Raw genomic sequence first — 45,807 nt, forward strand, 5'->3', positions numbered from 1 at the left:
CAGGCCGTCGACGACCGTCACGAGCTTGCCCTCGGCGGACTCGGCGGCGGCGAGCACGATCTCCAGGGGGATCTTGGTCGGGTCCGCGAAGTGGATGACCGTGTACGGCAGCACCATGGCGCCCGAGCACGACAGTTGGAGGGTGCGGTCGTCCCGTACGTCGATGAACCCGGAGACGGGCGTGCCTCCGGCGCCGCCAGTGCCACCGGCGCGGGTGCCGGCCCGGTGCTCGGCGGCGAGCGCGTCCAGCTCGTCCTGGGTGCCGAACTTCCGCAGGAGCACGTCGAATCCGGTGCCGGCCGGTGAACCGCCCCTCCCGGCATGGGACTTGACCTCCTTGTCCGAGGCCTTCGCCTCCTTGCCGGTCTCCTTCACGTCCTTGTCGCCGGGGTTCCTCGCACCGGTCGGGACCGGGCCGCCGCCGGTGACGGCCAGCACCCGCGTGACCGTCGGGGGCAGGGTCCCGAGCAACTCGGCGTCGGCGGCCACGACTCCGGCCATCCGGGCGTGGATTGCCGCGTCCACCACTGCCTGGAGCTGCGGACGGGGGACTTCACGCAGGTCGATCCATGCGAACCTCATGCCACTCCTGCCACGATCGTCGAGTAATTAGCCATGCGCATGTCATGTGGGAGCTCGGTGTTCCCGCCGTGCACCACTGCCGAGAGCCGGGACACGAGTGCGGCGGGCGAGGGGGAGGAGAAGATCCGGCGCCCGATGGCCAGGCCCCGGCAGCCGGCGGCCATCACGGCGGTGCCGTACTCGACGAGGTCGGAACCGTCCGGGGGACCGCCGGCCGCGAGGACGGGGATGGGACTGTTCGCCACCACCTCGGCCATGCGCTCGATCGGCAGGGCGACGGAGGTCTTCACCAGGTCCGCGCCCAGGTCGGCGGCGACGTTGGCCAGATGGGAGAGAAGGGCCGGATCGCGTGGGTCCTCGATCCGGGGGCCGCGTGGATACACCATCGCGATCAGGGGCATCCCCCACGCGTCGCAGGAACGGGCCACTGCCCCGAGGTCCGCCAGTTGCTGTGCCTCGGTGTCGGAGCCGATGTTCACATGGACGCTGACCGCGTCCGCGCCGAGCGTCAGCGCCTCCTCGACGTCGGAGACCAGCACCTTGGCGTGGACGTCGGCGGAGCAGGCGGTGCTGGCGCTCAGGTGCACCACCAGCGCGCAGCTCCTCAGGATGTCCGGCGCGAAGGAGCGGGCCCGCCCCTTGTGGACGATGATCCCGTCGGCGCCGCCGGCGACGAGCGCCCGCAGCAGGTCGTCCCACTTGTCGGCGGGGACGATCGGACCGTCCGAGACGCTGTGGTCGAGGGGGACGAGCAGATGCCGGTCGTCACCCGCGAGCGAAAGTCTCCTCAAGCGTAATTGCTTGCCGGTTTTCAGCATGGGTAATGAGCCCTCCCAGCCCGGAGGTCGCATTTCAGAAAGCCGGTAACCGCGACATTCTGTTGCGATTCTCCGTGTCCGAAAATCGATGGTTGTAAAACTTTCAAGTTAAGCGATCACGAGCATTCACGTGTGGCTGACGGTTGGCAAGGTGTGGCCATGGACAAATTTTTATACGGTTTGCGGTATGAATATTGACAGGGGATTGACAGGTTGCGCGGGGTTGACGTGGCCTGGGCGTACTGTTCGTGCACTCTATGCGCGTTGGGGCGTTCTGCCCCTCCTGTCACCGCACTTGAAGCTCTATTCAATGAGCTTCTTGTGAGCTTCTTGTCGAAATTGAATTTCGATGATTAGGGTGACTCCTCTCCCCACTCAGGACCTGGAAGTGACCCCCCATGCCTGAATTACCGCTCAAAACCGCCGACCTGTCGACGACGACAGCCACGGCGACGGCGACGGCGGCCACGGCGAAATCCGAGGCCCCGCGGGTCGCCGCGGCGAGCCTGGTCGGCACGACGATCGAGTACTACGACTTCGCCGTGTACGGCACCGCCTCCGCGCTCGTCCTCGGCCCCGCGTTCTTCCCCTCCGGCAACGCGACCCTCTCCTCCATGGCCGCGTTCCTCACCTTCGCCGCGGCCTTCGTCTCCCGCCCCCTCGGCGTCATCCTGTTCGGCACGATCGGCGACCGGCTGGGCCGAAGACAGGCCCTGGTCGTCTCGCTGCTGCTGATGGGCGTGGCCACGGTCGGCGTCGGCCTGCTGCCCACCTACGAGACCGCCGGACTCCTCGCCCCCGTACTGCTGGTGACACTCCGTCTGCTCCAGGGCGTCAGCATGGGCGGCGAGTGGGGCGGGGCGGTGCTGCTCGCCGCCGAACACGCGCCGCCCGGCCGCCGCGCGTTGTACGCGTCCATCCCCAACGTCGGCCCCTCGCTGGGCTTCCTGCTGTCCACCGCGGTCATCCTGCCCACCATGAACATCGTGGGCATGGAGGGCTTCACCGACTGGGCCTGGCGCATCCCGTTCCTGCTCAGCACCGTCCTCGTCGCGGTCGGCCTGTGGGTGCGTACGACGGTCTCCGAGTCCCCGGTCTTCAAGTCCGCGGTACGGGCCGATCCGCAGGCACCGGAGCCGAGTTCGCTGTCGGCGTCCCGGTTCCCGCTGGGGACGATTCTCAGGCAGTACCCCGGCCGGCTGCTGCTCGGCACCGGCGCGGCGATCGGCGGCTCGGCCGTCTACTACCTGACGATCGTCTACAGCCTCTCGTACGGTCCGCGGGAACTCGGCATCCCCCGGAACACGATGTTGACCGCCGCGAGCATCGGCGCGGCGGCCGGAATCGCCATCACCCTCCCGGTCGCCAGGCTGTCCGACCGGATCGGCCGCCGTCCGCTGATGCTGGCCGGAGCCGTCGGCAGTGTGGTGTGGGCGGTGCCGATGTACGCCTCGCTCAGCTCACGCGACGGGCTGGTGATCACCGGCGCCTACACGGTCGGCCTGATGTTCCTCGCGCTGATGTTCTCCCCGGTGGCAGCCTTCCTCCCCGAACTGTTCCCGGCCCGGTTGCGCTACACCGGCGCCTCCGCCGCCTTCATCCTCGCCAACACCCTCGGCGGCGGTTTCGCCCCGTCCATCGCCACCTGGCTGAACAGCCACTGGGAATCCCCGCTGGTCCTCGGCTTCTACACCGGCGGCCTCTGCCTCGTGAGCCTCCTGTGCCTGCTGGCGCTGCCGGAGACCCGGGACCACGAGTTCGACGTCTGACCTGGCCCCCGCCGCCGGCCGTCCGCCGCCGGCCATCGGCCATTCGACACCTCAGCCTTCCGTCTTATGTCTTCCGCGTTCCGCCTTCCGTCCGGCGGAAAGTGCGTAGTCAATAGGCATTACCGAGAGGCGGGAAAATGTACTAGCAGGAACAAAGTGCCCTTTCGGTGAATTCGGGCTGCGGGCGCAACGGTTCCGCGGGTGCTCTAGTCTGAGCCGACGTGAGGCGTGGAATGCTCACTGTTTTGCTCACAGGCAAGGAGTTCCCGAATGGCTACTCACCGTTATAAATCCCGGTCGGCGCGATATGGCTTGGTAATGGCATCGCTGGGGCTGCTGACCGCCGGGGCCGCGATATCCGCCCCGGCGGCATCGGCCGCCGTCTCGACCGCCGCCCTTCGGGGCGCTGATTCCGGGCGATGTCTGGATGTCCCCGGCGGAAAGACCGAAAGCGGCACCGAACTCACCCTGTGGGACTGCAACGGGGGAAGCAACCAGCAGTGGTCGTACGACACCGCGACCAAGACGCTGGGCGTCTACGGGAGCAAGTGCCTGGACAGCGCGAGCGCCGGCGCGGTCAACGGTGTGGCCGTGCTCATACGGGACTGCACGGGCGGCGCCACCCAGCAGTGGGACGTCGTGTCCGGAGGGACCGTCAGGAACGTCGGCCTCGGCCTGTGCCTGGACGCCGCCGAGCTGGGCGTGGCGAACGGAACCCCGATCCAGCTCTGGTCCTGCAACGGCGGCGGAAACCAGCAGTGGAGCGGAATCACTCCCGGCGCTCCCGCCGACACCACCGGAATGACGTCGCTGGAGAAGCAGGCCCTCGACAACGTCAACGCGCAAAGGACCGCCAACGGTTGCGCGGCGCTGGTGGTCGACACGAGCCTGCAGAAGGCCGCTCACGACTACGCGGCCGAGATGGTGCGGACCCACAACTTCTCGCACACCTCGGCGAGCGGAAAGAGCCCCACCGACCGTGCCAGGGACGCCGGATACACCCGGGGCGGTGTCGGCGAGAACATCGCGATGGGTTTCCAGGGCGATCCGAACGGCGTGGTCAACAACGCGACCTACGGGTGGATGAGCAGTTCCGGTCACCGCGCGAACATTCTCAACTGCGGCTACACCAGGACCGGCATGGGATACGACGCGGGAAACATCGACCCGAACTACGCCAGTGGTTCCTGGGTGCAGGTATTCGGCTGATGCCGATGCCGATGCCGATGTTGCTGTCGGTGTAGCTGTCGATTCGAGGTGAACGGGCCGCCCACGCCTTTCCGGAGACGGCCCGTTCACCTCGATGGGGCCGCGCCTGCGGTGACGCGTCCGCCAGGTTCGCCGGGACTCGCCCCAACCACTGAGATCTGACATCTGTCGTCCGTCCTCTCGTCTGTCCTGTCGTCCGTCCTGCTGTCCGTGTCGCGCCGGGCACTTCCGTGTGGCCCTGCAGCCCAATCTGCTGCCTTCGAGGGCACCACCGCATCGGCCGAACGGCCGTACCCCGCAGACCCGAACCGCCTCTGAACTGGCCGAACGGTGGAGGCGGGGACTTCGTCGCGAGAGGTTCACTGGTCTCTCGGCGCGAACACGCCGGATGTTTTCCCAACCCGACACGATTCCCGCTCGTCTCTGGGCGTGAGCCGTCGGGAGGTACGTGCGACGGCTGCTCTCCGATGTCGAAGTGTCAGGAGTCCAGATGGAGTTACGCGGGAGACCAACACGTGCGGTCGTTGCGGCGGGGGTGGCCTCCACGGCCCTGCTGCTGGCCGGTGTCCCGGGTGCCGAAGCCCAGGACGCGAGCGGCGTCGGTACGGTCAGGACGGCCGAGGCGTCCAAGGCGTCCGGTGCGACCAAGGCGATCAAGACGGTGACCCTCGTCACCGGCGACCAGGTCATGGTCGACGGTGCCGGAAAAGTCACCGGCGTGGTCCGCGCCGAGGGCCGTGAGAAGGTGCCGTTCACCGTCCGGGTCGTCGCCGGACACACCCGGGTCGTGCCCGGTGACGCCGAACTGCTGCTGGCACAGGGCAAGTTGGACGCCCGGCTGTTCGACGTGACCCAACTGGTCGCGGACGGTTACGACGACGCCCGCCGTACCGACGTACCGCTGATCGCCACGTTCCAGGGGAAGAAGGCGCCCTCGATGGCCCCCTTCACCGGGGCCGGGGCGAAGATCGGCCGGGCGTTGCCGGTCGTGAACGGGAAGGTGGTGCGCCCCGCGAAGAAGCGGGCCGCCGAGTTCTGGGACGCGGTCACCGGCACCGCCGAAAAGGCGGACGGGGCAACGGAGTTCACCCCCTCCACCGCCATCGAGAAGCTGTGGCTCGACGGCAGGGTCAAGGCCAGTCTCGACAAGAGCGTGCCGCAGATCGGTGCGCCCACCGCCTGGGCCGCCGGTTACGACGGCACCGGCACCAAGGTCGCCGTACTGGACACCGGCATCGACACGAGCCACCCCGATGTCGCCTCTCAGGTGATCGCCGAGCAGGACTTCACCGGTTCCCCCTCGGGCGCCGGCGACGAGTTCGGCCACGGCACCCACGTCGCGTCCATCACGGCTGGTACGGGCGCCAGGAGCGGGGGCAAGTACAAGGGCGTCGCCCCCGGTGCGAAGATCCTCAACGGCAAGGTCCTCGACGACAACGGCGGCGGCGACTACTCCGGGATCATCGCGGGCATGGAGTGGGCGGTGGCGCAGGGCGCCGACGTCGTCAACCTCAGCCTCGGCGGTGAGGACACGCCCGGCATCGACCCGCTGGAGGAGACCGTCAACCGGCTCTCCGCCCAGAGCGACACCCTCTTCGTCCTCTCGGCCGGCAACGAGGGGGAGGGCGGCGAGAGCACCGTCGGCTCGCCGGGCAGCGCGGACGCCGCGCTCACCGTCGGCGCGGTCGACAAGTCCGACCAGCTCGGCGACTTCTCCAGCCGGGGCCCACGCGTCGGTGACGGCGGGGTCAAGCCCGACCTGACCGCGCCCGGTGTCGCCATCACGGCCGCCGCGGCCGCGGGCAGCGTCCTGGAGGAGTGGTATCCCTCCGACGTACCCGGCTATCTCACCCTCGACGGCACCTCCATGGCCGCCCCGCATGTCGCGGGCGCCGCCGCGATCCTCGCCCAGCAGCATCCCGACTGGACCGGCGAGCGCATCAAGGCCGTCCTCACGGGCTCGGCCGAGCCGGGCGCGTACAGCTCCTTCCAGCAGGGCACCGGCCGCACCGACCTGGTGCGGGCGCTGAACCAGAGCGTCGTCACCGAGCAGAAGCCGCTCGACTTCGGCATCCAGCAGTGGCCGCACGGCGACGACACCCCGGCGACCAAGCAGGTGACGTACCGCAACCTCGGTACGGAGCCGGTCACCCTCGATCTGTCCGTCGACGCGCTCTCGGTGGACGGCAAGCCCGCCGCCGAGGGCATGTTCGCCGTGTCGCCGCAGCGGGTCACCGTCCCGGCGGGCGGCGAGGCGAGTGCCTCCGTCACCGCCGACACCCGCGCCGGCACCGCCGACGGCTCCTTCGGCGGCTCGGTCACCGCCGCATCGGCCGACGGCAAGGTGCGCGTGCGTACCGCCTTCGGTGTGGAGCGCGAGGTGGAGTCGTACAGCCTCACTCTCAAGCACCTCGACGAGAACGGCGCGCCGGTCGGCGACGCCTCCACCTCCGTCACGGACCTCAACAGCGACTTCTACGCCGAGTACGCCGACGAGCAGGACGGCGAGCTCACGGTGCGGCTGCCCAAGGGCGACTACTCCCTCAGCGGAGTGATCCACCCGTCCTACGAGTCCGCCACCCACGCCATCCTGGTGCAGCCGAAGCTGACCCTGGACCGGGACACCTCCGTCACCATCGACGCCCGCAGGACGCGGCCGGTCAAGATCACCGTGCCCGACGCGGCGGCGGAGAACACCGAGGCCACGGCCCACTACAGCTACGCCCGCGGCGAGGGCCGGCGCCCGGGCATCATGGAGTTCATCCTGCCGACCTTCAAGGGCACGACCTTCGGGCAGCTCGGCCCCGAGCCGTCCGCAGGCCAGGCGTCCGCCGTGTTCGCAGGCGACTGGACCCGCGAGGACGCCGAGGGCCGGCCGGTCACCTACCACCTGGGCTGGAACCGCCCCGGCGGTCTGGACGGCTTCGCCGCCGAGGTGCGGAAGAACCAGCTCGCCAAGGTCGACCTGCAGGTCGGCGTGCCCGTCGAGGGCAGGCGCGTCCAGGTCGAGGTGACGCCGCACACCCCCGACGGGGACCTGATCTTCGGCGACCACGACCTGCGGGGCGGCCTGCCGCTGCGCACCACGGACTACGTCCTCGACAACGACGTCAAGTGGTCCTTCCGCGCGTGGCAGGTATTCGGCGAGGGACACGACTCGCGCTTCGAGGCCTTCCAGATGAGGATGCCGAGGACCTGGCAGGCCGGTCACAGCTACACCGAGCGGTTCAACGTCGGCGTCTTCGGCCCGACCCTGCCCGCCGCGGGTGACCAGGGACCGGAGCGGGGACTCCCCGGCGTCGTGCGGTACGGGAACGTCATCAGGGCCTTCACACCGCAGTTCGGCGACGGCGCCGGACACTGGGGCCTCAGCGACTACACCTCGGTGACCAGCTCGCTCCAGGCCGACGGCAAGGAGATCGCCGACGACTACGGCATCTCGCCGATCGACCTCACCGAGTACACCGTTCCCGCCCAGGACAGCGCGTACAGACTGACCGTGGACGCGTCCCGCGACCCCGCGGTGTACCCGGTCAGCACCCGCGTCCGTACGGAGTGGACCTTCCGCTCCGCCACCACCCCCGAGGACTCGAACACCGCCCTCCCGCTGTCGGTGGTCCGCTTCTCGCCCGACCTGAGCCTGTCCAGCACGGCGAAGGCCGGCAAGCGGTTCTCGGTGCCGTTCACCGTCGAGGGCGCGGCGGCCGGGCAGCGTCCCGCCAAGCTCGCCTTCGAGGTCTCGTACGACGACGGCGCCACCTGGCAGCACGCCAAGGCCGTCGGCGGTACGCACCTGGCGCTGACCCACCCGGCCACGGCGGGCTCCGTCTCGCTGCGGGCGAAACTGACCGACCGGGCCGGCAACACGCTGGTCCAGACGATCGAACGCGCCTACCTCACCACCAAGTAACCCACCGGAACATCCGGTCGAGTCCTGCCGGGGGCGGCGCCACCGCCCCCGGCAGGACTTTTCGCTCCCCCCGAACGGACTCCTCATGAATGCCGCCGTCGGCCACCGTCCTCCAGCCTCACACCTCCATCTGAGCGTCATCAACGCCATGGCCGGCAACATCTAGGCTGGCGTGGTGACTGATGAGCGGGAGTGGGCGCGGCCGTCAGGGGTGTGGGCCACGGCGGTGGGCGTGGCCAGGGTGCGGGCGCTGGAGACCGAGCGGGAGAACGCGTTGTTCCGCGACCCGCTGGCACAGGCCTTCGCCACCGCCGGCGGTCTGTGGCCCTCCTCGGCGCCGCTGCCCGACGACGAGGCCGCGCGCCGCCGTCGACTGGCCGTGTCGTTCTCCGTCGTCATCAGGACGAAGTTCCTCGACGACCTGTTGGAGCAGGCCTCCGCGTCAGGGATCCGGCAGGTCGTGCTGCTCGGCGCCGGCATGGACAGCCGCGCCTTCCGGATGGACTGGCCCGAGGGCACCCGGCTGTTCGAGGTCGACACCGCCGCGCCACTGGATTTCAAGGCTTCGGTGCTGCGCCAGGAGCGGGCCTTCGCGCGCTGCGAGCGGATCACTGTCGCGGTGGATCTGCGGGAGGACTGGCCGGGCGCGCTGGCCGCCGCTGGGCACGACCCGGACGTGCCGACCGTGTGGATCGCAGAAGGGCTGCTGATCTATCTGCCCGAGGACGCGGTCGAACTGCTGCTGGCCCGCATCAGCACGCGGTCGGCGACAGGCAGTCGGATGGGACTGACGCTGGGCTCGCGCGGCGTGATCGAACGCTTCGGCGCGGACGCCGCGCCGGGATCGGCGGCATCCATGTGGGTCTCCGAGATGCCCGACGACCCGGTGGACTGGCTGGCCGGGCACGGCTGGGAGGCCGACAGCCACACCCTGCGTGAGCGCGCCGCCGCCTACGGACGCCCGATCAGTACCCCGCCGCAGCGCGAGGAGCGGCCAGGCGGACTCATCTCGGCGGTCCGCCGGTAGAGCGCCTGTGCCTCCAGGCTTTCCGGACGACCGAGACGACCGAGACGACCGAGACGACTGAAGCGACCGAAGCGATCCAATCCAAGGTGGCTGGAGCGGTGGGGAGACCCATGCTCCCCAATGCCCAAGAGGGTGCTGGCCGAGCAAGGAGCTCGGCGCGTCAGTCTCCGACCGCGCTGGACAGGGCCTCGGTGATCATGCGAGTGGCGAAGTCGGGGTCTTCGGTGATGCGGTTGATGTGTTCCGCGAGCAGGAGGGCCGTGGCTTCCAGGGGAGTCATCTCGCCCTCGGTCCAGTCGCCGTACTGCTTGCGCCACAGGCTGGGGCTCAGGCCCATGCCCGCCGAGATGGCCAGGCCGGCCATGGTGGGGATGGCCTCGGGGGGAATGCTCCTGGGCATCATGCGCATCGAGGCCACCAGGGTGGGCACCACGTACTCGATCACGTCCTTGTCCTGGTCCTCGTGGGCCTTCCGCAGCCAGGTCATGAACATGTAGATGAGGGTGCACGCGCCGTCCAGGAGACCGGCGGCCTCCTCCGGGCCCAGTGACTCGGTGTACTGGTCGATCAGCGCCTGTTGCTCGGGGTCGGTCCCGGTGCTGCCGTCGTGGATGCCCTTGAGGCGAGAGTCGATCATCAAGAGCGCTGCGCCCACGTCACCGGCGGGAGCGTGCTGCGGGTCGCAGGGCGATGACACAGGGGTCCTCCTCAGGCGGCCGCGACGGTCAACGCGGCCTGTCCGTAAGACAGTAGGGGCCCGAGGGTGACGGGGCCGGGGGTTCCCGGCATCGCCAGGAACCCCCGGATCCCCCCTCAGCTCTCCCGTGCCCTCACTTGCCCCCTCGTCGGGAACCCCGGCCTTGCCAGGCCCGGAAAACAGCCGGGCCAGGGGCGAGGCCTGGAGCGCTCGGTCCGGTGTCGGCGCTGGAGGGTCGAACTGGCGTATGGCAACGGAAGGTTGACCGACGACACCCTCGGCGGGCCAGAGGCGCGGCCGACGTGGCGTCCGCGCCTCCACCTCCACCCCTACCTCTATCCCTACGCCTTGATGGCGGCGGCCTCCGCGGCCTCCGGAGTCTCGACCGGGCTGCCGCCCGCGGCCCCCTGCGCGTTCTCCCGTCGGCGCGGGACGAAGGAGGCGAGGGCGAAGGCCAGCAGGGCGGCTCCTGCGCCGATGGCCATGACGACCTTGAAGCCGTTCTCCGAGGGCAGGGCCATGCCGCCGAAGTCGGTGGTCATCTGGGCAAGGATCACGCCAGCGAGGGCGCTGGCGAAGGAGGTGCCCAGGGACCGCATCAGGGTGTTGAGGCTGTTGGCGGCACCCGTCTGGGTGGGGTCGACGGCGCCCATGATCAGGGCGGGCAGCGCGCCGTAGGTGAAGCCGATGCCCGCGCCGATGACGCAGGACACCAGGACCAGGTGCCAGACCTCGGACATCAGGAGGAGGTTCAGGCCGTAGCCGCCGGCCACGATCAGCGCACCGATCATGAGGGTGACCTTCGGGCCCTTGGCCTTGGTGACCTTCGCGGACACGGCCGACATGACCATCATCACCAGGCCCTGCGGGGCCAGCACCAGGCCGACGGTCAGCATGGACTTGCCCAGGCCGTAGCCGGTCTGCGAGGGCAGCTGGAGCAGCTGCGGCAGGACCAGGGACATCGCGAACATCGAGAAGCCGAGCGCGATCGAGGCCAGGTTGGTGAACAGCACCTGCGGACGGACGGTGGTACGCAGGTCGACCAGCGGCTGCGGGGTGCGCAGCTCCCACCAGCCCCAGGCCAGCAGGATCACGACGGCCGCGGCGCCCAGGCCGAGGGTGGTGCCGCTCGTCCAGCCCCAGTCGCCGCCCTTGGAGACGGCCAGCAGCAGGGACATGAGACCGGCGGCGAGACCGAGCGAGCCGACCAGGTCGAACCGGCCGCCGGCGCGCACCTTCGACTCCGGCACGATCAGTACGACGAGGGCGAGGGCGACGACACCGAGGGCCGCCGAGACCCAGAAGAGGATGTGCCAGTCCCAGTTGTCGGCGATGAACGCGGCGCTGGGCAGCCCCAGCGCACCGCCGACACCGAGCGAGGCGCTCATCAGCGCGGTGGATCCGGCCAGCCGGTCGGCGGGCAGCGCGTCACGCATGATGCTGATGCCGAGCGGTACGACCGCTGCCGCGAGGCCCTGCAGGGCACGCCCGATGATCATCGGGGTGAGGGAGTCGGCGAGTGCGCAGACCACCGAACCGGACACCAGCAGCACGATGCTGATCAGCAGCATCCGGCGTTTGCCGAACATGTCGCCGAGCCTGCCCACCACCGGGGTGGCGACGGAGGCCGCGAGAAGGGTGGCGGTGACCGCCCAGGCGGTGTCGGAGGCGGGGGCGTTCAGGAGCTTCGGCAGCTCGGGGACGATCGGGATGACCAGGGTCTGCATCAGCGAGACGACGATCCCGGCCAGGGCCAGTACCGCCACCACGGCGTTCGGCCTCGGCGGAGCAGATGTGCCTGCTCCGGCGGGACGGGTAAGGGCGTTGGACATGGCGTCGGGCCTCCGGGGGCGAGTCGTGGTGATCGAGCTGGGTGCTCACATCAGGTGCTCAATTGCTTGACTCAGGCAAATGTAAATTGAATTGCTTGACTTACGCAAGTTAATGAAGACGTGTGTGTGGTGGCGTGGGTCACAGAGACCCGGAGACGATCAGGAGGGAGCGGGAACCTCGGGCTCGTACGGGTCGCGCCCCCACTCGGAGTCGCCGAGCGGATAGGTGTACGCGGGCCGTCCCACGTTCCCGCTCGTCCGGAAGGGGTTGCCCCTGTCGTCGAGGCGCATGGTGCCCCGCTGGTCGCCGCTGGACCAGTCCAGCTCCAGGTACCAGCTCACGTAGTGCGTACGTACGTCGGCGAAGACGTAGAAGACCTCGGGATCGGACTCGCTCACCTTGTACGGGAAGTCACGCTGCCCCGACCTGGGCGAGACCGTGGGCCGCCCGGCGTCGAGGTTCACGTCGAACGCGACCGTGTCCACGCCGCCGCCGCATCCGACGCCCATCGTGTAGTCGTTCCAGGCGAGCGGAGCGCTCTTCTCCACCACCCGCACATGCAGCGCCTCCAGGACGACGGTCGCCTTCCCGGTGCCCTGCACGGTCAGCGCGAGCATCTGCTTCCCGCCGGTCACCCCGCCGAGCGCGGTGACCCATCCGCGGGCGTCCGGCTCGGTCGGCGGCGGAGGCACCTGCTCGGGCTTCTGGTCGATCAGGTAGTGGGGGCCGCACGGGTCGTCCCACTTGTACGGATCGACGGCGACGGTCGGTGCGGTGGCCCCGTCCTCCGCCTCCTCGCCCTGCACCCCCGCCTCCACCAGGACGACCGCCACGGTGGTCTCCCGCCCCCTGAACCACGTTCTCCTCACCGTCACCAACACCGGCTCGAAGCTCTGCGACCTCGTCGGCTACCCGGCCGTGCGGTTCGGTGAGGCCCAGTCAGTCCCGCCCGTCATCGAGGACTCCCAGCCGCAGGCCGTGGTCACGCTGGCCCCGGGTGAGTCGGGCTACGCGGCCGTCGTGACGTCGGCGGCGGACGGCAGTGACACGGACGGCTACACGGCCAAGGGCCTGGCGGTCTTCTTCAACAGCGAGAGCACCAGCGCCGCCCGTCCCGCGCTGCCCGCGAAGGGCGTGTACATCGACAGCTCGATCACCGTCACCTACTGGCAGTCCGACATGGCCGACGCCCTGACCTGGTGACGCCCGCCCGGTACCTGGACGACCGGGCCGCACACGCGCACGCCCACTCACACATGACTGTCGGCCCGCCCGAGGGAGTTCCTCGGGCGGGCCGACGGCTGTCAGTTGTGAGTCGTCAGTTCTCAGTTGTCACCTCACGGCGTACGCGTTGTACACCGTGGTCGTCGAGCTGTCGCCGTGGGTGTCGGTGACCGTCGAGCGCAGGCCGACTCGGCCGCCGGACGGCGGGTTGTGGACGGGGACGGTCCATCTGCCGTTGGACAGCTTCGCGGGGGAGGCGTGCCAGTGGGCTCCGTTGTCCGTGGTGTACCAGGCGTGAACCGACTTCACATCGTCCGACAGCCGGCCCACCGTGCCGTCGCCGGTGGGGTTGCGCTGCATGCCCAGGACGACGGTGGTGGTGGCTCCGGCGGGCGCCTGGTTCCTGCTGTTGAGCGAGTTGGGCCAGAACCGGGTGATGTAGTCCCGGATCTGCTGGTTCTTGCCGGTGTCCGCGTAGAAGTGCAGGCTGAGGCTGGCGCTGGTCGACAGGGAACCCGCCGGGAGACTGCGCCGGCCGGTCTCGTCGAGCGTGTACCAACCGGTGCTGGGGATCCGCAGCTGCGCGCCGATGTCGTTGCCGCTGGTGTAGTTGCGCGAGTAGAGCGTCCTGCCCGCGTGGGTCAGCTTCAGGTTGCCGGCGGCCAGCGCTCCGCCGTACGGCAGGCTCGGGTCCGCGAACTGGTTGACGCTTCCGAAGTACAACTGGTGGTACCAGGTGTACGGCAGCTGCCCGCCGGGCCCCCAGACCGCGTGGCCGATGTTCAGCGTGGTCGTTTTTCCGGCGGCGTACGCGTGGTACGAGTTGCTGATGCTGTCGTGGCCTTCCTGGCTCACGTTCCACTGGCCGGGTGGGAGGTGGACGCCGAAGGAGTCGGGCAGGGTGCGCTGGAGCTGGATCGAGTTCGTGAACATCGGGCAGGCGTCGCCGCCCGTCGACTGGTTGTCGAACGAGAACTGGGCCTGCCCGCTGTCCGGGCCGGAACGGGCGGTCACCTTGAGGGTGGTCAGCCCCGTTTTCCTGATCGTCGCGGACACGCCGGACGGCAGGCCGCCCCGGTGCGTGGCGGACGCCAGCCAGAAGTCGCCGCCGGTCGCCGACCGGGGCTCGTACGTGGTCGCGTAGGACAGCTCGTACGCCTTGTCGGTCGTCGGGATGACGTACAGGTGGCCGGATTCCGCCGAGAGGCCCATGTAGACAGGGCCGTTGTCGGCGGCACAGACGTACGCGCTGACCATGTGGTCGTATCCGCTGCCCGGGTTCGGGCTGAGCGCGACCTTGACCTGGTGGCCTGTCCGGGCGTCGAACGTGGTCTTCGTGGCGCCGGAGACCTTCACGCTGTGGCCGCCGACAGCGGCTCCGTCGTCCTGGGCGTCGGTGAAGGAGGTGGCGAGTTCGTAACTGCCGTTGGGCAGCGACGCCGCCTTGTTGCTCTCGATGTAGCGGAAGTCGAGTGTCTTCGTGTTGTAGACCGCCACCTGGGCGTAGACCGCTCTGCCACTCCGGTCCAGCGTTCTGACGGTGAGCGACCCCTTGGTCGCGGCCGACGCCGAGGAGGCGCCGGTCAGGAGAAACGGCGCGAGTACGGTGACGACACCCGCGACCACGGCGGTTCGCCGCATGAAGCCCCCCAAGGCTGTGTGGATCAGGCGTACCGGTGTTGGGCACGCGATCCTCAAACTCCCTCAGGACAGCCCCGGGTTGGTTCACAAGCAGGTCGACCACGGACAAAAAATCGGCCATGCCACCGCAAAGACCGAGAGGACCGGGGTTACGACTCCGCGGAGGCCTGCTCCGGCTGCGGGATGTCGCGCTTCTCCAGCGGGCGTACCGCGGGTCCCTGGAGGATCCGTCCGTCCGGGGCGAACCGGGAGCCGTGGCACGGGCACTCCCACGCCTGCTCCGCGTCGTTGAAGGCCACGACGCAGCCGAGATGGGCGACCGCGAAGGGCAGGTCGGTGCCGGTCACGAACTCGGCCGGGAGGCCCGCCATCCCGCGCGGCTCGGCCTCCGCCCGCAGCTCGGCGACGTGCCGTGGATCCTCGGCGCAGGTGAGGGCCGCCGCCTCCTCCCACCCGCAGTCGATGCCCAGTGCGTCGACGAGTCCGGCGGCGTACTCGATCGCCTCGGTCTGTGAGCGCGCGTACAGACGGGCGCCCTCGGGGCCGCGGGTGCGGCGCAGATGGTCGTGGATCAGGGTGTACTGGGCGGTCAGCTCGGCCGTCGTGCGGCCGGTGACCCCGGCGGCGACGCGGTCTCCAGCCAGTAGGAGCCCTGGATTCCGGTTCGGGTTCATGGCGGCCGAGTGCCCCTCGTGTCACGCGATACGCCCCGACGGTGAGGTCTTCATTCCGTCGGCCTGGGTACCCGAGGTCGTGCGGAAGACCGCCAATGCCCGCCAACACCTCAAATGAGGAGGAAAGCATGAGCACGGTCAAGGAAGCAGTGGACGTCGAGGTTCCCGTCCACACCGCCTACAACCAGTGGACTCAGTTCGAGGAGTTCCCGAAGTTCATGGAGGGCGTCGAGGAGGTCAGGCAGCTCGACGAGCGGCACAACCACTGGACCACCAAGATCGGTGGCGTGAAGCGCGAGTTCGACACCGAGATCGTCGACCAGCTGGCGGACGACCGGATCACCTGGCGGTCCGTCGGCGGCGACACCCACCAGCGCGGATCCGTGCGGTTCGAGCGCATCGACGAGACGCACACCCGGGTGGAGCTCACGATGGAGGTCGAGCCCACCGGCATGGTCGAGAAGGGCGCGGACGCGCTCGGCATGATCGACCGACGCGTCAAGGGCGACCTGCACCGCTTCAAGGACTACGTCGAGGAGCGCGGCGGAGAGACGGGCGCCTGGCGAGGCCGCATCAAGCCCGGCGACCCCGGCGCCGGCGCGACCGCGACACCTCCCACCGCGACACCCGGTGTCCCCGGAGCGACGGGTATGCCCACCACGCCCGGCACCCCCGGAACGCCGGGCAGCACCGGAACGTCCAGGATCCCCGGCACCCCCGGCGTCCCCGGATCCGGTACCCGTGGCACCCCGGGCGCACCCGGCCCGGGCGGTCCGCTCATCTGACCAGGGAGTCCGGCCAGGGAGCCCGGCATCCGGCGCGCTCGCCCTTCCACGCAACCGGCGTGGAGGGGCGAGCGCGTGCGTCTACCGGCGTGGGCCCAAGGGAACCTCGCCGCGCAGGCCGGTGGCGCCCTCGCGCCAGGCGCCGAGGAGCGTGTCCGCGAGGCGGTCCTCAAGGTGGACCGTCGCCCGGATCCCGAACACCACGTCGGCGTCCAGCTGCGGTTCGCCCTCCAGCAGGCCGCCGACGACGTCGTGCCGCACGACCTGCTCGTGCACCGCGTCGGCCGTCACGTGCTCGGTGTAGAACCGCTCGGCCGCCGGGCCGGCGCCCACCCGGCGCATCGCCTCGGCGAGACGGCGCGAGGCCGGTGACGAGGTCACCTCGACGGTGGCGAAGTGGCCGACGAGCGCCGCGCGCAGCGCGCGGTGCAGCCCGAACAGGGACATCAGGTTGACGGTGGCGAGCATCTCGGCCGGTGCCGCGTCGACGTAGTGGCCGTACGTGGTGTCCAGCCCCAGGTCCGCCATGAGGTCGGCGAACAACTGCGCGTGGATCTCGTCGGCGCGGCCACCGCCGAACTCGTCGAACTCCACGGCGACCATGGCCGCCTTGGCCCGCCCGTGGAGCCGGGGGATGACCCAGGCGTGCGGGTCCGCTTCCTTGAGGTGGTAGAGGGAGCGCACCGCCGCGTACGCGCGCACGTGGTCGAGGGTGCCCTCGTCCCGGAGGAAGTAGGAGACCCCGCTGCCGTCGTCGCCGACGGGTTCGATCTGGAGTTCGTCCAGTGCCTGTTCGGCGGTCTCCGCGCCGTCGACGGGCAGGTCCGTGCGCAGCGCGCTCAGGAAGCGGTCCTCGATCTCACCGCGGCAGGCCAGCAGGACGCTGTCCCACTCCAGGTTGTCCGGGACGCCCTCGAAGCCCTGGTAGTGCAGCTCGTAGAGGACGTACAGGGTGAGTTGGAGGTCGTCGCCGTACGGGGAGCAGCTCTCGGGAGGCGGCACGGGAATCGGGGCGTTCCCGGGGTCCGAACCTCGCAGGCGCGCCGTCACCGCGGCGGAGAGCGGGCCGCGCGGCTCGGGCAGCGGCGGGGGCAGGAGCCGGAACTGCTGCCGGGAGAGGCCGGAGGAAGGGCGGGAGACGCCGGAGGGGACGGTGGAGGAGACGGAGGAGACGGAGGAGACGGAGGAGACGGAGGAGACGGAGGGGGAGGTGGGGGAGGTGGCGCCGGTCATGAGGTGTCGCCCCCGTCCCTCTCCCCGGCTTCCGGTTTGCGGCGGCGACGGTGGCTGGTGTCGCACCAGGGGAAGTCGCGGCTGCGACGGCAGGTGCAGAGCGCCACGGTGAAGCGGTCGGAGACGGCCACCTCGCCGTCCTCGCCCACCACCTCGACCGGGCCCTCGACGAGCAGGGGGCCGTCGCGCTGGACGCGGACACGGCGGGGTCGTTCAGATGTGTTCGGCACGGATCACCACCAGCTCCTCCGTCGTTCCCTCGGGGTCGGTCAGTCCCTGGTCCCGCAGCCAGGTGAGCCGGGAACGCAGTACGCGGCCGTAGGGCAGCCTGGCCCGGCCGGTGACCTCCGCGCGCAGCCCGGCCCGCTCCAGGCGGGTCAGCGTCGTGTCGACGCCGCACAGGTGCGAGTGGACCATCAGCAGGGTCCCCTTCGGCCGCAGGACCGTCGGCGCGCTGTCGCAGATACGGTCGATCAGCAGCCGCCCGTCCCTTCCGGCGTCCCAGGCCCTGGCGGGGCCCCGGGGCGGCGCGGTGTCCGGGGCGGGCACGTACGGCGGGTTGCTGATCACCAGGTCGAAGCGGCGGCCGGGCACGGCTTCGGCCAGGTCGCCGTGGCGCACCCGGAGGGTCTGGCCGTTCAGCAGGGCGTTCAGCCGGGCGGTGGCGAGCGCCCGCCAGGAGATGTCGACGGCGGTGACCCGCCCGCCGAGCCGGGCCGCCTCGACGGCGAGCAGGCCGCTTCCGGTGCCGAGGTCCAGTACGTCCGTCCGCTCCGTGACGACCTCGCGGCGGATCGCCTGCCGCATGAGCCGGGTGTCGGTCTGGGGCGCGTACACGCCCGGGGGCACCCAGTAGCGGAGTCGGGGGGTGGTGGTGAGGGGTTCGGCTTCGACGGTCATGGGGCCCTCTCAGTCCGTGTGGGGGAGGGCTCGGGGGGACTTCTTGAGGGTGCAGTTGCTGACAGGTGCTCGCACGATCGCTCCGACATCGGGGACAGTCGGCCCACGAGTACCCACTGGCCGCAGACGTAACGGGCGACGGGCATGCCGTCGGCTCCCGCCACCGGTCCCGGGACGAGCCGGAGCTGGTGCCCCGGGCATGACCTGTCGGCCGTCTCGGCTTCACCGGGACTTCACCGCATCCCCCACCTGGAGTATCGTCCTGGCGGTCCTCCTGTGCTTTCGCTGTGGCGGGCGGACAGCGGGACACGGGGCACAGCGGGGGACAGTGGGGGAGAGTTCTGAGGCCGGAACCAGGAGCGTGCTCCGTCCATCTTCATCTGTCGGGAGCCTCTGACGGACAAGAGTCCGGCACATCGAATGGGAAGTCATAAATGCCGCCACGAGTGTTCTCGCGAATAAACACCCTCTGGCTCGTGGCGGGTGTGGCGGCGCTCGGGTTCCTGGTCGCGCTGGAGATCGCCGCGCGTCACTACGGCCTGCCGGGGCCGGTCACCAACCAGTTGCAGGAAGTCGTGTATCCCCCCAAGTCGGGGCCGCTGCTGTACGCGAGCATGGCGCTGATGATGGTGGTGCTCACCTGGCGGCAACGGTTCGTCGCCGTCGGTGTCGCGATCGGTGTCGACGCCGTCTTCCTGCTGGTGCGGTGGGCGGCCGGCGCCGAGGTGTCCGGGAGCCACTGCTTCGGCAACGGCGCGCTGTGGGTGATGCTGGGCTGTGCGGTCATCGCCGTCACCCGCCGGACCGGCCAGGAGCGGATGCTGTTGCTGAAGGGCGTGGGGCTCGGTCTGCTGCTGGTGGCCGGGCGCAAGGCGGGCGACACCTGGCTGCTGATCACGTCGAAGACCCGCCCGACGGTGCTCGACCAGTACGTGGCGACCGCCGACCACGCGCTCGGCGACCCGTCCTGGCTGGCGGGCCGGATCGTCAGGGCCACGGGCCCGATCGGCACCCACCTCCTCGACTGGGTCTACATCCAGCTCGCGGTGGCCGCGGTCTGCGTCGCGCTGTACCAGCTGCGCAACGTGGCGGCCGAAGGCCGTTTCCCCGGCCACCACGTGGTGCGTACGTTCCTGGCGATCGGCCTCCTCGGCCCGGCCGTCTACATGGTCTTCCCCGTCGTGGGACCGGTCTTCGCCTACGGCCCCGGCGCCTTCGGCACGGGCGGCGGCCACTGGGCGGTGGCCAACCTGTGGCCGGACGTACCGCTGCCGGTCGGCACCCCGAAACCCATGGCGTACGACGGGATCACGCCCCGCAACTGCATGCCGAGCCTGCACACCGCCTGGGCCACCGTGATCTTCGTCCACTCCCGCAAGGGCCCACGGTTCCTGCGCTACGCGGGCACGTTCTGGCTGGTCGCCACGGTCTCCGCGACGCTGGGCTTCGGCTACCACTACGGCGCGGATCTCCTGGCCGGTGTGGTGTTCGCGCTCACGGTGGAGGCGGCTCTGCGCTCGCTCGACCGAGGCTGGGACCGGTCGGCGACCAGGCTGGTCGCCCACGGCACGACGGTGTTCGTCGCGCTTCTGGTGTCGTACCGCTATCTGCCGACGCGGATGGCCGACCTGCCGTGGGTGTTCGGGCCCCTTCTCGTCCTGGCGATGCTCTCGGTGATCGACGGCTACATACGGACCACCAGGAAGTGGGACCCGAAGCCCGCGTCGGCCTGGCAGCCGGAACGGCGACTCGAACTGGTCTGAAGGCCGCTCTGAGGGCGGGTCGCCTCCCGTGTCCCGGACCGCTTCTACCAACAGACGATCCAGCCGTCCAGGGGGCTTCCTCCCGGCTTTCGGCTCGGGCCGGCCCCAGCTCGGAAGCACCAGCCTGCCGGAGTGATCACGCGGCGAATCGTGCCTAGCGTGATGTCACATGCCGACCTTGTTACCGACCTCCCACTCCGGCAGGCGCGCGGGCCTCGCGGCCCTGCTGGCGGCCACCGTTCTCGTCACCGGAACCTCCGTCGCGACCGCGCTGACCCTCGCCGCGTCGCCCGCCGCCGCGCAACCCGTCCGGACGGCGGCAGCTGACCCCCTGGCCCGCTTCCACCACCAGAACCTCGCCTGGAAGAGCTGCCTGCTCGGACCCGACGACACGACCGGCAAGGAACTGGAACAGGCGGGCGCCCGCTGCGCCGACGTCACCGTCCCGCTGAACTACGACGACCCGGGCGGCCGTACGATCACCGTCGCGATCTCGCGTATCCGGGGCACCGACACCGCCCACCGCGTCGGCGCGCTGCTGCTCAACGGGGGTGGCCCGGGCGGGCAGACCCTCGGCGACCCGCCCTGGGTGCGCACGTCGATGAAGCAGGTCGCCGAACGCTACGACGTGGTGGGCGTGGACCCCCGTTTCGTCGGCCGCAGCACACCGCTGGACTGTCACTGGCCCACCGGTTCCTTCATCCGGGGGGCGGGGACCGACCGCGCCGACTTCGGCCGCTCGGCGGCGTTCGCCGGGGAACTCGCCCGCCGCTGCCGGACGAACGAAGGTGATGTCCTGCCCTACGTCACCACCCGTAACACCGCGCGCGACATGGACGTGATCCGGGCGGCGCTCGGCGAGCGCCGGATCTCCTATCTCGGTTACTCGTACGGCAGTTACCTCGGCCAGGTGTACGCCACGATGTTCCCCGGCCGCACCGACAGGGTCGTCCTCGACGGCGTCATCGCCCCCGACCGCTACGGCCCCCGGCTGCTGCGCGGCTCGGAACGGGCCAACCGGCACGCCCTGGAGGGCTGGGCGGCCTGGGCCGCCGACCGGAACACCACGTACGGTCTGGGCGGCACAAGGAGCGCGGTCCTGGCGGCGGTCGACCGTGTCCAGGCCGCCGCCGGACGTAAGCCGCTGTCGATCGGCGGCCTGCGGGTGGACGCGAGCCTGCTGCCCGTCGTCGTCCTCAACGGTCTCTCGCAGGACAACGACGCCGCCTACGGCGCCTTCGCCGAGGCGGTGCGGGATCTGCGGCGCGCCGCCGCCGGCCGACCGGTGACCCCGTCACCCTGGCTGGCCGACGCGCTCGGCTTCCTCCTGACCGGCTCCGACTCCTCGTACGGCAGCGTCCAGACGGCGATCCTGTGCGGCGACGTGGCAGCGCCGCGCGACCCGCAGACGTACTGGCGTGATGTGCGGCGCGCCCGTACGAAGGACGCGTTGTTCGGACCCGTCACGAACAACATCGGGCCCTGCGCGTTCTGGGACGCGCCGCGTGAACGTCCGACCACGATCCGCGGTGACCTGCCCGCCCTGCTCGTCAACGCGACCGGCGACCCGCGCACCACGTACGAGAGCGCGAAGACCGTGCGCGGCAACTGGCCCTCCGCCCGGCTGGTCACCCTGCGGGGCGCGGACCAGCACGCCGTGTACGGCGTCTTCGGCAACTCCTGCGTCGACACGACGGTCAACACCTACCTCGCGACCGGCCGTCTGCCGTCGGCCGACGTCACCTGCGAGAGGTCTTCCGGATGACGACCCGGGGGTTTGGCGGGGCGCGGCGATGAGGTGATCGCCGGGCCCCGCGGTCACCGGAGGGGCCGCCGCCTGGCGCGCCGGGTCACCCGCGCCCCGAAGAAGATCAGGTCGGCGGCGAAGATCACGATGCCGATGGCCAGGAGGTACCCCAGGCCCGAGGCCGTCACCCCGATGATTCCCAGGATGACGGCCACCAGGATCAGCAGCAGGAAGAGCGCCATCACGCCGACCACCTCCTCAGTGCCGTGTGCGTGTGGGTGTGCGTGCGTTCAGCGGCGGGCGAGCTGACGTTCGCCTCCCGCTCCCGGCTGGTACGTCATGCCGTAGTGCTGGAAGATCTCCGCCTCCTGCTCGGCGGGGAGTACGTCGTCCGTCCCGATCGACGGGGCGTTGCGTACCTCCGCCTTGGAGTAGGACACCTTGACGTAGCCCGGTCCGAGGACCACGTCGTCGAGGGGTACGAAGACCAGCCGGTGGCGGGTGGGCAGCCCGGTCCGGACGGTGGCCATGGCGGGTTCGTCGGTGGCCGTGTCCACGTAGACGGCTTCGAGGATGCCGATCCTGCGCTGCTTCGTGTCGATCACGTCGTGGTTGCGCCACTCGCGGATGTCGGCTGAACGGATCATGCCCTGCTCCCTGTCTGCGTGCCCCGGCGGGTGGTGCGACGGCCCCGACGCGGACCGGCCGGATGCCGGGGTACCGGTGTACCGAGTGCCCTCGGGGCCCGAGGGCATGCACGCGCCGGGACGGCCGTCGCGGCTTTCCGGCGACCGGATGGGCCGGACAGGTGCTAGCCGCTCACCACATTGAAGGCCTGGTAGATCTTCGGTTCCGTTTCGGGGATTCCGGCTTCCCGCAGGAGAGGGGCGAGTTTCTCCCCGAACTGCCGGAACGCGTCCTCGGACTCCCAGACGTCCGTCACGAACCAGCCGGTCGGGCTGGGGCCGGTGGCGTGGGAGATCAGTCCCGGCACGGGCCAGTCCGAGGCCTTCTCGAGAGGGCGCCCCCCGGTCATCCGGTTGGTGACCTGTTCGTACTGGGCCTGAGTCGTGCCCGGGAAGTCGAACGTGATGATGATCGGCATGGCGAGAACCGCTCTCGATCGATGGCAGTGCCTGCTGTTCGGAGTCCACCAGCACGGGCGGCGGGCTGCCAGTGGAGCAGGCCGTCCGCATGAATCCCGACGCTGACTGATGCCCGTACAACCGTTCGCGTCGGCGGGAGTCTGACAAGGCGCGGCATGAGCCGGCGCCCGTTCCTGACGGTGACCGTCACTCATCGCCGCCGCACTGACCGGGATGACACATGGGGGTGGAACGCTTGAGACGCACGACTCCGCGTACGGCGCGAAGAAGGGGACGGTCGAAGGCCGGGGCGGTCTCGGGTGCCGCCGTTCTGGCGATGACGGCCGGGCTGCTGCAGTTCGCGTCGGGGCCGGCCGTCGCGGCGGACGGCGAGGACATGCCGACCGTCACGCTGACCGGCACGCACCGGACGGCGCCGCGACAGGCGTTCATGACCGCTGCCGACGACTCCGGGTATCTGTCCATACCGGACACGTACAGTTCCGAGACCCCTGCGAGGTGGGTCGGCCGCGACGGCTCGACCAGGGATTTCCCGAGCCGTGAACGTCCGCTCGCGTACAACGGCGGCCTCGGGCTGGAAAGGGCCGAGGGGACGCCGAACGTGGTACAGATCCGGCGCTACTCCACCGGCGTGGCGACGCGGTTCTACCTGAACGCCGGTGACGGGGTCAGCGGTGCCTTCGCCGAGAACCGAGTGCTGGTCAACCGCAAGGTCGACGGGAAGTGGACGCTCCACCTGCTGGAGATGCCGGTGGGCGGCGGGAAGCCGGTCGACCGGCTGGTGAGCGGCGGGGTGGACGGCCTCGGCGGGTACGCCCTCGCCGGCGTGGCCGACAGGCGGGGGGCCGCGTTCTCGTACAGGTCCGACACCGACCACGACGGCGACATCGACAACCAGGACGGCTGGCTCACCGCGCTGCTCGACTTCGACACCGCCGCGATGACGCTCGTGCCGACCGACGACTTCGGCGTCCTGAACGAGGGCCACCTGGCCGATGACAAGGTGCTCTTCCAGGGGGTCGACAAGGACTTCCGAAACCCGCGCCTGTACGTCGTCGACCGCGAGCATCCGGCGACGCCCGCACGTCCGATCGACGTTCCGGAATCCGTCCTCGACAAGGCCCGCGTGATCGGCGACTGGGTGCTCTACCCCGACACCGGCAAGAAGGCGATCCTCGCGGTGCCGGTGACCGGTGGTCCGGCGCGGACGCTGCTGGCCGCCTCGACCGGCGACTTCGTGGACGGCGACGACGGCGCTCTCTCCATCGAGGGCGGCACGGACGCCGACCACTGGGCGGTCCAGCACATCGCCCTGGGCCCGGACGGAGCTCCGGCCGTCGAGCCGGTGTCACCGCTGCCCGCGGTCTCGGTGTACGAGGTCGGGGGCGTCGCGGTCGACCAGGGGCGGGTGCTGCTCGGCACCGAGCGCGTGGACGGGACCGGCCCGCCGACCGACACCGATCTCACCGCCTCCGCGCTCTCCCTGTCGGCCGACGGCACGCTGACGGCCGCACCGCCGGAGAACCTCGGCGACCTCGGGTACGAGGTGCCGGATCCCGACGGCCTCGACGGCCCCGACGCGACCATCCACGTCGCGTGCTACAAGGAGTGCCTGCGGCTCACCGGCACAGGTGAGAGCCAGGTCACCCACCCCGACGGGGTGACAGCGGTCGAGGCGGCGTCCGGCTCGTACAGGGTGGTCCGCGTGGGCGACACCACACAGGTGCGGGACGGGAACAAGGTGCTGGCCACCGGCTCCTGGCCGGCCACCGCCCTGTGGGGGAGCACCCTGTGGACGGCCAGGTACAGCGGGAGCTCGACCGTGTTCGACAGGTTCTCGCTGCCTTCGATGCGGAAGCTGGACACCGTGACGTCCGACCTGCCCTGCAAGGTGACCGAGCTGCAGGTGGTGGGTCAGTACGTGTACTGGTCCTGCGGTCCGAACGGGCGGGCGGGGGTGTACGACCAGGAGAAGCAGTGGGTGCAGGACGTGCCGCGAGGCTACGGACAGCTGGGCGACGGTTATCTGGTCACCCAGGACGACGAGTCGGACAAGCTGCTGGTCACCTACTTGCTGAGCGCGGTCCCCGCCGGCCGGGCCGGGACCGAGGAACTGGGCCCGCTGCCGTCCCCGCCGCTCGCTCCCGCCGATCTGCGTGGCCGGTTCTGGAACGTGGACCGGTTCGGCGGCCCGGTCGCCTATCAGACGGCGTCCGGTGATGTGACGGTGAAGTGGCCGCAGGTGACCACCTCCCCGTTCGCGGCGACCGACGCGACCGTCCCGGCCTCCGTGGACCTGCGCCAGGGCGGCGGCTTCGCGGGCACCTGGCACCTGAACAGGCCCGCCGCGAGCTGGAAACTGACCGTCACCGCCCCGGGTGGCGCCGTCGTACGGACCGTCACCGGTGGTCCGGCGCTCGGGAAGCTCACCGCGACCTGGGACGGACGTACCGAGAACGGGACGCTGGTCGGTACCGGTACCTACCGGGTGAAGCTGACCGCCCGGGCCGCGAACGGCACGGCGACGACGGAAACGGTGCTCTACGACAAGCAGGTCCCCGTACGGTCGCTGGAGCGTCATGACTTCGGCCGGGACGGTATTGGTGACCTGGTCACCTTCGACAGCGCGGGTCGGCTGGCCATCCAGCCCGGTACGGGGCGCGGCACGATCGACACCGCGCACAAGGCGTTGGCGGGTGGCTGGCCCACCTCGTCGACGTTCGTGCCGTTCGGTGACCTGAGCGGGGACGCGTGCAACGACCTCCTGGTCCGGGACTCCGCCGGGCGGCTGAGCCGGTACGACGGCAGCTGCGGCAAGGCGTTCACGCCGACGGGTCCGCACCGTCTGCTGGGCACCGGTTTCGGCGCGTACGACGTGCTGACGTCCCCCGGTGACCTGACCGGTGACGGTCGCGCCGACCTGGTCGCCCGTGACAGGGCGGGCGTGCTGTGGCGCTACTCCGCCGACGGCAAGGGCGGCCTGGAGGCACCGGTGAAGCTGGTCGCGGGCCAGGGCGGCTACACCCGCCTGGTCGGCGCGGGTGACCTGAACGCCGACGGTGTCGGCGACATGGTCGGCCTGGACCGTGCGGGTGTGCTGTGGCGGTGGTTCGGCAACGGCAAGGGTGCCTTCGGTGCCCGGGTCCGTATCGCGGGCGGGATCAGCGTCACCGCCCTTGCCGTACCCGGTGACCTGACCGGTGACGGCCGTCCCGACCTGGTGGGCCGGGACAGTGCGGGCGCCCTGTGGCGCTGGAACGGCACGGGCGCCGCGACCTTCGGTGCGAAGACCCGCATCGCCACCGGCTGGAACGCCTACACCGGCCTGTACTGACCGACCTCGACCAACAACCATCTGACGACCACGAGGCCCGGCCGCGACTTCCGCGACCGGGCCCCGAGGTTGTCAGGTGTAGAGGGACAGTTGGGCTCAGCGCACCGGGAAGCCGAAGACGTAACCCTGCTCCTTGAGCCGGGGGAGGACCTGGCGCAGGGCCTCGACGGTCTGGGAGCGGTCGCCGCCCGCGTCGTGGAAGAGGAGCGTCGGCCCGTTGGGCAGTTCCCGCTCGACGGTGGCGACGATGGCGTCCGTGCCCGGCCGCTCGAAGTCCTTGGTGTCGACGTTCCAGCCGAGCGGGCGCATGCCCCGGGAAGCGGCGAGCTTGCGGCTGTAGGGGGTGAACGCGCCGCCGGGCGCGCGGTAGTACATCGGGCGTACGCCCCCGGACGCCTCGGTGATCATGCGTTCGGCGTCGAGGATCTGCTGCGACTGATAGGCCTCGGACTTCTTGTCCATGGTGGTGTCGTGCGACACCGAGTGGTCGCACAGCCGGTGCCCGGCCGCGACGACCTTCTTCACGAGGTCGGGGTGGGCCTCCGCCTGCGTCCCCACCATGCAGAAGGTGGCCTTCACGCCGAACTCCCGCAGCACGTCGAGTACTTGGGGGGTCCACTCGGGGTCGGGGCCGTCGTCGATGGTGATGTTGACGCCGCGCGCCCCCTTGTCGGAGGCGTGCACGATGGTCACCGCGACCGGCTTGACGGGACTGGCCGGCTTGGCCGCTGTGGTGGTCTTCGGCGTCGAACCGCCCACGGCACCGGCCTGCGCGGTCCACATCGAGGCACCCGTGGCGAGCAACGTCACCCCGAGCGCGGCGCCGAGTACCTTGGTGTACCAGCCTCGCCCGCCACTGTGCCGTGCCATGTCCGCCCCGCTTTCCCGCAGTTCCACGCCGATCGTCGGTCACCTCGCGACCACCTGACATGACGAGGAAAAGCGGCCGGAGGATGCGTCCGTTACCGATCAAGGACAATTCCGGTGTGGTTCGCGGACAACCGGGCGGCTCTCCCTCTCAACGGAGTTCGGGAAGGGCGGCCTGCGCGGCGAGAAACCGGGCCAGTTGCTCGGGCGCGGAGTAGAACGGCGAGTGGTCGCAGTCGAGTTCGAGGCGTACGTCGGCACGGTCCGCGCAGACGCGCTGGGCCTCGGGCCGTACGGTCCGGTCCGCGCCGCACACGACGTACGCGTTGGGGACGGTCAGCCACGCCGGGTCGTCGAGGGGCGTGTCCGGCACGCGGCTGCGCATCGGCCGCCAGAGTGCCGCCGCACGCTCGGCGTGCCGGGGAGGCGTGGCTGAGTAGAGCGCCTCACTGGCGGACGGCAGCAGGGTCACCGTGCCGTCGGGGGCTTTCCGTACGGAACGGTGGAAGGCGGAGTCGTTCCAGGTGGGCGTCAGCCCGGCCGGGGACTCACCGGGCAGCGGCATCCGCGCGGCGATGTGCACCAGGCGTGCCGCCGCGTGCCCGCCGGCGGAGACGGGCAGGCCGCCGTAGCTGTGCGCGACCAGCAGCACGGGGCCGTGCGGTGCCGCCTCGTTCACGGCTGCGCGGACGGCCTCGGTGTCCTCGGCGAAGGACGTGAACGGCAGATCGACGGCCCGGGTGCGGACGCCGGCCGTGCGCAGCCGGTCGGTCACCTCCTCCCAGCACCAGGAGCCGTGGTGGGCGCCGTGGACGAGGACGACGACGGGCTCGCGCGCCGGGGACCGGCTCACGGCAGGTTGCCGGGGTGCGGATCGGGGTCGACGGGCCGGTTGTTGAGGTCCACGGAGAGGAAGATGTCGTTGGCGACGGGGTTGCGCATCTCCTCGGCGAGCTGCCCGATCAGCCCGGCGGTACGGGCCAGCAGGGCGAAGCCGCGCAGCAACGGGATGGGCAGGTCGAGGTCGGCCAGGGCCGCTCCGCACACTCCGGCGCCGTTCAACGGCAGGATCTTGCCCAGGAGTTGGGGGTGAGTCCGGCCGATCGCGGCGAACAGCGACAGGTGCGGGCCGAACTGTTTCTCCTCGGCGGCGATCTCCATGAGCCGGGGGGTGCGCGGGTCGCCGTCCTTGTGGACGTGATGACCGAGGCCGGGCACGAACAGCCCGGCGGCCCGCCGCGCTCGTACGGTGTCCAGGGCGAGGACGTCCCATCCCGCCTCGTCGTCCGGCAGCGGGCCGCGTTGGCGTTCGATGACCTCGTGGAGGAAGGCCCCGGTGTCCTCGGTGACCCCGAGGAAGCGGGAGCCGCCGCCGAGCAGCCCGGCGGCGAGCGCGCCCTGTACCGAGTCCGGGGCCGACAGATAGGTGAGGCGGGTGACGATCGCGGTGGGGGTGAAGCCGTGGTCGGCCAGGGCGGCGAGGACGGCCTCGAAGACCCGTACCTGGCCGGGGGTGGGGCGGCGCTGGGTGGCGAGCCAGTAGGCGAGTTCACCGAATCCCACCTCGCCCATGACATCGCGGGCCAGGTCGGTGCCGAGGAGGGTGATCGACGTGCGGTCGGCGGCGCCCAGCGCGGTGGGGTAGGACGGCGGCTGGTCAGTCACGCGAGCCCTCCCCGTTCGTGCGCGAGGCGCTCGGTGCCGTGAGCCACTTGCGGAGTTCGGGGCCGTGCTCGTCGAGTTCGGGTGGCGGCAGCTCGTAGCGGGCCGGGGTGGCGGAGAAGGAGATCGGGTGACGTGCCATGGGGACGGCCCGTTCGCCCTCGCCGACCTCGACGACGGGGTCGAGTCCGAAGCGCTCGGCCGTGGCGAAGCCTCCGTCGATGGTGTTGATGGGGGCGGCCGGCACCCCGGCGGCGACCAGGGCGTCGAACCAGTCGGCCGCGCCCCGGGTGGCGAGCCGCTCGACCAGCAGAGGCCTGAGTTCCTCGCGGCGGGCGGTGCGGTCCTTGTTGTGCGCGAACCTCGGGTCGTCCGCGATGCCGGGGATGCCGAGGACCTCGCACAGCCGCCTGAACTGGCCGTCGTTGGCGGCGGCGACGATCAGATCGCGGTCGCCGGTGGGGAAGGGCTCGTACGGGAAGACGCTGGGGTGGGCGTTGCCCATCCGGTAGGGCACGGTGCCGCCGGCCACGTAGGCGGAACTGTGGTTGACCAGGCCGGACAGTGCCGAGGACAGCAGGTTGACCTCGACGTGCTGGCCCTCGCCCGTCGCGTCGCGGTGCCGCAGCGCGGCGAGGATGCCGATGGTCGCGTGGTTGCCCGCCATCACGTCGAAGACGGAGATGCCGGCCCGGTAGGGCTCGCCCTCGGGGTCGCCGGTGAGGCTCATCAGGCCGGAGATCGCCTGCACCATCAGGTCGTAGCCGGGTACGTGCGCGCCCGCGCCGGGCCCGAAGCCGCTGATCGAGGCGTAGACCACGCCTGGGTTGCGGGCCGCGACACTCGCGTGGTCCAGGCCGTACTTCGCGAGCGCGCCCGGCTTGAAGTTCTCGATCACGACGTCCGCGCGGTGCGCCAGTTCACGGGCGGCCACGGCGTCGTCCTCGGCGCGCAGGTCGAGGGCGATGGAGCGCTTGTTGCGGTTGACGCCCAGGTAGTACGTGGAGGTCTCACCCCGGGTCGGCGGCATCCAGCCGCGGGTCTCGTCACCTGCGGGGGACTCGACCTTGACGACCTCGGCGCCGAGATCGGCCAGCAGCATCGTCGCGTAGGGGCCCGCCAGCACGCGGGAGAAGTCGGCGACCAGCAGCCCGGACAGCGGCCCGACGCCCCCGCCGGAAGCTGCCGACCCTGTGGCCATCTCCATGAGTCCATCCCTCCGACCGCACAGCGGACATCTGTCCGCGAACTCCGATTGTGGCACGCCGACCGACGACGGGGCGAGGACCCGGAAACAATCCACCGGACGACGCGGGGTGCGGGCGCCGGAGCGCCGGCCGGGTTCGCGGGTGGGCCTCGGCGTCGCGGGCGGCGGTATCCCGTCGACGCCAACGGGCCTGCGGCCGGTGTGGCGCCGTCGGGTGCGGGTCGGTCAGAGGCGGGCGTGGATCAGAGTCGAGCGGGGCTCACCGACTGCGGGAGGGTGGCGAGGCGGGCGAAGTCGCAGCTGATGTCGCCCGCTGTCTGCAGCAGGAGCGGAAGATGCTCCTCCCGGAGTTTCTCCACCGAGGTCTCGGCGGCGTGGGCGTTGACGTTGACGGCCGCGATCACCCGGCCCCCGCCGTCCCGCAGGGGCGCCGCGACCGAGCGGATACCCAGCGCCAGATCCTCGTCGGCCAGCGCCCAGCCACGGGCCCGCACCTCGCGCAGAGCCTCGTCCCGCTCCTCGCGGCCGGGCCGCCACAGCGCGGTGAGCCCGGAGCGGGTCGGTTCCGCGAGCGTCTTCTCCAGCTGCTCCGGCTCCAGCGCCGCCAGCAGCACCTTGCCCAGGGAGGTCTGCAGCGCCGGGAACCGCGTGCCGATCCGCACGGACAGCGTCACGATCTTCGGTACGGCGACCCGCGCGACGTACACGATGTCGCTGCCGTCGAGCTGCGCGACCGAGCAGGACTCGCGCGTCCGCTCCACCAGCCGCTCCATGTGCGGCCGGGCGACGTCCCACAACCCCAGCGAGCCGACGTACGCGGCGCCCAGGTCGAGCACGCGCGGGGTGAGCGCGAAGCCCCTGTCCGAGGTGCGGACGAACCCGAGCTCTTCGAGGGTCAGCAGAATCCGCCGTACCGTCGGACGGGCCAGACCCGTCGCCGCCGCCAGCTCCGCGAGGGACATCACCGGGCGCTGCGGAGCGAACGCGGTGATCACGTCGAGCCCCCGGGCCAACGCCTCGATGAAGTCGGGCCCGGTACCGGTACGCGGCATCTGCGGCCCCTCACAGTCGTTCGGCTGGGTGTTCAGGTTACTGCCCGCTGTCCGCATGTCGTCCACACCTGTGGAGAAAGCCGCATCCGGGGAATCGGCTCCCACGATTCTCTTGACGTCCCGGGCGAATCGCACGAAAGTAACGACAGCGACCGCCTGGCGGACAGGCGTCCGTCGATCGGTCCGTCGCCGCTGCCCGGCGGACCAAGGAACCTCAAGGAGAGTCGACGATGACCCAGGCTTCCCCCGCACCCTCAGCCGCGTCCGGCGCCGCGTCCCTGCCCTCGCGGCTGCATCACAACGCGTACGTCACCCGCGACCAGGAGGCCACCCGGGCCTTCTACGAGGACATCGTCGGCCTGCCGCTCATCGCCACCTGGAAGGAGTCCGACGAACTCTTCGGCGCGATACGCACGTACTGCCACACCTTCTACGGCCTCGGCGACGGCAGCGCCCTCGCCTTCTTCCAGTTCTCCGACCCCGAGGACCAGAAGCAGTTCGGCCCCGAGATGCCGCACTCACCGTTCCAGCACATCGCCCTCAAGGTCACCGAGGACGTGCAGAACGCGATCGCCGAACGGCTGGAGAAGGCGGCCTGGCGGCCCGACGAGACCTACGTCCTGGAGCACGGCTACTGCCGCTCCCTCTACACCAGCGACCCCAACGGCCTGCTCCTCGAATTCACCCTGGACGCGCCCGGCATCGAGACGAGCGACGCCGAACGCCGCCGCACCGCCCGCGCCGAACTCGCCTCCTGGCTCGCCGGCGAACACACCAGCAACAACACCTACCGCTGAGCAAATTAACCAGGTGGACCAGATGGACTCGGTCAGCTCAGTCAGCCAAGAGGACTCGATTGATTCAGTGAACTCCATAAACTCTACAAACTCTGTGAACTGATTCAGCCGTTCGCGGAGTCCAGCGCCGACTGGAGCGACTGCCGGTAGCCGTCGCTGGTGTAGGTGGCCCCGGAGACCGTGTCGATGTCGGCGCTCTGGGCGGTGAGCGCCTCTCTGGTCAACTGCGGGATGGCGTAGGAGTTGATCTGCTGGTCGCGTGGGTTCTCCTGCGGATAGGTGATCGCGGTGACGTCGGTGAGTTTCCCGTTCGTCACCGTGACCCGGACCTGGACGGGACCCCACCGGGTCTGGACGGTGTCCCCGGTGAGGGTCCGGGTACCCGTGGCCGCCCCGCTCGACCCGGCCCCCGACGTGCTGGAACCGCTGGAACCGCTGGAACCGCTGGAACTGCTCGACGGCGCGGGAGCGGACGCGAGCCCGGCGACGGCGGGCGTCGTGTGCGGCTTCAGCGACAGCAGCAGCACCATCCCGGAGACGGTCGCGGCGCTCGCCAGCACGATGCGCCGCAGCGGGCGGTTCTTCCTCAACGTGTGCAAGACGGCCTCACAGCTCGAAGGACTCGTGGTGGATACGGCGGTCGGGGACCCCGGCGCCGCGCAGTTCCCTGTACAGGTCCTGGGTGAACCCGTGCGGGCCGCACAGGTACACGTCGTGGGAGTCGAGGTCGGGCACCGCGGCGCGCAGGGCGTCGGCGGTGAGGTCCGGACGCCGGCCCCGCGGACCGTTGAGCGCGTACAGCACCCTCGCTCCACGCCACCGTGCGACGGCCTCCAGCTCACCGCCCAGGGCGAGATCCTCGTTCGTGCGGGCGCGGTAGAGGAGGGTGACGTCGCCGGGCAGGGTCTCGAACAGGGCCCGCAGCGGGGTGACACCGACCCCGCCCGCGATCAGCAGGGACCTGTGCGTGGTCTGCCGGTCGGCGGTCAGCGCCCCGTACGGACCCTCCGCCCACACCCGGGTGCCCGGCCGCAGCAGCGGGACGGCGGCGCTGTGGTCGCCGAGCGCCTTGACGGTGATGCGCAGCAGGTCCGGGCGCGGCGGCGCCGACAGGGAGTACGGCGTGGACGTCCAGCGCATCCCCTCGGTGAGGAACCGCCAGCGCAGGAACTGCCCCGGCCGTACGCCCATCTCGTGCAGCCGCCGGCCACCGATGACGACGGAGTACACGCCCGGCGCCTCCTTGTGCACGGAGTCGACCCGCAGCCGGTGACGGAGGTTGAGCCGGACCGGGGCGAGGATCCGGAACCACAGCACCAGGGCGGCGACGCCCAGGTAGAGCGCGTACCAGGCGGCCCGGGCCGGTCCGTTGCCGGTGAAGTCGGAGCCCAGGGCGAGCTGGTGGCCGAAGGAGAGGAAGAGGGCGGCGTACGTGAGCAGATGGACGTAGTACCAGAACTCGTGGCTGACGCGACGGCGCACCGCGCGGGCGGAGACCAGCCCGACCGCGAACAGGACGACCGTGCCCGCGGTGGCCTTCAGCATCTCCGGGTAGTCCAGGACCACGGTGAGCGCCTCGTCCAGGAACGAGGAGCCGTCCTGGGCGGCGTACCCGAGGAGGATCAGCACGATGTGGGCGAGCAGCAGACAGATCGTGTAGCGGCCCGCCATCGCGTGCCAGCGCGTCACCCGGTCCGCCCCGATCCGCCGCTCCAGGAGCGGGACGCGGGCCATCAGACCGACGAGGACGGCGCAGGCGTACCCGCACAGCAGTCCCGCGATCCGCCCGGCCCCCGTCAGCCAGCCCGAAGCACCCACGACCGACCCGGTGTCGTACCACCACAGGGCGATCACGGCGGCGGCCCCGGCCCACAGGACGCCGAGCACGGGACCGGCGGGGGACCGCCGTGGCGCCGGAGGCGCGGGAGCGACCCTTCGTCGCGCGTACGCCGTCGTCATCCGCGTGTCCTTTCGCTCGGCCTTTCGCCTGGCCAGGAGTTTGCCGGGACAACCTCTGAGCCCGCTCTCAGTGCTTGGGGGCCCGCGAGGGCATCGCCGCAGGTGGGAGGGGTACAGGAAGGCCCGGTGCGGTGTGGGGGCACAGCGGGCTGAGAGCGGACTCAGAGGGAACTCAGAGGTCGGGGAAGCGGCCCGGGACGCGGCGAGACCGCATCCTGGTACCTGAGATGAACACTCCCCGCCCCCGCGGCCCAGGCCGCCCCGAGCTGACCCGGACCGACGGCACCCCGCTCCGGGTCCTGGTCGTCGACGACGACCCCGACCTCGCGGAGGTCCTCTCCGGCGCCCTGCGGTACGAGGGCTGGGAGGTCCGTACGGCGGGCGACGGCGTCTCGGCCGTCGCCGAGGCCCGTGAGCTGCTGCCCGACGCCGTCGTCCTCGACGTCGTACTCCCGGACACGGACGGCTTCGCCGTGCTGCCCTCGTTGCACGCCGTGCGCCCCGACGTGTGTGTGCTCTTCCTGACCGCGCGGGACGCGGTCGAGGACCGGATCGCCGGCATCACCGCGGGCGGCGACGACTACGTGACGAAGCCTTTCAGCCTGGAGGAGGTCGTCGCCCGGCTGCGCGGACTGCTGCGCCGGGCCGGCATGGCCCGGCAGACGGAGGACGGGCCCCGGCTGACCGTCGGCGACCTGGCCATGGACGAGGAGGCCCGCGAGGTCACCCGCGGTGGCGAACTCGTCGAGCTGTCCCCGACGGAGTTCGAACTGCTCCGCTACCTCATGCGCAACCCGCGGCGCGTGCTGAGCAAGGCGCAGATCCTCGACCGCGTCTGGTCCTACGACTTCGGCGGGCAGGCCCATGTCGTCGAGCTGTACATCTCCTACCTGCGCAAGAAGGTGGACGCGGGCCGCCCACCCATGATCCACACGGTGCGCGGCGCGGGCTACGTACTGAAGCCGGTGGCCCGGTGAGAACGCGCGGGTGGCTGCGGCGGATCCCCCGCCCGCACACGCTGCGGGCACGGCTCACCGCAGGCCTCGTCGTGCTGCTCGCGGTCAGCTGCGCGGCCGTCGGGGTCGCGGCGGTGGTGGAGCTGAACGGCTTCCTCACCGGCCGCCTCGACCAGCAGCTGCGCGAGACGGGCGCACGGTTCCCGGCGAGCCTGGAACACGGCGGCCCGCTGCCGTCCGATCTCCCCCAGTCTCGAAAGGACTCGACCGGGGGGACCCCCATCGGCGACGAGGACGCCGACGGGGACACCCGCCGTCAGGCCGTTGGCACCTTCGGCGCCCGGCTGGTCGGCGGCACGGTCACCAACGCCGCGGTGGTCGCGTCCGGCGGCGGTACGGGCACGGTGACCGTCAGACTCGGCGCGCGGGACAGGAGAGAGCTCGCCGCGCTTCCGGCCGACGGCGAGGGGCATACGGCCGACCTCCCGGCGCTGGGTGACTACCGCCTGATGGCGACCGAGGGCAGGGACGGCGACGTCCTGATCACCGGGCTGCCCATGGAGTCGGTGGAGGCCACCGTCCACCGACTGGAACTGGTCGCCGCGATCGTCTTCGGCGTGGCCCTCGCCGTCACCGGAGTCGCGGGTGCCCTGTGGGTGCGCTGGTCGCTGCGACCGCTCAGCAACGTGGCCGCGACCGCCACCCGGGTCAGTGAACTACCGCTCTCCAGCGGCGAGGTGGCGCTTCCGGCACGCGCCCCCGAGAGCGACCCGCGCAGCGAGGTGGGACGCGTCGCCGGCGCCTTCAACGCGATGCTCGGCCACGTCGAGGACGCGCTCACGAAACGGCACGCCAGCCAGGAACGGCTGCGCAGTTTCGCCGCCGACGCCAGCCATGAACTCCGTACGCCCGTGGCGTCGATCCGAGGCCACGCCGAACTGGCGCTGCTGCACCCGGACCCGGTGCCCCGGAAGGTGACGCGGGCCCTGGAGCGCATCGAGGCCGAAGCCGCCCGGATGGGCGAGATGGTCGACGATCTGCTGCTCCTGGCCCGCCTGGACGCAGGCCGCCCCCTGGAACGCCTGCCCGTCGACCTGACCCGCCTCGTCCTCGACGCGGTGACGGACGCGCAGGCCGCGGGCCCCGGACACCGCTGGCTGCTGGAGCTGCCCGAGGAGCCGGTGACGGTGCCGGGCGACACCCACCGCCTCCACCAGGTGCTGGCCAACCTGCTGGCCAACGCCCGCCTGCACACCCCCGTCGGCAGCACGGTGACCGTCTCCCTGGAAGCCGACGGCACGACAGCGCTGCTGAAGGTCCACGACGACGGGCCGGGCGTCGCGGCGGACGTCCGGTCCAAGGTCTTCGAACGCTTCACCCACGCCGACCGCCGCCGCCCCGAGGAAGCGAACGGCGGCACGGGCACCGGCCTGGGCCTCTCGATCGTGGCAGCGGTGGCGGAGGCCCACGAGGGAAGCGTCACCCTGGAAAGCACCCCGGGATCGACCACCTTCACCGTCCGGCTGCCGGTCACTGTGCCGCAGCCTTGACGGACGCGGGTGCGACGGCCACTTTGGACGATACCGAGTAAGCGTGGGAGCGCTCCCACATCCCCGCGCCCCCGCACCCTCGCCCCCCACCATCGGAGGAAGACCACATGCGGACGCCTCGTCACTTGTCCCGAAGGACGCTGCTCACTGCTGTCACCGCCGGCGCCGTCACCGCGGTCACCGCCGGCGCCTCCCCCTCGCAGGCATCCTGCGCCCGGGCCCGGTTCCGGTTCCGGACGGCGGGCCGGGTCAAAGTGGCCGCCGACGGGTTCGTGCAGTACACCTGGCCCGGCATCTGCTTCGAGGGCCGGTTCCGCGGTACCGGTGTCGGCATCGTCCTCGACGACTCCGAGAACGACTACGACGTACAGGTCGACGGAACGACCACGGCCACACTGGTCACTCCGGGCCGGATCACGTCCTGGATCGACGGCCTCGCCGACACGCAGCACCGCGTACGGCTCGTCAAGCGCACCGAAAGCCCCTGGGCCGCAGGCCGGTTCGGCGGGTTCGTCGCCGCTCCCGGAGGCGAGATCCTCGCCAGTCCCCGGGCACGGAGCAGGCAGATCGAGTTCATCGGCGACTCCTACACCGCGGGCTACGGCAACACCTCCACCGTCCGCGACTGTTCGGGCAACGGAGGAGTCAACCGCAACAGTGACGCCGACCTCGCCTTCGGCGCCCTCACCGCCAGGAGACTCGACGCCGACTACCAGCTCAACGCCTTCTCCGGCCGGGGCATGGTCCGCAACTACAACGGAAGCAGCCCCGGTACGGACTTCCGCACCTACTACGACCGTGCCCTGCTGAACGTCGACGGCGACGTCTGGCGGAAACCGGACAGCTGGCAGCCGCAGGTCGTCGTGGTCGGCCTGGGCATCAACGACTTCTCGACCCCGCTCAACCCGGGCGAGCCCTGGACCACACAGGACGAGCTGACCGCCGCCTACGAGACCGCTTACCACGGCTTCCTCGACAAACTGCGGGCCCGTTACGGCGGCAGGACGTTCATCGTGGTCAGCGCCACCCACCTCGCCAACACCACGACGTTCGCCGAGACCGCCCTGCGCATCGTCCGCGACCGCGAGCGCCGGGGGGACCACCGGATCAGTCACTGGTACTACGACAGCGCCGGCCTGGACTACTCGGGCTGCGACTGGCACCCCTCCCTGCACGACCACCGTCTCATCTCCGACCGGCTCGACGACCACCTCGCCGCCCTTCCGCTGCGTTGGTAGCCGGACCGCTCTCAACGCGCGAATTCGCGAACACGTCCGGAATTCACAAATCCGCTGACGGAAACCCAACGGAATTCCATCGCAATCTCGTGCGCCGCGTGCCTGAAATGCGGTGTGCCTGAAATGTGGCCTGAATCAAGTCATACGAGAAATTGGATCGAACTTTCGCAAGATTTGGGCGCATGAGTTTGGCACGCTGAGTCGGCGCGGTCGGCCGGCGTGAACGACTTGGGTCGGCGGTCGCGGAAAAGCCTTCTCAGGCGATCGGAAAGAGGAAGCGATGAGATCTTCTCTGGCCAGGGCACTGGTCACCACGAGCGCCGTCGTCGGCATCGCCGCCGGCGGTCTCGCGGGTGCGACCGCGAGCGTGGCGGCCCCCCAGCAGGCCACCAAGCCCGCGGTCAGCAGCCCGCATGCCGCCATCCTCGCGGTGAACAACCTCGGCCTGGACACGGCCCGGGCCAAGAACTGGCAGAACTGCCTGAACGCGTGGGGCTTCAACGCCGGCACCGAGGACGGACAGCTGGGCACCAACAGCTGGAAGGCGGCCCAGCGAATGCTCAACGCCTGGGGCTACAACGCCGGCACCGTCGACGGGGCCGTCGGGCCCAACACGATCACGGCACTGCAGAAATTCCTGAACGCCGTCGGCTACAACGCCGGAACTCCCGACGGTATCGCCGGACAGCAGACCAGGAACGCGTTCTGGAATTACAACGCCACTGGCTGCTGAGCCAATCCCGGACATCGTTTCCCGGACCCCGGCTCCAGGCCCCGGACGGCCTGGCGGGCGGGGTCCGGGAGGCGTGTCAGCGAAGTCCGGCGAAGAGATCCTTCTCGGGTACGGCCGCACCCGTGGAGTCCTGGACACGTACGAAGGTCTCCATGCCCATCAGCTCGCCGAACCTCTCCTTGCCCATCTTGAGGAAGAAGATGTTCTCGCCCTGGCTGGCGTGCGCGGCCAGCGCGTCGAACTTCTGACCACTGAACTCGGTGGTGTCCACCCACGTCGAGATCTCGTCGTCGGGGAGGCCGATCTCGGCCAGCGCGGCGGCCTCGGCGGGATCCGGCTCCGACATGTCCTCCTGGAACTCGCGCATCGTCTCGCCGAACCGCCGCATCATCGAGCGGGGCATCGTCGTCCAGTACACCTTCGGTGTCAGCTCGGTCAGCTCCAGCGCCGCCATGGTGATGCGGTGGGCCTGGATGTGGTCGGGGTGGCCGTAGAAGCCGTTCTCGTCGTAGGTGACGACCACATCGGGCCGGTAGTGCCGCATGAGCTCCGCGAGCCGGGCGGCGCCCTCCTCCACCGGGGTCTGCCAGAAGGACTTGGGGGCGTCGTTGCTCGGCCAGCCCATCATCCCGGAGTCGGCGTAGTCCAGCATCTCCAGGTCGCTGATCTTCAGGACCCCACAGCTCGCCTCGAGTTCCTGTCGGCGCAGCAGGGCGACCGCCGCCGGATCGTGCTCGGGGTCGCCCGGTTTGACGCCCCCGGGTCCGTCGCCGCAACCGCCGTCGGTACACGTCACGAGGACCGTGCGTATGCCCTCCGCCGCGTACCGCGCGAGGACCCCGCCGGTTCCGGTGGCCTCGTCGTCGGGGTGGGCGTGTACTGCCATGAGCGTCAAGGGCCGGTCAGTCATGAAGCAAGTCCTCCTGCGGAGATTCGGACGGAAATCCGGAAAACACGTATCGATCCAAGTGGGCCCGTACGGCGCTGGTCCCTCGTCGGTGCAACCGTGCCGACCGGACCGGCTGTTCCCGGCGCGGCCGTCAGGCTTCCGGGTACGGGCCGGCGGTCCACGGCTCGCGAGGTACGCCCGGGACACGAATGGGCCCTCTTCGTCACCCCATTTGCGCTGATTGGGGAACGCGGAGGAGGCAAAAGCCCTCCTTCTGTGTGAAGGAAACCGCACGGGTAGGGAAATCGGGTATCAACCGGTATGGGTCTGACCAGCGAGACGACTGTGTATGTGATGGCGGCGCTCGCCGTCGTGGGTGTGGCGCTGATGGTCTGGTCGTGGCCACGGTTCGCCCGGCGGGGACTCTGGCATGTGCTGGGCAGACTGGTGGCCATCGGGACGACCCAGGTGGTGATCATCGCGGCGTTCGCGTGCTGGCTGAACTCGTCGTACCAGTTCTTCGGATCGTGGGGCGAGCTCTTCGGCCGCGTCGAGACCGCCCCCGTCGGGGTGACGCAGGCGGGGGACGGCGGAGTCACCGGCGGAGTCGGCACAGCGAGCGACGTCGCCCTGAAGGGGGCGCTGGTGCAGCCGGCGACCGACGAGCAGCTGAGCCAGGTCGGCGGACTGCCCACCGGTCCCGCCGCGGTGAACGGGCGCGTGGAGTCCGTGAAGATCATCGGGCGCCGCACCGGCGTGGTCGACCCGGCGTTCGTCTACCTGCCGCCGCAGTACTTCCAGAAGGCGTACCAACGGCAGCGTTTCCCGGTGATCGTGGCGCTCAGCGGCTACCCGGGCAGCATCTTCAACCTCGCTCAGCATCTGAGGGTGCCCCAGATCGCCGGTGAGCTGCAGAAGAGCGGTCGGATGCAGCCGACCATCATGGTGATGATCCGGCCGACGATCGCCCCGCCGCGCGACACCGAGTGCGTGAACGTACCGGGCGGCCCGCAGACCGAGACCTTCCTGGCCAGGGATCTGCCCGACGCCCTGAAGTCCACCTACCGGGTGGGCCATGCCGCCAGTGCCTGGGGTGTCATGGGCTACTCCTCCGGCGGCAGCTGCGCCCTTCAGCTGACGATGCGCGATCCGAACGTGTACACGACGGCCGGGGCCCTGTCGCCCGACTACAAGGTCAAGGACGATCCGACGACCGGCAACCTCTTCGGCAGCGGACCGGACCGCACCGAGCGGATCAACGGCCACGACCTGATGTGGCGACTGGGGCACCTGCCGGCTCCCCAGGTCTCCGTACTGGTCGCCGACAGCAAGCACGGTGAACGCGGCTATTCACAGACCCAGGCGTTCATCCGAGCCGTCAGGGCACCCATGCGCGTCGTGTCGATCCTGCCCGAGCACGGCAGCCACAACTTCCCGACCTGGGTGCAGGAGATGCCCCCCGCCCTGCAGTGGATGAGCCAGCAGCTCACGTTCCCCCAGGACGCCGTGCCGCGTCACCACAAGAAGCGGTCGGCGGTCACCGACCCCCCGAAGACCCCGAAGCCCGCGCACACCCCCCTGCGCGCGGACGGCCCGGACCTCACGCCCACCACCACGACCCGCGGACAGCGACCGTAGAAGACGGGGACTGCCGGGCCCCACCGGCCAGGCACCACCTGCCGCCCGGCCAAGTCACCGTTCCTGTGGACTGAGCGGGAGTGAGTCCCGTTCAGCCGCGCGCCCCGAACGGTCTTGGGCGAGCTGGTCCCCGGCGTACTCGACCCCGGGAGGCGACACGCATCCTGTACGTGGTCCGGGCCCGGGAGGCCAGTTCCCTACGCGGCCTGGCCAGGTGGGTACGGCCAGAGGGCGACGGGGAGGCCCTGAACCATCACTCCGGTGGAGCAGGGGCCCCGCACGCTGACGCCGTACCCGGTGTCCCAGGTCGCACCACCACGTTAGCCCGAACAGCCCAGACCACCGCAAGCCCGCACACAGACGATCACACGATCGAGCTAATCCGGTCTGCGGCCGGTCGTCCCGAGCAGGGTCGAGTAGAACGTGACCGCCTCGTCGAGGTTCGCCACCTCTACGTTGAGGCGGAACAGGATCGGGTCGTCGTCGGTCATGGCTGTTCCTACTCGTGAGTCGTGAGTCGTCGGACGTCGGGCGGGACGAGCCGGCCTCGCGGATCAGCCCCAGCCAGCCGGCGACCAGGCCAGGTCCACGCGTGGCCGGTTCACGCGGTAGGTCCGCGTTCGTCCCTGGCGTTTGTACGTCACCAGCGCGGCGTCCGCCATCACCTGCGGGTGTCGGCCGGTCGTCGGCCAGGCGTGCTCGAACATCCGCGCGTGATCAGGAGCTGCCGGCCGTTCGCAGCCCGTACCGTCGAGCGCCGCTGCCTCGGCGAACGGCCCGCATACGAATCGACGTTGACGCGCCACCAGACCAACTGCCCCTGGTTGCACGTGTCTTGTTGCACGGAACGGGCGGAAGTTGTGCGAATGCTGTGCGAATGGGTGACAGGCTGTTCGAATGTGCTGCATTTGGTGCGTCGGGGGAGCCCGGGGCCTGTGGGATTCCCGGGGCGCTGACCATGAGGAGGAACAGAAGTGATCCGTGTCTCGCGCGTGACGGCCGCTGTGACAGCGGCCCTCGCGCTGGCGCTGGCGTCGCCGGGGGCGGCGCAGGCCTCGCCGGAACCGGAGCCCGGGCGGCCGACCGCTCCCGTGTCTCCGGGACTTCCCGAGGGCTGGCTGACCACCGGCTCGGGGAGTTCGGCGGAGCTCGTATGGCGTTCGCCCGAGAAGGTGCCGGTGGGTGACGCCCAGGTCGAGTTCCGCAGCGGGGAACGGCTGTTGGGCACCCCCAGACCCGCCGCGGACGGGCGTACCTTCCGGCTTCCGCTCGACGGGGTGCGCCTCGGCAGGACGGACGATCTGCGGGTCGAGGCCGCGGGGCGCCGTCTGGACGCGGCCGGGGTGAAGGCCGCGGCCCGTGAGCGCCGTGAAGCCGACAGCTCGGCGGGTCCCTCGCGGCTGCCCCGGGCGGCGACCGTGAACAAGGTCGACCCCGGTGTGGCCGGCCCGTTCCGTACGACGAGCGGCGAGTACTCCCTGCCGTCGGTCCATCTGCCCGGCTACGACACCGACGTGGAGATGAAGGCCGTGGTGGTCGCCCCGGAGGGCGCCACCGGCCGCCGCCCGCTCGCGCTGTTCCTCCACGGGCGCCACGCCACCTGCTTCAAGGGAGACGACTCCACCCTCGAATGGCCGTGCCCGGCCGACTACGAGCCGGTGCCCAGCTACCGCGGCTACCTGCACGACCAGCAACTCCTGGCCTCCCAGGGCTATGTGACGGTCTCGATCTCGGCCAACTCCGTCAACGCCCAGGACTGGCAGGCCGCCGACGCCGGCGCCCAGGCCCGCTCCTCGCTGATACGGCTGCACCTGGCCCACTGGGCGGACTGGGCCGCCGACCCGTCCACGGCCCCCGAGGTCGTACGGCGGGCACCCCGCGCCGACCTCGGCCGGGTGCTGCTGGTGGGCCACTCCCGTGGCGGCGAGGGCGCCGACAGGGCAGCGCTGGACAGCCTCACCCCACCGCCCGCCGACCAGGACGGCTACGACGGTCCGACCCGCTGGAAGATACGCGGAACCGTCCTCATCGGCCCCACGATCTTCGGCCAGAACCCCGCACCCGACGTACCGTCCGTGACGATCCTGCCGGGCTGCGACGGAGACGTCATCGACCTCCAGGGCGAGTACTACGTCGACGGCACCCGAGAGGTCAGCCGCGGCAAGGCCCTGCACAGCGCGGTGTACATGACGGGCGCCAACCACAACTACTTCAACACCGAGTGGACCCCCGGCCAGGCCACCGCACCGTCCGACGACGACTTCTCGTACGGCGGCGACGAGCACGACCCGCTGTGCTCGCCGGGCACCGCCACCCGGCTCACCGCCGAGCAGCAGCAGAAGGCGGGCTCGACGTACATAGCCGCCGCGGCCCGGCTGTTCGTCGCCGGTGACGACCGGGTGCGCCCGCTGCTCGACGGATCCTCCGCGCGCGCCGCCTCCGCCGGACCCGCCCGCGTCGTCACCCACGCCGTGGGCGCCGCCCGCTCGGGGGCGTTCCTGCCCGTCTCCTCCGCCAAGGTCAGCGGCGGCCGGCTGTGCGCCCAGGTGGACCCGGACCCGAACGTCTCCTGCCTGGACCCCGCCCTCGGCACCGCTTCCCCGCACTTCACCCAGTGGCGCAGGGTGACACCCGGCAAGGAGCCGGACCGGTACGCGCTGGCCATGAAGTGGACCCGCCCCGGCACCGCCACCGGGCTCAGTCCCGCCCGTCCGGTCTCCCTGTCCGGCGCGAAGTCGCTGAGCCTGCGCGTGATCGTCCCGCCGAACACCGCCGGCACCGAGCTGGACATCGCCCTCAGCGACACCTCCGGCAAGCGGGCGAACCTCGGCCGGGTCCGCGTCGACGGCCTGCCGGGCACCTCCCGTACCTCCTCCTACTGGGCGCGCGAGGTCCGCGTTCCCCTCTCCGCCGAGACCGCCAGGCACATCGACCTCGGCCAGGTGAGAACCCTCCACCTGACCCCCCGTACGACGTCCGGGACGGCATGGCTGGTGGACGCCTACGGCTGGCGCCCCGGCACCCCCGTCGTCGAGCCCGCGAAACTGGCGCGCGTGGATGTCGGCCGGCTGACCGTCAAGGAGGGCGACTCCGGCTCCCGCACCTACCAGGTGCCGGTACGGGTGTCCGGGTCGGGCAGCGGCGAGGTCCGGCTGTTCGTGGACGAGCCGGGCAGCGCCTCCCCCGTCGCGCGCACGGTGAAGGTCCGGGCCGGCACCCGCGTCGACATACCGGTGACGGTCGAGGGCAACACCCGCTACAGCTCCGACACGGACCACCGGGTGGCCGTCAAGACGGTACGGGGTGCGGTGGTCGGCTCCTACCTGGGCGGCGTCACCGCCCAGAACGACGACCCCCAGCCCACGGTGACCATGACACCGGTCGCCGACGAGGTCACCGAGGGCCGGCCACTGGTCTGGCGCATCAGCCTCTCCACGGTCGCCGACGTCGCCATGTGGACGGACCTGGAACTGCTGCCCGTCTCCGACGGCCCCGAACTGTCCACCAAGGACGTCCCCGCGACGTGGCTGGACGAGAACTTCGGAGCCTCACCGGACCCGGAGCGACCACTGTCCACCCTGCCGAACGGCGCGCTGCTCCTGGGCGAAGTACCCGCGGGCAGCCTGAGCGTCGACGTGTCCATACCCACGCTCACCGACCAACTCCCCGAGAACACGGAGTCCCTGCACCTACGCCTCTGGACCTACGACCCGGCCGGAGAGTCGATCGAGGGCCCGGAATTCACCGGCACGGTACGAGACGCCTCCTGACGAATCACCAGGCGCCGTCGGCTTTCCCACTCCCTACGGGAGGGTCGACGGCCCTCAGCTCTCGTACGAACGGCCGTGAACAGAAAGGAAGTTGAGACGGCCACGTAGAGATCGACTGCTTTCCCCGGCGGCGCCCCGCTGTCGCCCACCTTCTCCCCGTCCCCGATGTCCGTCGGCCTGTCGTCAGCTTCCTGCCCATCGTCTCAACTTCCTGGTGACATGGGTCTTGTGGAGTCGGGTGGCCGAGGCTTCGCTCGGGCTCGTCATGAACGCCATGATCGGGGTCCATCGTTTGCCCCCATGGGGAGTCGCCCATTTGACGGCGGGAAAGTCGGTGATCTGTGTGATGCGCTCTCGCTCGATCACTCGTGTCCGAAGGTAGCCGCGGATCGAGAGTCTCCCGTGTTCACACGTCACGCCGAGCCGGTATCCCCTCACGGAAAGGATCGCGAACCCGATCACAGCGAAACAGGCCAAGAGCCGCGGAAGGCCGCTGGCAGCTTGCGCTGCGTAAACAACAGCACCGACTGCCGGGACGGCTCCCAGGCCGCTGTTCGCCAGGCGGTTCCCCAACGGCGGCGACAGCTCCACAACGCTCCTTACCTGTGCTGGTGCTTGCCGGTGGCAGCGTACTGGTGGGTGAGCCGGCTGACGGTACGCGGCTGCCGTACAGCGACCGGGCCGGGAGCCTGTCCCGACGGCGCCTTCACCGGCCGCGAGCAGCCGTCCCTTCCGGCTCCTCCGTGGCACGCCGGGCCTTCACCAGATAGCCGGCAAAGCCAACGTCCGGCCTGGCCTTTGCCCACCCGTCCGCCTCCTTGACGGGAACGAGCACGGTCGTGCCCGGAACGGGGCGGCTCACTTTGTCATTGGCGCCCGGCGGTATCTCGTAACGACAGTGCACCTCGGCGATCGACACCACCTCCACCGGGGCGGGTGCACGCTCCTCCCCCTGGCCGTGATGCTCCTCGCGGAAGTCGATCTCATCCGCGCGTCCGCTGCCGACGACGTCGGCGTAATCCTCCGGATCGACTTCCAGCAGCGTCCAGGAGACAACATCCCCCGGCGCGAAGCTCTGGCCGCAGCACTGCATCTGCCAGTCATCGACCCAAACCGTCAACGTCATGCCGCCATTGTCCTGAGCTTGTTCCGCTTTGACGGACACCATTGGTGTGGTGGTCAGGCTGCGTGTGCGGTCTCGTATTCGGCGGGACTGCGGTAGCCGAGGCTGCTGTGC

At 70.5% G+C, this 45,807-nt stretch carries 38 protein-coding genes and 1 pseudogene (1 of these 39 running past the window's edge); 16 read left to right on the top strand and 23 right to left on the bottom strand.

The annotated features are described in order from the left end of the window. Nucleotides 1-582: the 5' portion of a 3-dehydroquinate synthase II family protein gene (locus tag PV734_RS36550; RefSeq protein ID WP_319092962.1), read on the bottom strand. Its footprint begins 666 nt before the window's first position; 582 of the gene's 1,248 nt are visible here — the first part of the coding sequence; it begins with the start codon at nt 580-582; its stop codon lies off the left edge, out of view. Next, entirely contained in the window at nt 579-1,400 is an 822-nt protein-coding gene (locus PV734_RS36555; RefSeq protein WP_319293719.1) for a 2-amino-3,7-dideoxy-D-threo-hept-6-ulosonate synthase, read from the bottom strand. The genes PV734_RS36550 and PV734_RS36555 overlap by 4 nt, the downstream gene beginning before the upstream one ends. 398 nt (nt 1,401-1,798) lie before the next feature. On the opposite strand from PV734_RS36555, the gene PV734_RS36560 reads away from it, so the two are divergent. The 4 genes from PV734_RS36560 to PV734_RS36575 all read left to right on the top strand — a co-directional run bounded on the left by PV734_RS36560 (nt 1,799) and on the right by PV734_RS36575 (nt 9,315). After that, entirely contained in the window at nt 1,799-3,169 is a 1,371-nt protein-coding gene (locus PV734_RS36560; protein WP_319293721.1) for an MFS transporter, read from the top strand. 318 nt (nt 3,170-3,487) lie between these two features. Beyond that, entirely contained in the window at nt 3,488-4,378 is an 891-nt protein-coding gene (locus PV734_RS36565; protein WP_319293722.1) for a ricin-type beta-trefoil lectin domain protein, read from the top strand. A gap of 490 nt (nt 4,379-4,868) precedes the next feature. Further along, entirely contained in the window at nt 4,869-8,288 is a 3,420-nt protein-coding gene (locus PV734_RS36570) for a S8 family serine peptidase (RefSeq protein ID WP_319293723.1), read from the top strand. 211 nt (nt 8,289-8,499) lie between these two features. Then, a complete protein-coding gene (locus tag PV734_RS36575; RefSeq protein ID WP_319093059.1) occupies nt 8,500-9,315 on the top strand; it encodes a class I SAM-dependent methyltransferase in 816 nt (271 codons plus the stop codon). 160 nt (nt 9,316-9,475) lie between these two features. Here PV734_RS36575 and PV734_RS36580 read toward each other — a convergent pair whose 3' ends face one another. From PV734_RS36580 to PV734_RS36590, 3 genes are all read right to left on the bottom strand, one after another. Next, the gene (locus tag PV734_RS36580) at nt 9,476-10,012 is read right to left on the bottom strand and encodes a hypothetical protein (RefSeq protein WP_319092957.1); all 537 of its coding nucleotides are present in this window, start codon (nt 10,010-10,012) and stop codon (nt 9,476-9,478) included. A gap of 341 nt (nt 10,013-10,353) precedes the next feature. After that, on the bottom strand, nt 10,354-11,844 hold the full coding sequence (locus PV734_RS36585) for an MFS transporter (RefSeq protein ID WP_319293725.1): 1,491 nt from the start codon (nt 11,842-11,844) through the stop codon (nt 10,354-10,356). Between the two features lie 159 nt (nt 11,845-12,003). Then, on the bottom strand, nt 12,004-12,678 hold the full coding sequence (locus tag PV734_RS36590) for a hypothetical protein (protein ID WP_415924323.1): 675 nt from the start codon (nt 12,676-12,678) through the stop codon (nt 12,004-12,006). A gap of 1 nt (nt 12,679) precedes the next feature. On the opposite strand from PV734_RS36590, the gene PV734_RS36595 reads away from it, so the two are divergent. Next, entirely contained in the window at nt 12,680-13,048 is a 369-nt protein-coding gene (locus tag PV734_RS36595) for a DUF4232 domain-containing protein (protein ID WP_319293727.1), read from the top strand. 129 nt (nt 13,049-13,177) lie between these two features. Here PV734_RS36595 and PV734_RS36600 read toward each other — a convergent pair whose 3' ends face one another. Continuing rightward, nucleotides 13,178-14,710, bottom strand: a complete 1,533-nt coding sequence (locus PV734_RS36600; RefSeq protein WP_319092954.1) for a hypothetical protein — start codon at nt 14,708-14,710, stop codon at nt 13,178-13,180. A 149-nt stretch (nt 14,711-14,859) separates the two neighbouring features. Further along, nucleotides 14,860-15,384: an FAD-dependent oxidoreductase gene (locus PV734_RS36605; protein WP_319293729.1), complete on the bottom strand. Its 525-nt coding sequence runs from the start codon at nt 15,382-15,384 to the stop codon at nt 14,860-14,862. A gap of 128 nt (nt 15,385-15,512) precedes the next feature. On the opposite strand from PV734_RS36605, the pseudogene PV734_RS36610 reads away from it, so the two are divergent. Continuing rightward, nucleotides 15,513-15,977 (top strand): annotated as a pseudogene (locus PV734_RS36610) (SRPBCC family protein); the annotation flags it as partial. A gap of 273 nt (nt 15,978-16,250) precedes the next feature. Here PV734_RS36610 and PV734_RS36615 read toward each other — a convergent pair. From PV734_RS36615 to PV734_RS36625, 3 genes are read right to left on the bottom strand one after another with little or no spacing between them, the layout of a single operon-like run. Continuing rightward, complete coding sequence (locus tag PV734_RS36615) at nt 16,251-17,402, bottom strand: iron-containing redox enzyme family protein (RefSeq protein ID WP_319293731.1); 1,152 nt, start codon at nt 17,400-17,402, stop codon at nt 16,251-16,253. Beyond that, nucleotides 17,399-17,632, bottom strand: coding sequence for a CDGSH iron-sulfur domain-containing protein (locus PV734_RS36620; RefSeq protein ID WP_319293733.1), 234 nt, complete (start codon nt 17,630-17,632; stop codon nt 17,399-17,401). The genes PV734_RS36615 and PV734_RS36620 overlap by 4 nt, the downstream gene beginning before the upstream one ends. Then, nucleotides 17,616-18,302: a HemK2/MTQ2 family protein methyltransferase gene (locus PV734_RS36625; protein WP_319092951.1), complete on the bottom strand. Its 687-nt coding sequence runs from the start codon at nt 18,300-18,302 to the stop codon at nt 17,616-17,618. Before PV734_RS36625 ends, PV734_RS36620 begins: the two co-directional genes overlap by 17 nt. A gap of 434 nt (nt 18,303-18,736) precedes the next feature. On the opposite strand from PV734_RS36625, the gene PV734_RS36630 reads away from it, so the two are divergent. Both PV734_RS36630 and PV734_RS36635 read left to right on the top strand, forming a co-directional pair. Beyond that, a complete protein-coding gene (locus PV734_RS36630) occupies nt 18,737-20,065 on the top strand; it encodes a phosphatase PAP2 family protein (protein WP_319092950.1) in 1,329 nt (442 codons plus the stop codon). A gap of 169 nt (nt 20,066-20,234) precedes the next feature. Then, nucleotides 20,235-21,830, top strand: coding sequence for an alpha/beta hydrolase (locus PV734_RS36635; protein WP_319293735.1), 1,596 nt, complete (start codon nt 20,235-20,237; stop codon nt 21,828-21,830). A gap of 53 nt (nt 21,831-21,883) precedes the next feature. Here PV734_RS36635 and PV734_RS36640 read toward each other — a convergent pair whose 3' ends face one another. From PV734_RS36640 to PV734_RS36650, 3 genes are all read right to left on the bottom strand, one after another. Continuing rightward, the gene (locus PV734_RS36640) at nt 21,884-22,057 is read right to left on the bottom strand and encodes a hypothetical protein (RefSeq protein ID WP_319093067.1); all 174 of its coding nucleotides are present in this window, start codon (nt 22,055-22,057) and stop codon (nt 21,884-21,886) included. 45 nt (nt 22,058-22,102) lie between these two features. Next, entirely contained in the window at nt 22,103-22,459 is a 357-nt protein-coding gene (locus tag PV734_RS36645; protein ID WP_319092948.1) for a PRC-barrel domain-containing protein, read from the bottom strand. Between the two features lie 164 nt (nt 22,460-22,623). Continuing rightward, complete coding sequence (locus PV734_RS36650; RefSeq protein WP_319092947.1) at nt 22,624-22,917, bottom strand: hypothetical protein; 294 nt, start codon at nt 22,915-22,917, stop codon at nt 22,624-22,626. A 236-nt stretch (nt 22,918-23,153) separates the two neighbouring features. Here PV734_RS36650 and PV734_RS36655 point away from each other — a divergent pair, with 236 nt between their 5' ends. Beyond that, nucleotides 23,154-26,252, top strand: a complete 3,099-nt coding sequence (locus PV734_RS36655; protein ID WP_319293737.1) for an FG-GAP-like repeat-containing protein — start codon at nt 23,154-23,156, stop codon at nt 26,250-26,252. 96 nt (nt 26,253-26,348) lie between these two features. Here the strand turns inward: PV734_RS36655 and PV734_RS36660 are convergent, their stop codons facing one another. The 5 genes from PV734_RS36660 to PV734_RS36680 form a co-directional block, all read right to left on the bottom strand. After that, the gene (locus PV734_RS36660) at nt 26,349-27,122 is read right to left on the bottom strand and encodes a polysaccharide deacetylase family protein (RefSeq protein ID WP_319092945.1); all 774 of its coding nucleotides are present in this window, start codon (nt 27,120-27,122) and stop codon (nt 26,349-26,351) included. A gap of 148 nt (nt 27,123-27,270) precedes the next feature. Then, nucleotides 27,271-27,972, bottom strand: coding sequence for an alpha/beta fold hydrolase (locus tag PV734_RS36665; protein ID WP_319293739.1), 702 nt, complete (start codon nt 27,970-27,972; stop codon nt 27,271-27,273). After that, nucleotides 27,969-28,784, bottom strand: coding sequence for a citryl-CoA lyase (locus PV734_RS36670; protein WP_319092943.1), 816 nt, complete (start codon nt 28,782-28,784; stop codon nt 27,969-27,971). Before PV734_RS36670 ends, PV734_RS36665 begins: the two co-directional genes overlap by 4 nt. Next, the gene (locus PV734_RS36675; RefSeq protein ID WP_319293741.1) at nt 28,777-29,988 is read right to left on the bottom strand and encodes a CoA transferase; all 1,212 of its coding nucleotides are present in this window, start codon (nt 29,986-29,988) and stop codon (nt 28,777-28,779) included. Before PV734_RS36675 ends, PV734_RS36670 begins: the two co-directional genes overlap by 8 nt. A gap of 242 nt (nt 29,989-30,230) precedes the next feature. Beyond that, nucleotides 30,231-31,040 carry an IclR family transcriptional regulator domain-containing protein gene (locus PV734_RS36680; RefSeq protein ID WP_319092941.1) on the bottom strand — a complete coding sequence of 270 codons (810 nt, stop codon included), beginning with the start codon at nt 31,038-31,040 and terminating at the stop codon, nt 30,231-30,233. Nucleotides 31,041-31,270: 230 nt separating this feature from the next. Between PV734_RS36680 and PV734_RS36685 the strand changes: the two genes are divergently transcribed. Next, nucleotides 31,271-31,837, top strand: a complete 567-nt coding sequence (locus PV734_RS36685; RefSeq protein ID WP_319092940.1) for a VOC family protein — start codon at nt 31,271-31,273, stop codon at nt 31,835-31,837. A 104-nt stretch (nt 31,838-31,941) separates the two neighbouring features. On the opposite strand, the gene PV734_RS36690 is transcribed toward PV734_RS36685, so the two are convergent. Together PV734_RS36690 and PV734_RS36695 are read right to left on the bottom strand one after the other, a co-directional pair. Further along, a complete protein-coding gene (locus PV734_RS36690) occupies nt 31,942-32,436 on the bottom strand; it encodes an FMN-binding protein (RefSeq protein ID WP_319293743.1) in 495 nt (164 codons plus the stop codon). Between the two features lie 7 nt (nt 32,437-32,443). Continuing rightward, nucleotides 32,444-33,796, bottom strand: a complete 1,353-nt coding sequence (locus tag PV734_RS36695) for a ferric reductase-like transmembrane domain-containing protein (protein ID WP_319092938.1) — start codon at nt 33,794-33,796, stop codon at nt 32,444-32,446. 227 nt (nt 33,797-34,023) lie between these two features. Between PV734_RS36695 and PV734_RS36700 the strand changes: the two genes are divergently transcribed. The 4 genes from PV734_RS36700 to PV734_RS36715 all read left to right on the top strand — a co-directional run bounded on the left by PV734_RS36700 (nt 34,024) and on the right by PV734_RS36715 (nt 38,273). Then, nucleotides 34,024-34,773, top strand: coding sequence for a response regulator transcription factor (locus tag PV734_RS36700; RefSeq protein ID WP_319092937.1), 750 nt, complete (start codon nt 34,024-34,026; stop codon nt 34,771-34,773). Continuing rightward, nucleotides 34,770-36,302 carry a HAMP domain-containing sensor histidine kinase gene (locus PV734_RS36705; RefSeq protein ID WP_319092936.1) on the top strand — a complete coding sequence of 511 codons (1,533 nt, stop codon included), beginning with the start codon at nt 34,770-34,772 and terminating at the stop codon, nt 36,300-36,302. Before PV734_RS36700 ends, PV734_RS36705 begins: the two co-directional genes overlap by 4 nt. 107 nt (nt 36,303-36,409) lie before the next feature. Continuing rightward, nucleotides 36,410-37,540 carry an SGNH/GDSL hydrolase family protein gene (locus PV734_RS36710; RefSeq protein WP_319293746.1) on the top strand — a complete coding sequence of 377 codons (1,131 nt, stop codon included), beginning with the start codon at nt 36,410-36,412 and terminating at the stop codon, nt 37,538-37,540. 280 nt (nt 37,541-37,820) lie between these two features. After that, the gene (locus tag PV734_RS36715) at nt 37,821-38,273 is read left to right on the top strand and encodes a peptidoglycan-binding domain-containing protein (RefSeq protein ID WP_319092934.1); all 453 of its coding nucleotides are present in this window, start codon (nt 37,821-37,823) and stop codon (nt 38,271-38,273) included. 76 nt (nt 38,274-38,349) lie between these two features. Here PV734_RS36715 and PV734_RS36720 read toward each other — a convergent pair whose 3' ends face one another. Continuing rightward, nucleotides 38,350-39,183 carry a PIG-L family deacetylase gene (locus PV734_RS36720; protein WP_319092933.1) on the bottom strand — a complete coding sequence of 278 codons (834 nt, stop codon included), beginning with the start codon at nt 39,181-39,183 and terminating at the stop codon, nt 38,350-38,352. 300 nt (nt 39,184-39,483) lie between these two features. Here PV734_RS36720 and PV734_RS36725 point away from each other — a divergent pair, with 300 nt between their 5' ends. Continuing rightward, nucleotides 39,484-40,800 (top strand): alpha/beta hydrolase, encoded by a 1,317-nt coding sequence (locus tag PV734_RS36725; protein ID WP_319293748.1) that lies wholly within the window; start codon nt 39,484-39,486, stop codon nt 40,798-40,800. Nucleotides 40,801-41,354: 554 nt separating this feature from the next. Here PV734_RS36725 and PV734_RS36730 read toward each other — a convergent pair. Then, nucleotides 41,355-41,507, bottom strand: a complete 153-nt coding sequence (locus PV734_RS36730; protein ID WP_319293750.1) for a hypothetical protein — start codon at nt 41,505-41,507, stop codon at nt 41,355-41,357. Nucleotides 41,508-41,774: 267 nt separating this feature from the next. Here PV734_RS36730 and PV734_RS36735 point away from each other — a divergent pair, with 267 nt between their 5' ends. Beyond that, nucleotides 41,775-44,570 carry a hypothetical protein gene (locus PV734_RS36735; protein ID WP_319293752.1) on the top strand — a complete coding sequence of 932 codons (2,796 nt, stop codon included), beginning with the start codon at nt 41,775-41,777 and terminating at the stop codon, nt 44,568-44,570. Nucleotides 44,571-45,276: 706 nt separating this feature from the next. Here the strand turns inward: PV734_RS36735 and PV734_RS36740 are convergent. After that, the coding region (locus PV734_RS36740; protein WP_319293754.1) for a DUF6578 domain-containing protein at nt 45,277-45,807 on the bottom strand (531 nt) is incomplete at its 5' end.

It is taken from the genome of Streptomyces sp. AK08-02, from assembly GCF_033795085.1.
Lineage (GTDB): Bacteria > Actinomycetota > Actinomycetes > Streptomycetales > Streptomycetaceae > Streptomyces > Streptomyces echiniscabiei.

Coding starts and splice junctions, on each gene's coding strand:
- PV734_RS36650 (WP_319092947.1), bottom strand. CDS start 22,917: ATGCCGATCATCATCACGTTCGACTTCCCGGGCACGACTCAGGCCCAG.
- PV734_RS36600 (WP_319092954.1), bottom strand. CDS start 14,710: ATGCGGCGAACCGCCGTGGTCGCGGGTGTCGTCACCGTACTCGCGCCG.
- PV734_RS36635 (WP_319293735.1), top strand. CDS start 20,235: ATGCCGACCTTGTTACCGACCTCCCACTCCGGCAGGCGCGCGGGCCTC.
- PV734_RS36715 (WP_319092934.1), top strand. CDS start 37,821: ATGAGATCTTCTCTGGCCAGGGCACTGGTCACCACGAGCGCCGTCGTC.
- PV734_RS36725 (WP_319293748.1), top strand. CDS start 39,484: ATGGGTCTGACCAGCGAGACGACTGTGTATGTGATGGCGGCGCTCGCC.
- PV734_RS36720 (WP_319092933.1), bottom strand. CDS start 39,183: ATGACTGACCGGCCCTTGACGCTCATGGCAGTACACGCCCACCCCGAC.
- PV734_RS36645 (WP_319092948.1), bottom strand. CDS start 22,459: ATGATCCGTTCAGCCGACATCCGCGAGTGGCGCAACCACGACGTGATC.
- PV734_RS36695 (WP_319092938.1), bottom strand. CDS start 33,796: ATGACGACGGCGTACGCGCGACGAAGGGTCGCTCCCGCGCCTCCGGCG.
- PV734_RS36680 (WP_319092941.1), bottom strand. CDS start 31,040: ATGCCGCGTACCGGTACCGGGCCCGACTTCATCGAGGCGTTGGCCCGG.
- PV734_RS36630 (WP_319092950.1), top strand. CDS start 18,737: ATGCCGCCACGAGTGTTCTCGCGAATAAACACCCTCTGGCTCGTGGCG.
- PV734_RS36675 (WP_319293741.1), bottom strand. CDS start 29,988: ATGGAGATGGCCACAGGGTCGGCAGCTTCCGGCGGGGGCGTCGGGCCG.
- PV734_RS36625 (WP_319092951.1), bottom strand. CDS start 18,302: ATGACCGTCGAAGCCGAACCCCTCACCACCACCCCCCGACTCCGCTAC.
- PV734_RS36605 (WP_319293729.1), bottom strand. CDS start 15,384: ATGAACCCGAACCGGAATCCAGGGCTCCTACTGGCTGGAGACCGCGTC.
- PV734_RS36685 (WP_319092940.1), top strand. CDS start 31,271: ATGACCCAGGCTTCCCCCGCACCCTCAGCCGCGTCCGGCGCCGCGTCC.
- PV734_RS36660 (WP_319092945.1), bottom strand. CDS start 27,122: ATGGCACGGCACAGTGGCGGGCGAGGCTGGTACACCAAGGTACTCGGC.
- PV734_RS36710 (WP_319293746.1), top strand. CDS start 36,410: ATGCGGACGCCTCGTCACTTGTCCCGAAGGACGCTGCTCACTGCTGTC.
- PV734_RS36585 (WP_319293725.1), bottom strand. CDS start 11,844: ATGTCCAACGCCCTTACCCGTCCCGCCGGAGCAGGCACATCTGCTCCG.
- PV734_RS36560 (WP_319293721.1), top strand. CDS start 1,799: ATGCCTGAATTACCGCTCAAAACCGCCGACCTGTCGACGACGACAGCC.
- PV734_RS36730 (WP_319293750.1), bottom strand. CDS start 41,507: ATGTTCGAGCACGCCTGGCCGACGACCGGCCGACACCCGCAGGTGATG.
- PV734_RS36565 (WP_319293722.1), top strand. CDS start 3,488: ATGGCATCGCTGGGGCTGCTGACCGCCGGGGCCGCGATATCCGCCCCG.
- PV734_RS36615 (WP_319293731.1), bottom strand. CDS start 17,402: ATGACCGGCGCCACCTCCCCCACCTCCCCCTCCGTCTCCTCCGTCTCC.
- PV734_RS36555 (WP_319293719.1), bottom strand. CDS start 1,400: ATGCTGAAAACCGGCAAGCAATTACGCTTGAGGAGACTTTCGCTCGCG.
- PV734_RS36570 (WP_319293723.1), top strand. CDS start 4,869: ATGGAGTTACGCGGGAGACCAACACGTGCGGTCGTTGCGGCGGGGGTG.
- PV734_RS36700 (WP_319092937.1), top strand. CDS start 34,024: ATGAACACTCCCCGCCCCCGCGGCCCAGGCCGCCCCGAGCTGACCCGG.